The organism is Brachybacterium sp. p3-SID1565 (assembly GCF_025143785.1).
Lineage (GTDB): Bacteria > Actinomycetota > Actinomycetes > Actinomycetales > Dermabacteraceae > Brachybacterium > Brachybacterium epidermidis.
In genome coordinates, this window is sequence record NZ_JAMBDS010000001.1 from 1 (window position 1) to 55,033 (window position 55,033).

Below are 55,033 nucleotides of genomic sequence, written 5' to 3' on the forward strand. Positions count from 1 at the left end.
CGAGCTCTGTCAGATCAGGACGGCCACGAAGACGTTGATGATGATCGCCACCGGGATGCCGAACCACACGGCCGACGGGGTCTGCGGGCCCTTCTTGTGCGCGATGTAGGCCAGCACGGTGACGATGATCGCCATCAGTGCTTTGATGCCGAGCTTCATATGGTTCGGATCACCGGTGACCGAGGCGATCACAGCGATGATCAGACCGAACACGAGGGCACCGGCAGCGGAGTGGGCCATGCCGGGGCTGGGCTGACGGGTACGGGCAGCAGCCACCCAAGTGCCCAGGGCCACAGCCCAGCAGAGCAGGTGCGCGATGACGAGGAGCGAATATACGAACGACATGTCGGCATCCTACGTTCCGCCCCCTGGGAACAGTCTCCTTCCCGCGTGCGAGAATCGCCGCATGCCCGACCCTGGCGATCGCGACGCCGACCACCGCCCGTCCCCGGCGCCGGCTTCCTCGGTGCATCCCGTCGTCGAGCCGTCATCTGCACCGCCGTGGCAGGCCAACGCCCCGGGCCTCACCGTGGACCGTCCCCCGGAGCTCAGCGGGAAGCGGATCACGCTGGCAGTGCTGTCCCTGCTGCTGGTCGCCGCCCTGCTGTGGTGGGGCCTGCCGTGGGCGGCCGGCGCCTCCTGGCCCCAGATCCTCGACTCCCTGGCGGGCCTGCCGGCATGGGCCGTCCCGACGATGCTGCTGCTGGGCCTCGGTGCTCTCGCGCTCGAAGCATGGACGGTGCGCACCGCCGTGCCCGGCTCCTCGTACCGGACCGTCCTGCAGGGGCACGCCGCCGCCAGCGCGATGGCCCTGGCCATTCCAGGCGGAGGAATGCTCGGCATGGGGCTGCTGGGCTGGATCCTGCGCCGCACGGGGCTGGCACTGTCGGTGGTGATCACCGGGATCGTCGCCGCATCCCTGGTGGAGATGCTGGTGACCACGGTGCTGGTACCACTGCTGGGCGGGATCGCCTACGTCGCAGCAGGCATGGTCACCGATGCTCGGATCGATCTGCCCGGTGCCGCGCTGTGGGCGGCGCTGGCCGCGGTGGTCGGTGCCGTGGTCGCCCTGGTCCTCGCCGCCGCGCTGCTGCGTCGCCCCGTTCTCGCCGGCCTGCTGGAGACGGCCGCGACCGTCACCGGGGCCGGGCCCGACGATGCGGATCGCTTCACAGCGTTCGTGCTGGGGCAGCGCGACGCCCTGGTCACGCTGCTGCGGGAGCGGCCGGTCGCGCTGGTGGGGCCGACGGCCCTGGCGCGCGTGCTGCAGTGGCTCGCCCTGGTACTGGCGATCGAGGCGGTGGGCGGATCCGTGCACCTGCTGCTGACGGTCGCGATCTTCGCGCTCGGCCGGGTGCTGTCCCTGGTGCCCCTCACCCCCGGTGGCGCAGGGATCACCGAGACCGTGGGGGCCGCAGCCCTGGTGGGCCTGGGACTGGGAGCGGCGGCGTCGGCCTCGGCGATGCTGCTGCTGGCCATCACCACGCTGGTGGTGCCACTGGTCGCCGGCGGGATCGCCGCGGCGACGGCGGTCAGTCGGACTGGTCCTCGTAGTCCGGCGTGACCGCCCCGACCGCGTGCGAGGGATGGGGAAGGAACCCCTCCTCGGCCTGCGGGGACAGTGGGAAGCCGCCGATGCTCGCGCCGTGCTGGGTGCCCGCGAAGTGCTGGGCTCCCACGAAGCGCGCCACCTCGTCCACGTGATGGCGGGCATCGTCCCCCCGGCCCAGGAACCCGGCTCCCGCGTACCCGCCCATACGACGCCCGCTGGAGCGCTCCAGGACCGTGGCCTGCTCGTCGAGCCGACGTGCGCTGGCCCGCAGCCCGGTGGCGATCCGTCCCAGCTCCGCGTACTGCTCGCTGCTCCACCGCTCGCGGAGGTCCTCGCCGATACGTCGGATGCGGGGGTCCGATGAGCGTGTGACCTCGAGGACCGCGTTGGAGACGCGCAAGCGCAGCAGAGTGAAGCGGTCAGCTGCCCGCCGCAGGGCGTCCGCATGGTCGCGCAGCGCACGGGGGCCCGAGGTCATCCTGCTCCTTCCGAAGAGCTGCTGACGGGAGGGATGCGCTCGGTCTTGGACCCGCGCCCGCTCATGGTATGCCGACCGGTCAGGACCACGTCCAACCAGTCGTCGAGCACCTCGATGGCGCGGTGGCGGGCGTCGGCGTCGGAGAGGAACACGTCGTGACGCGCACCCTCGATGGCCTCGATCCGCACGTCGGGCCCCAGCTGCGCAGCGGCCTCCGCCATCACCTTCACATCGAGCACCGAATCGGCCCGACGCATGGCCTCGGTGAACTCCATGCCGAAGACGGACCGCGCCGAGTGCATCACGAGCACGGGGATGGCGAGAGGGCCCGCCGATTCGAGCCGGCTCTGTCCGTCGATCACGGCCGCGAAGGTGTCGGCGGGGAAGGGATGACCGCCCGGGGGCTTCAGTGCGAGGTCGTAGTCGTACAGACCGCCGTAGTCGCGGTGCACCGACCGCGCATAGTGCTCGACCCCCTGGGGCAGCAGGGGGCGGGTGTTGAGGCGGCCGGCCAGGCGGCTCACCGGCCTGCTCAGCAGACGCCGCACGGCCGCCCCCAGGTGCATCTCCAGCCACGGGGAGTTCAGCGCGAGGGCGCGGATCGTGCCGGGGTGCCGCACCGCCCACAGCGCTGCGGTGAGCCCGCCGGTGGAGTGGGCGAGCATGATCGGGGGGCGGTCCCTGCCGATGATGCGCAGCGCCGCGTCTATCTCCTCGTCGTACCGGTTGAGGTGGTCGATCTCGGTCGGGGTCTGCCCCGGCAGGAGGCTGCGGCCGTGCTTGCGCAGATCCAGCGCCCACACGTCCAGACCACGGGCTGCCAGGTGCTCCAGCAGCTCACGGTCCAGCACGTAGTCGGACCAGCCGTGCCCTACCAGGATCGGGACGGAGTCCGGTCGTTCGGGAAGACGATGCACCAGGGTGGCGACGAGGGGCCCCTCGGCGTCGGCACCGAGGTCGATCCGCTGCATCGCGTACCCGTCCCCGAAGACCGGATCAATGGTCATTCGGTGTCGGCGCTCTCCTGCAGCAGCCGCATGACCTCGTCCCGGGGGTAGCGGCGATGCCCGCCGAGGGTGCGCCGGTAGGTGAGCTTCCCTGCCTGGGCCCACCGCGTTACCGTCTTGGGGTCGACGTGGAAGAGCTTGGCCACCTCGGCGGGAGTCAGGAGCTCCGTGCCTCCGTGTCCGGGTGTCTGAGGCTCCTCGGTGCTGAACATCGAGCTTGCGACCTTTCGCTTGTATCCGGGGGAAGGCTGGCCGGCCCACGGGCCGTTCCACAGGGGGAGAGCCTACCGCGCATAAGTTTACGCTTGAGCGCACATTGCGACCCCCGCACCGCCCGCCGACCGGCGTTCTTGTCCGTAGTGAGATAACCCGGCGCCCTGACCAGCGCGAACACAGACGCATGAGGGACGGGTGTCGGTGAACTCCTAGGCTCTTACCGGTTGGACCGAACTTCGCGTCGCCATCCCCGCCCGGCCTGTCGCGACCCTGTCGCGCCAGAACGTCAGCAACGTCTCCTCTACCGCGTTGGCCGGAGGCGGAGCGTTGCATGTACGCTTGGGTTCCGAATCAATGCCATCTTCCGGGCCGACATGCCCGCTCCGACGCACAGGGGGTCAGATCCATGGGTCGTGGCCGACAGAAAGCCAAGCAGACCAAGGTGGCACGGGACCTCAAGTACTACAGTCCGCCCACGGACCTCTCGGCGCTTCAGCGGGAGCTGCAGGCACAGAGGAACGCTTCGTCCGAGGACTCCGGCTCCGCACGCGATCCGTGGTCGGACGAGAGCGACGACTGGGCCAACGAGGATGCTCCGTCGGCGCGCCGCCGCTGACGCACCGCTGCGGCACTCGCCGGCACCGTGACCACGCACGAGGGATGACCAGCCCGGTCATCCCTCGTCGCATGTCCCGGCAGGGGCGCCTGCGGTTCCGGGTGCCGCCCGCGGGCTCCGGCCGTTGCCTGCGGGAACGGCATAGCCCGGCTCACGCCTTCGTGCCGGTCCCCCACCCGGGGTGCTGACCGGTCAGCAGCACGCCGCCGCCCTCCACGCCCTTGGCGCCGGAGACCAGCCGCTCCAGCGGTCCCGTCGGCTCCGGCAGTGATCCTTCGTCCATGACCTCGCCGATCACCTGGGCGGGCAGGCCTCGCTCGACCAGCACGTCGATGGCGGCATGCGCGCTCTCCTGGGCCACCACCGCGATCATCCCGATGCCCATGTTGAGCGTGCCCTCGAGGTCGAGCTGGGGCACCCCGCCCCAGGCGGCGATGCGCCCGAACACGGGCGCAGGCTCCCAGGCGGAGCGATCCACATGGGCAGCCGTGCCCGCGGGGAGCACGCGCGCCAGGTTCGCCGCCAGTCCCCCGCCGGTGATGTGGCTGAGGGCGTGCACACCGGAGTTGGTGCGCGGGTCATGGACCATCGCCAGCACGTCGGCGGCGTAGATCCGGGTGGGCTCCAGCAGCTCCTCCCCCAGGGTGCGACCGAAGTCGTCGACGTCCTGCCCCAGGTCCAGATCCTGCGCCGCCAGGACGGCCCGCACCAGGGAGTAGCCGTTGGAGTGCAGACCGGAGGACTCCATGCCGATCAGCACGTCGCCGGCGCGCACCCGCTCCGGACCGAGCATGTCCTCCGCCTCGACGACGCCGACCGCCGCTCCGGCGACGTCGTAGTCCTCGGGGGCCATCAGGCCCGGGTGCTCGGCGGTCTCCCCGCCCACCAGGGCGCACTCGGCCTGGCGGCAGCCCTCCGCGATGCCGCGGACGATGTCGGCGATCCGCTCGGGCACCACTTTGCCGCACGCGATGTAGTCGGTCATCGCCAGCGGCGTGGCCCCGACCACGACGATGTCGTCCACGACCATGCCCACCAGGTCCCGTCCGATGGTGTCGTGCACGTCCATCTGACGGGCGATCGCGATCTTGGTGCCCACACCGTCGGTGGAGGAGGCCAGCAGCGGGCGCTCGTAGTCCTTGACGGCACTGATGTCCAGCAGACCGGCGAAGGCGCCGATCCCGCCCAGCACCTCGGGGCCGTGCGTGGCGGCCACCGCCTCCTTCATCAGGGCGACGGCGCGGTCGCCCGCAGCGGTGTCCACGCCGGCGGAGGCGTAGGTGATCGGCTGGTCGTTCATGCGTCCTCCCGTGCTGCGACGGTCTGCTGGGTGTGCAGGTCCAGGGTTCCCTGGCCGAGCTCCTCGACGTCGGTGACCCTCACCGGGTACTGCCCGGTGAAGCAGGCGCTGCACAGGGTGGAGCTGTCCTGGTCGGTGGCCTCGATCATCGCTTCCTGCGAGATGTAGCCGAGGGAATCGGCCCCGATGGAGCGGGCGATGTCCCCCACCCCCAGGCCGTTGGCGATCAGCTCCGCACGGGTGGCGAAGTCGATGCCGTAGAAGCAGGGCCACCGCACCGGTGGGGAGGAGATCCTCACGTGCACCTCGGCCGCTCCGGCCTCGCGCAGCATGCGCACGACGGCGCGCTGGGTGTTGCCGCGCACGATCGAGTCGTCCACGACCACCAGGCGCTTGTCCTGGATGGCCTCGCGCAGGGGGTTGAGCTTGAGGCGGATGCCGAGCTGGCGGATGGTCTGGCTGGGCTGGATGAAGGTGCGGCCCACGTAGGCGTTCTTCACCATCCCCTGGCCGTAGGGGATGCCGGACTCCTGGGCGTAGCCGATCGCAGCGGGCGTGCCGGATTCGGGGGTGGGGATCACCAGGTCCGCCTCGACGGGGTGCTCCTGGGCGAGGCGGCGCCCCATCTCGATGCGGGACTCGTTGACGCTGCGGCCGGCGATCCTGGTGTCGGGGCGCGCCAGGTACACGTACTCGAACACGCAGCCCTTGGGGCGCGGCTCGAGCACCTGCTCGCTGCGCAGCCCCTGCTCGTCGATGACGATCATCTCGCCGGGCGCCACCTCGCGCACGAAGCTGGCGCCGCAGATGTCCAGGGCGGCCGTCTCGGAGGCCACCACCCAGCCCCGTTCGAGCCTTCCCAGCACGAGCGGGCGGATGCCCTGCGGGTCCCGCGCCGCGTACAGGGTGTCCTCGCTCATCAGGGTGAAGCAGTAGGCGCCGCGCAGCAGCGGCAGCAGATCCCGCAGGGCGCTCTCCAGGCTGCCCTCGGTGTTCAGCAGCGCGGTGACCAGGGCGGTGTCGGTGGTGTTCCCGCGCGCGATCTCTCCGGAGCGCGCGTGCTCGCGCTCCTCGAGCAGGCGCAGCAGCTCACCGGTGTTGACCAGGTTTCCGTTGTGCGCGAGCGCCACGGTGCCCTCCGGGCGTGGCCCCAGGGTGGGCTGGGCGTTGGACCACACCGAGCCGCCGGTGGTCGAGTAGCGGGTGTGGCCGATCGCGATGTGCCCCTGCAGGGTCTCCAGGGACGCCTCGTCGAACACCTGCGAGACCAGGCCCATGTCCTTGAACACCATGATCTGGGAGCCGTCGCTGGCGGCGATCCCGGCGGACTCCTGCCCGCGGTGCTGCAGTGCGTACAGCCCGAAGTAGGTCAGCTTGGCGACCTCCTCGCCGGGGGCGAAGACCCCGAAGACGCCGCATGCGTCCTGAGGGCCCTTCTCCCCGGGGAGCAGGTCGTGGGAGAGGGTTCCGTCGCCGCGTGGTGCCACCGCATCATGATGCCACAGCGGTGTGGCGCCGGTACCAGGGCGATCAGCGCCTGCGACGGCGCTCCAGGATCAGGTCCACCAGCGCGGCCAGGGCCGCCAGCGGCACGCCGATGCTCAGCACCGCGATGAAGGCGAAGGCGAGGATCCCACCGGCGCCGCCCACCCCCAGCAGGGGGGCCGCGATCAGGGCCACCACGGCGGGCACCACCAGGGCGATCACCACCCAGAAGGCGAGGGTGGGCGTTCGGCGTCCTCGGACGTACACCGTGGTCCGAGCGGGGCCCTGCTCGGTGGCGTCGTGCGGGGCGGGGTCCTGCTCGGTGGCGTCGTGCGGGGCGGGGTCGTGCTGGGTCACAGTGCTCCTGCGGCGTCCACCGCTGCTGCGGCGATCGCGGGGTCGGTGGTGGTGTCGGGGGCGTCGGGCTCGACGAGACTGCCGGGCCGGCGCCGGGCGGAGAGGTGCACGTCGGTGACGGCGCTGCGACGCACCAGGTCCTCGATGTCGGCGGGGCGGACCCCGCCACCGGCGCACACGTCCAGCAGCGCCTCGGATGCCTCGACCATCCGGGCCAGGTCCGCGGCGCCGTCCAGGGCGCGGGCGGCACCGCCGGAGCTGAGCACCCGGTGGAACCCGGCTCCCAGCAGTGTGGTCACGGCCTCGGTGCGATGCTCGACGCTCGGCATGGCGTCCAGTGCGCGGTGAGCGGTCAGGGTGACCGATCGCATGGCCGACTGGGCCGCCTCGAGGGCCGCATCGCGCACCTGCTCGATGGCGGGCAGGTCGAGACGCCCCTCGGGTGTGAGCGCGGCGAACACCACCCCGGCAGCTCCGGCGGCGACGACCTCGCTCGCCTGCCGTGCCATCAGCGCGATCTCCTCGTCGCTGTAGACGAACTCCTCGGGCCTGCCCAGGAAGTCGTCCTGGCCTGCACGGGAGCGGATCAGCACGTGCACGTCGAAATGGGGACGGGCCTCCTGCGCAGCGACCAGGGCTGATGCGCGGCGCGCGCACCGCTCCACCAGATCGACGGGCGGCGTGAGGCCGCCGCGGTCGAGGTCGACGCACAGCTCGATGCGGTGGGCCCCGGCGCGGGCTGCGACCTCGAGACCGGCCTCGTCCTGGACGGCGATCTCGACGCGCACGGTCATGTGCTCTCCGTCTGGTGGAGCCTCCGGGCCTCACGGACGGCGCGGCGGGCCCCGGGCAGCGGCAGATGATCGCTGAGGTCGCTGCGCTCACCGCTGGCCCGCACGCGGCCGGTCCCAGTCGCCTCGGCCCATGTGAGGTCCCCGGCCACCAGGGCGAGCCAGGTGGCGTCGTCGGTCTCCACCACGGCCGGTGGGGTGCCGCGGGTGTGGCGCGCACCGGGGAGGGCCTGCACGGCGGCGAACGGCGGGACTCGCAGTTCGACGGCACCGCCGGGGAACTCCTCGGCGAACAGGGCGAGCGTATGTCGCACGGCGGTGGCCCGGACGGACCGCGGGGCGGGCCCGTCGGTCTCGGGACGGGTGGCCCACTGCGCGAGGGCTCGTCCCCCGGCCTCGGGGTCGGTGCGGCGGGTGGCCATCTCAGGCGCTCGTGGAGTGCTGGGGGCCGGGGAGCAGGTCGTGCACGGCGATGGTGGCCTCGCGGTCCGGGCCCACGCCGATGGCGCTGATCCGGCAGCCGGCCAGCTCCTCGAGGCGCTTCACGTAGTTGCGTGCGGCCTCGGGCAGCTCCTCCACGGTGCGGCATCCGGAGATGTCCTCGGTCCAGCCGGGCATGGTCTCGTAGACCGGCTCGGCGTGGTGGAACTCGGTCTGCGTCATCGGCATCTCGTGGTGGAGGGTGCCGTCGACGTCGTAGGCCACGCAGATCGGCACCTCCTCGATGCCCGTGAGCACGTCGAGCTTCGTGAGCACCAGATCGGTGAAGCCGTTGACACGGACGGCGTAGCGGATCATCAGCGCGTCGTACCAGCCGCAGCGGCGGGGACGACCGGTGTTGACGCCCACCTCGCCGCCGACCCGTTGCAGGAACTCGCCCCACTCGTCCTCGAGCTCGGTGGGGAACGGGCCGGCGCCCACCCGCGTGGTGTACGCCTTGACGATGCCGATCACGCCGTCGACCCGGGTGGGGCCGATGCCGGAGCCGGTGCATGAGCCGCCGGCGGTGGGGTTCGAGCTGGTGACGAAGGGGTAGGTGCCGTGGTCCACGTCCAGGAAGGTGGCCTGGCCGCCCTCCATCAGCACCACCTCTCCGCGGTCCAGGGCGTCGTTGAGCAGGGCGGTGGTGTCCACCACCATGGGGCGCAGCATGTCGGCGTAGGAGAGCAGCTGCTCGGTGGTCTCGTCGATGTCCACCTCACGCCGGTTGTACAGCTTGACCAGCAGCGCGTTCTTCTGGCGCAGGGCGCCCTCGACCTTCTGCCGCAGGATGGAGGCGTCGAACAGGTCCTGGATGCGGATGCCGAGGCGGCCCACCTTGTCCATGTACGCCGGGCCGATGCCGCGCCCGGTGGTGCCGATGGCGCGCTTGCCCAGGAAGCGCTCGGTAACCTTGTCGAGCGTGCGGTGGTACGGGGCCACCACGTGCGCGTTGGCGCTGATCCGCAGGGAGGAGGTGTCCACCCCGCGCGCGGTCAGCATCTCGATCTCCTCGGTGAGCGCCTCGAGGTCGACCACCACGCCGTTGCCGATCACCGGGGTGACGCCCGGGGTGAGGATGCCGGCGGGAAGGAGCTTCAGCTCGAACTTCTCGCCCTGGATGACGACGGTGTGGCCGGCGTTGTTGCCGCCGTTGGGCTTGACCACGTAGTCCACGCTCTCACCGAGCAGGTCCGTGGCCTTGCCCTTGCCCTCATCACCCCATTGGGCTCCGACGATCACGACGGCGGGCATGGCGACTCCTGGTGTGGTCGGGAGGAACGCGAGGATCCTACCAATCGGGTCCGGGACGGGGCAGTGGTGCTCTCGGCTCGGGACCGCAGTGCCGGGGCTGACCGGCAGGTCAGGCGAGCAGGGACGGATCCGCGTCCTGCAGGAACTCGTGGACGCGGACTGCCTCGGCGTCGTCCCCGATGCGGCGGGAGGTCTCGCCGAGCAGGGCGAGCGCCTTGAGGAAGCCGCGGTTGGGGGCGTGCGAGGCGGGGATGGATCCCTGGCCGCGCCATCCGGCGCGACGCAGTGCATCGAGCCCGCGGTGGTAGCCGGTGCGGGCGTAGGCGTAGGCGGCGATGTCGTCGCCGTCGCTCAGCGCGTCCTGGGCGAGTTCGGCCCACACCAGCGGTGACTCAGGGTGCTCGCGCGCGATGTCGCGCGGCTCCTGGTGATCGGCGAGCGCCGCGGCCACCTCGACGTCGACGAAGTCACCCGGCAAACGGGTCTCCGGGATACCCAGCAGGTTCCGGGAGCGGTACGGATCGGCAGCGTCGGACATGACGAACATGGTAGGCGCTGTCACCGGCAGGGGCCCAACCTGGTAGAAACAACCCATGACACGTACGCAGGACGGCGCGGAGCTGCTCACCGGCCCCGGAGCGGGCGGCCTGCTCCGCTCGGCCGTCGGCAACTCCGGTGGCGTGCTGCACGGCTGGCAGCTCGACCACGTGGATCACCGCCCCGGTCGCAGCACCAAAGCACTGTTCCGCACCATGGTGTCGTGGCCTGAGCTGGACGGTCCCGGCGCTCCCGCACGCGAGGAGCTGTTCGGCGCCAGCACCCACATCGGCGAGAAGGAGAAGAACCTCTACGTAGCCGAGCAGACCCTGGTGATGACCGACGGGGACATCAACGTGCGGGTCTGGCGCTACCCGCACGACCCGTGGCTGCCCATGCTGCCGTCGGTCTGCTACCCGGATGTGGTGGTGCGCACTCTGCGCGACCTCGGCGTGTCGCTCGGCGATCCGGGCACGCCCGTGGTCATCGATGTCGTCTCCTACCGTCCCGGGCGCCGGGCCGTGCTGCGCGTCTCCCAGGGTGGCCACGCGGTGTTCCTCAAGGTGATGCAGCCGCACCGCAGCGATGAGATCGTGGATCGCCATCAGCGCCTGCTGGCCGCAGGCGTCCCGGTGCCGGAGGTGATCGCGCACCACAACGGGCTGGTGGTGCTGAGGGAGCTCCCAGGCCGTCCACTGTCCCGCGCCGTCGTGGACGAGGGCGCCGACGCCTGCCGGGGCGAGGACCTGGTGGCGCTGGTGGACCGGTTGCCCGCCTCGATGTACCCCCTGCCCCTGCGCCCCCCGTGGACCGATTCGGTGGACTTCTATGCCGGGATCGTCGCCGCCTCGATGCCGGCACTCGGACCCCGGCTGGACGCGCTGGTCCGCTCCATCCGGGAAGGGCTGGCCGCCCTCGAGCAGCGTCTGGACATGCGCCCGCACGACATCGTCCACGGGGACTTCTACGAGGCCCAGGTGTTCGTCGAGGACGGGCGCGTGGTGGGCCTGCTCGATATCGACACCGTGGGTCCGGGCCGACGCGCGGATGATCTGGCGTGCCTGCTGGCACACCTGAGCGTGCTGGCCGACTACGGCAACACGGGCCGCATCGACCGGGACATGCAAGCCCGCGTGGAGGGTGCCATCACCGACTGGCATCGAGTGTTCGAGGGCAGGGTCGATCCCACCGAGCTCGCCCTGCGATCGGCCGGGGTGGTGCTCTCTCTCGCCACCGGCCCGCACCGCCAGCAGGAGAACGCCTGGGAGGCCGCCACCGAGGCCATCGTCCGGGTGGCCGAGCAGTGGGTGGAGCGCGCACGCGCCGCCGAGCGGGCACGCATCGATCAGCAGGCCCACGCACCTCGCGGGCCCGCGACCGGGGTCCGTGCTCCCGGGGGGACTGCTCCCCCGTCGGCGGCCACGGGGCAGCGGCCGGAACCCATCCGTGCATATTCCATCCCTCCCGCGCAGGGACCTGACGCGATCCCGGCGCCGGGTCCGCCCTCCGCTGCCCACGACGCGCTCGGCGACGACTCCCCCACCCAGGAGCGCTCGATCGACTCCATCGTGCGCGGCTGAGGCCCCTGCGCGCCGCTGGCCTCCACGCCCCGCTGCTGACCTCCATGCCCCGCCGCCGGGGTGGCTAGGCTCGATGCATGCGAGCTGTGCTGCAACGAGTGGATGGCGCCCGGGTGGAGGTCGACGGCGAGGTCGTCGGCGCTGTCGAGGGCGAGGGACTGCTGGCGCTGATCGGCGTCACCCATGACGACGGCCCCGAGCAGGTGGCCATGATCGCCCGGAAGATCTGCGAGCTGCGGATCCTCGATGGCGAGCGCTCCGTCCTCGATGCAGGGGCCTCCGTGCTGGTGGTCTCCCAGTTCACCCTCTACGCCGACGTGCGCAAGGGACGCCGCCCCTCATGGAACGGCGCCGCGCCTGGGCCGGTGGCCGAACCGCTCGTGCAGCAGGTGGTCGAGGCGATCCGGGAGCGCGGCGTGGACGCCCAGGAGGGGCGCTTCGGGGCGCACATGCGGGTCGGCCTGGTCAACGACGGCCCCGTGACGATCCTGCTGGAGGCCTGAGGGCACGGGGCACGAGAGCCCTGCCTGCGGTCCTGTGCGTCTCCTGCGCGGCGCACGTACGCTGTACCCATGACCTACACACTCGTACTGCTCCGCCACGGCGAGAGCGACTGGAACGCCAAGAACCTGTTCACCGGCTGGGTCGATGTGCCGCTGACCGAGAAGGGCCGCGAGGAGGCTGTCGCCGGCGGCGTGCTGATGAAGGAGGCCGGCATCCACCCCGATGTCGTGCACACCTCCCTGCAGCGCCGCGCGATCATGACCGCGAACCTGGCGCTGGACGCCGCGGATCGCCACTGGATCCCCGTCAAGCGCGACTGGCGCCTGAACGAGCGCCACTACGGCGCGCTGCAGGGCATGAACAAGTCCGAGATCCGCGAGAAGTACGGTGAGGAGCAGTTCATGGCGTGGCGCCGCTCCTACGACACCCCGCCGCCGGAGATCGAGTTCGGCTCCGAGTTCAGCCAGGACCAGGACCCCCAGTACGCTGATCTCGGCGACCAAATGCCGAAGTCCGAGTGCCTCAAGGACGTCGTGGCCCGCTTCCTCCCCTACTGGGAGGAGGGCATCAAGCCGGATCTGAAGGCCGGCAAGACGGTCCTGATCGCCGCCCACGGCAACTCGCTGCGAGCACTGGTGAAGTACCTCGACGGCATCTCCGACGAGGAGATCTCCGGGTTGAACATCCCCACGGGCCAGCCGCTGGTGTACGAGCTCGACGAGAACTTCGACGTGGTGGAGAAGGGCGGCCGCTACCTCGACCCCGTGGCCGCCAAGGCCGCAGCCGAGGCCGTCGCGAACCAGGGCAAGAAGTGACCGCCGTGCGTGCCTGATGCCGCATCGGCTCCGAACGCAGGGCGCCCCGGACCATCGTCCGGGGGCGCCCTCGTCTCACGACGGGATCAGCCAGCTGTCACCAGAAATAGCCCGCGTCCCAGCCGTCGTAAACGCCGCACAGGTTCGCGACCTGCCACAGGGGCAGCCAGTAGTAGGCCGGGGCGGTGAACCCGCCCAGGGCGCTGCCCGCGGGGTCCGCGATGAGCAGCTCGCGGGTGTCCGGGTCGTAGCCGTCGATCACCACGTAGTGCCCGATGCGGCTGGTGTTCCCGTGCCACAGCGGGTAGGAGCCCGCCGGGGCCTGCCAGTACGCGATCGAGGGGTACCCGTTGCGGACGTTCTCAGTGACGCGCTCCCACAGCAGGTTCGCGGAGTAGGAGGTCGCCGGCTTGGTGGGGACCTTCTGGAAGCTGTAGGTGGCTCCGGGCATCGTCGCGCTGAGGTAGTCGTCGATGGTCCAGAACGGGGTGGCGCCGTACTCCTCCGTCTCCAGGTGCGCGGCGATCGTCGCGAGCGACGGCGGCGTCGCCATCTTCGCGCTCAGTACCATCCACACCGACGTCGGGCCGCAGTAGTAAGAGTTCGGCTGGTAGAGGTGCTTCGAGGCGGTCTCGACGCGGCCGGAGGCGGAAGCCGGCGCCGACAGCGCGGCGCTGCCGGCCGCCAGGCCGGTCCCGAGGAGCGCGGCGGTGCCGAGCGTGCGCAGGGCTCCGCGGCGGGTCAGCCGGGGAGCGGTCGTCGTGAGATCGGGCATGTCGGTCCCTTCGATGCGGGGGGATGGAGGCCACCCGGGGCCGCAGGCGCGCCGCTGACCGCCTCGACGAGCTCGGGGCCGTCCCAGCGGGCCGAACGCCCCGGGCCCGATCAGGCTAGGGTCCACGCCGCCGGATGTCGATGGGTAGCTCTACCCCTTGACATCTGACCTCAGATGCTTACCCTCCCCACGCTCAGCGCCGTCGGCGCCGGGTCCCGAAGAGGCTGCGCGTGATCTCCCGGCCCAGCACCGTCCCGGCCGAGCGCAGGAACGACTTCACCGCCGGGTTGGCGAGCACACCCTCGTCCTTCGCACCGGAGGAACGCTTCCGGGCAGGGGCCGCGGCGCCCTTTGTCCGCGTCGACGTCGGCGCCGGCTCTGCGCCCTCCTCTGCGGCGGCCTCGGCCTCCGCCTCGGCTCGCTCGGCGAGGATCTCGAAGGCGCTCTCGCGGTCCACGGGGGTGCCGTACTTCTGCTGGAGAGGGGAAGCGGCGACGGCCTGCTCGATGACCTGCTCCCCGGCGGGCACCATCGCGGATTCGGGGGCGCGCACCGCTGTGATCGCGACCGGCGTCGGGGCGCCGTCCTCGCTCATCACGGTGACGATGGCCTCGCCGGTGCCGAGCCCGGGGATGACCTTCTCGAGGTCGTGCTCCGAGGTGGGGAAGGTGGAGGCGGTGGCCTTGAGCGCCTTCGCGTCGTCCGGGGTGAAGGCCCGCAGAGCGTGCTGGACCCGGTTGCCCAGCTGGGCGAGCACGTCGCCGGGGATGTCCTTCGGGGTCTGGGTGATGAAGAAGACCCCAACCCCCTTGGAGCGGATGAGCCGGACCGTCTGCACCACCTGGTCCAGGAAGGACGCGGAGGCGTTCTTGAACAGCAGGTGCGCCTCGTCGAAGAAGAACACCAGCTTCGGCACCTCGGCGTCGCTCACCTCGGGCAGCTCCTGGTACAGCTCCGCGAGCATCCACATCATGAAGGTGCTGAACAGCTCCGGGCGGGTGGCCACCCCGGGCAGTTCCAGGCAGGAGATGATCCCGGTGCCCTCGGGCGTGGAGCGCAGCAGCTCCTGCACGTCGAAGGCCGGTTCGCCGAAGAACACATCGGCCCCGGACGCTTCGAAGGCGGTGAGCTTGCGCAGGATCACCCCGGCGGTGGCGGTCGAAATGCCGCCGATGCCCTTCAGCTCGAGCTTGCCCTCCTCGGAGGTGAGGAACTGGATCAGGGCACGCAGGTCCTTCAGGTCCAGCAGAGCCAGACCGCCCTGGTCCGCGTAGTGGAAGATCAGGCCCAGCGAGCTCTCCTGGGTCTCGTTGAGATCCAGCACCTTGCTCAGCAGCACCGGCCCGAAGTCGCTCACGGTGGTGCGGATCGGCACCCCCTGGCCCTGACCGCCCAGGCTGTAGAACTCCACGGGAGCCGCGCGGGAGATCCACTCCTGGCCTCGCGCGGCAGCGCGCGCGGTGAGCTTCTCGGAGGCGGGCCCGGGCACGGCGATGCCGGAGAGGTCACCCTTCATGTCCGCCACGAACACGGCGGCGCCGGCGTGGGCGGCCTGCTCGGCGATCACCTGCAGGGTGCGGGTCTTGCCGGTGCCGGTGGCGCCGGCGATCAGGCCGTGGCGGTTCAGCATCGAGACGGCGAGGTTCACCGGCACGCTCGGGTCCGGCTCGTCCCCGTCGAGCATCGCGCCGAGGTGGATGCGCGCACCCTCGAAGCCGTAGGCGGTGCGGATCGCCTCGGCCTCCTTCGAACTCGCGGGCGGCGCGGCCGGGGCGTCCTGTGCCCGGGAAGCCGGGGCGTCCTGCGTCCCGGGCGTGGCGGGATCCTGCTGCGCACTGGTCATCATGGCCTCCTCGCCGGCGCACCGGCGCGCTCGCGGTCGGGACGCACCGATCGTAGCGGGAGAACGCGGCTGACCCGCTACCGTGATCACATGAAGCCACCCCCGCCGGCCGAGATCCGTGCCGAGGACGAGCTCGCCGCCGCGGACGTACGCGTCATGCTCACCGCCCCCTCCCGCGCCGCCCTGCTCGAGAACCTCGGGATCACCGACCAGGACGCCTCGGACCTGCTCCCCTTGCTCGACGCCGCCGCGGCCGATGCGGAGGTGCTGGCCGAGGTGGCCGAGACCGCGAACCGTCTGCGCGCCGCCGCCGGACTCGAGGTGCCCGAGGTCGACCTCGCCGCCGAGAAGGAGCGCCACGACGCCCTCCAGCGGCGTCTTGCCCCCGGGGAGGGTCTGGTGGCGATCCTCGCGCTGCTTGTCTCGACCTCGACGGTGCGCGCCTGGCACGCCGTCCGCGGGCTCACTCCCGAGCAGTCCTGGGAGGTGCTCGCCGATCTCGGCCAGCAGATGCGGGTCCATCGCGCCGGCACGGGGCGCCTGGGCCTCCACCAGCTGAACTGGGTGAGCATGAACTGGGCGGGACGGCTCGTGCACCTCGGGCGCCTCCAGTTCGACCTGCACCGTCGAAGGGCCGCCCTGCTCGCAGGCGCCGGTTCGACGCCGTCGGCCGATAGCTCCCGCCGCTGGGTGCTCGGCACCCACATCCCGGCGCGGGGCCCGCTGGATCCCTCGGAGGTCGACGCCTCCTTCGACGCCGCGACCGCCTACTTCACGGAGCACTACCCCGAGCTCGGCGCGGGGCGCGGCCCGGAGGAGCCCGCGTTCGGCCATGAGTTCGTCTGCGACTCGTGGCTGCTGAGCGACCAGCTCGCCGAGATCACGGGAGAGGGCTCGAACCTCGCCCGCTTCGCCGCGCGCTGGGAGATGCTCGAGCGCTCCCGGATGGACGACGGGGCGCTCTTCTTCGTGTTCGGCCGCCGGCCGCCGGTCGACGTCGCCTCGCTCCCCCGCTCCTCGCGCCTCGAGCGCGGGGTCGCCGAGCGCCTCGAGGACGGGCGCGGCTGGATCGGCGGCCTCGGGCGCCTGCTGCGCTGAACCCTGCCCACCTCGGCCCGGGCTCACTCGGCCTCCGGCTCAGATCTCGGTGCCCGACCCGTCGTAGAGGGTGAGCACCTGGTCGAAGGCGCGGACCGGGTCGATGCCGCGCCGCATGGAGATCGCGAACGCGCTGCGGGTCAGGGCGAAGCTGACCTGCACCAGGATCACCGCATGATCGCGGGCGAACTCGCCCTCGAGCGCCTCCGCGAGCTCCTCGACCAGCTCGGTCTGCATCGCCTGGAGGTTTCCGCTGGAGACCAGGTGCAGGCTCGGCTCCTGCTCCATGACCTGCTTCTTCAGCTCGCGCAGACCGCGGTCGACGGGGACGTTCGCGATCGCCTCACGCATGATCGAGCGCATCGCCTCGCGCGCCGGCATGACCGCGAGCTTCTCCCGCAACGAGGCGATCGCCTGCGCGCCCTCCCCGCCGTTGATCCCGAGGATCGCGGACTCCTTGGTCGCCCAGTGGTTGAAGAAGGTGCGGGTGGAGACCCCGGCGCGCTCGGCGATCATCTGCGCTGTGACCGCCGAGAGCCCGTGCTCGACCACCAGCTCGAGGGCGGCGCGATGCATCGCCATGCGGGTCTGGCGCTTCTTCTGCTCCCGCAGGCCGAGCTCCTCCGAGCCCGCAGAATCATGGTCATCGGTCGTCTGCGCGGAAGTCACGTTCCCATCCTAGGTCCGACACATCACACAATCTGCACTCGATGCAATAGTGCAGTCAATGCAACAGTTCTGTATTGTTGCCGAGTCACAGCCCGACGGGGTGCTGCGGCCGTCCCCCACCGCTCACCCCCGAGGACCTCATGACTGCATCCATCACCCGGGCACCGCAGGCGGAAGCCGCAGAACCCGCCGCCTTCACCGGCCTCGACCGCCAGGGCACGCTCGTCTTCGTCGGGCTCATGCTCGGCATGTTCGTCGCCTCCCTCTCCCAGACCATCGTCGGTCCGGCGATGCCGCGCATCGTCGCCGAGCTCGGCGGCGTCGAGCACTACAGCTGGATCGCGACCGCCGCGATGCTGGTCTCCGCCGTCGCGGTCCCGATCGTCGGCAAGCTCTCCGACCTCTACGGGCGCCGCTGGTTCTACCTCGGCGGCCTCGCCGTGTTCATGATCGGCTCCGTGCTCGCCGGCCTCGCCCAGGGCTTCTGGTTCCTGGTCTTCGCCCGCGCCGTGCAGGGCCTGGGCATGGGCACCCTGATGCCGCTGAGCCAGACCATCATCGGCGACATCATCCCGCCCCGTCAGCGCGGCAAGTACCAGGGCATCATGGGCGCCGTCTTCGGCGTGACCTCCGTGGTGGGCCCGCTCCTCGGTGGTACCATCACCGACAACTTCGGCTGGCGCTGGCTGTTCTACCTCACCCTCCCTCTCGGCGTGGTCGCCTTCGGCTTCATCCTGCGCTTCCTGCACCTGCCGGCCGCCGGCCAGCACGGCAAGGTCGACCTGCTCGGCATGATCACGCTGACCCCCGGACTCGTCGTCGGCCTGCTCGCGACCACCTGGGGCGGCAACGACTACGCCTGGGGCTCCCCCGTGATCATCGGGATGTACGCGGTGGCGGCCGCGTTCCTGATCGCCTTCGTCGTCATCGAGACCAAGGTGCCCGAGCCGCTGCTGCCCATGCACCTGCTGCTGCGTCCGATCGTCGCGCTCTCCGTCGCGGCCTCCTTCGCGATCGCGGTGGCGATGTTCGGCGCGATCATCTACATCCCGGTCTACGCGCAGGGCGTCATGGGCGTCTCCGCCACCAACTCCGGCGCGATCCTGATCCCGCTGTCGGTCGCGATGATCCTCACCTCGATCGTGGTGGGTCTGCTGATCACGCGCCTCGGCACCTACAAGATCTTCCTCGTGCTCGGCGGCGCCGTGCTCGTGGGCGGGTACCTGCTGCTGGCGAACCTGCAGTACGGCGACTCGCAGTGGCACCTCACCCTGGCCATGATCGTGATCGGCCTGGGCCTGGGCCTGTGCATGCAGGTGTTCACGCTCGTGGTCCAGAACGTCGTCCCCCGGCGCGAGCTCGGGATCGCCACGGCCGCGATCCAGTTCTTCCGCAACCTCGGCTCGACCATCGGCACCGCCGTGCTCGGCACGGTGATGACGTCCCAGATGGGCACCGCCATCCAGAACCAGATCTCGGCCCTGCCAGCCGAGCAGCTCGCCGCGCTCCAGCAGGGCGGCGGTGATCTCGACGCCACCGGCCTCGAGGCCGCGGTGCTCGACCCGGCGGCGCTCGAGCAGCTGCCCGCCTTCCTCGTGGACCCGATCCGCATGGGCATGAGCGAGGCGATGCACGTCGTGTTCCTCACCGCTGTGCCCTTCGTGGTGCTCGCCTTCGTGCTCTCGCTGTTCGTGAAGCAGGTCCCTCTGCGCGAGACCGTCGAGAGCGCCGAGGACATGGCCGCGGACTCCGACAAGCAGCTCGGCCCCGCCGCCGACGGGGCGCTCGCCGGCGAGCGTGCGGCCGGGTCCGTGCCCGTCACCGGCGAGATCCGCACGATCCATCCCCACGCCGACGGGCAGGACGGCGCGGAGCCCGCCCGCTGACCCGCGCCGTCGCCACCCCGCGCGACGACACATCGCGACACCCCGCAGCACCGTCCCCTCCCGCGCCAGGTCCCCGATGCCCGAAGTCCTCCCGTCCCCGCGTGAAAAGATGGGCGGATGCTGCTCGTCGACCACTTCGCACCCACGCTGCCCGCCGTCCTCGAGGGCCGACTCGCCACGCGCCTGCCGCTCGCCTCGGACGTGGCCCCCGTGACCGCGCTGCTCACGGCCGCGATGCGCCGCTACGACCCCGAGGCCGCGGCCGACGAAGCAGGACTGCGCTCGCGGATGGTGGGGCTGAAGTCGTGGTCACGACGCCAGGTCGTCGTCGTGCCCGCCGGCGCCGACGGCTCCCCCACCCTCGAGCTGCCGCCGCTGGCGTGGATCGCTCTCGAGGACCGCGCGAGCGGGCGCACGAACGTCCAGTTCGTCATCGCCGCCGACGCCCCCGAGCGGGAAGAGCTCGCCGCCTCGCTGCTGGACTGGGCGGTCGAGGTGGGCGGCTCCTTCGCCCGCGCCCGCGGCGTGGAGGCCACCAAGCTCACCACGGACGCGAACGCGCTGGACACCGACCGCGCCCACCTGCTCGAGGCGTCAGGCTACGAGATGGTCCGCTCCTGGCTGCACATGCGCCGCCCCGTCTCCCCCGAGGAGACGACCTCGCTGCCCGCCCCGCGGGAGGGCACCCGGGTCCGGCGCGTGCACCGTCACGAGTCCGGCCTGCCGGTCGCCCAGGACGTCCGCACCGTTCACCGGATGCTCGAGGAGTCGTTCGCCGACCACTGGGGCTCCTACCGCGAGTCCTTCGCCGAGTTCGTCCAGCGCCTGATCGAAGCGCCGGACGAGGCCGACTGGGACCACTGGTGGATCGCGGAGATCGAGCGCGAGGGCCGATGGCTGCCGGCGGGTGGCCTCGTCGCCGCCCCGATCAAGGCCACCACGACCCGCGGCGAGGGCACGTATCTGGAGTACCTCGGAGTGCACCGCAGCGCCCGCGGGCGCGGGATCGCGAAGTCCCTGCTGCGGGCCGCGCTGCGCGACGCCGCCGAGCGCGGGCGGACGTTCGTCGACCTCGAAGTGGACGAGGACTCCCCCACCGGCGCCGACCGGATCTATGCCTCGATGGGATGGGAGACCTATGAGCGCACCCACTCCTGGCATGCGACCGCGCCCTCGCACCCCTCGCGTCTGCTGGAGCCGCCGCCCTCGGCGTGACCGCCGGCGCACAGGGCAGCACGGCGCCGGTCAGGCGGTGGGCCCGCGGCGCCCGCGCATCCATCGCCAGAGCCGCAACGGGAACATGCCCAGCAGCGGGGCGTGCTCACCGAGGCGGGCGTCACCGCGCCGGTCGAAGGCCGCAGCGAAGCGCTCGGCCTCGGCTGCGGTGTCGTAGTCCTTCGTGCCTCCGCCTTCTCCGCAGCCCCGCTCGCACTCCCAGCGCATCGTGCGTCCATCGGCGCGGAAGGCCGGTCGGTGGCCGAACACCAGGCAACCCAGGGGCGTCATGCCCGCTCACCCGTCTCTCCTGCGCCCCTCTCGGTCTCGCCGTCGCCGGGGCCGTCATCCTCCTGCGCGGTGAGCGGGGCGGCGAGGTCCTCGAGCTCCCGCCCCTCCGCGCGGACGCCGAACACCAGCTCGGCGACGCCGCCGAGGGACATCACCGCCGCGGCGATCAGGAAGCCGATGGCCACCGGCATCCGCTCCCCGGTGTCGATGAGGCTTCCGAACAGCAACGGGCCGGCGATGCCGCCCGCCGCGGTCCCGAGTGCATAGAAGAAGGCGATCGCGAGCGCCCGCGTCTCCATCGGGAAGATCTCGCTCACCGTCAGATAGGCGGCGCTGGCGCCGGAGGAGGCCAGGAAGAACGTGATCACCAACAGGATCATGAAGGCGGTGAGCCCGCCGGTCTGGCTGAGGAACACCCACGCCAGGGGCAGGGTCACCGCGGCGCTGCCGAAGTAGGCGAGGGCGATCATCGGTTTGCGACCGACGCTGTCGAAGAAGTGTCCCAGCAGCACCGGGCCGGCGAAGTTCGACAGCGCCCAGAAGATGATGAACAGCGGAGTGAGCGACGCACCGACGTCGTAGAAGGACGACAGCAGAACGCCGAGGTTGAAGGTGATGCCGTTGTAGAGGAACGCCTGTCCGAGGAACAGCGCCAGGCACAGGATCGAGCGCCGCGGGTACTTGCGGAATGCGACCGAGGCGATCTCGCGGAACGGGATCGCCTTGCGCTGACGGATCGTGAGCGAACCCTCCGCCGGGGGCAGCTCCTCGCCCCGTTCCTCCTCGATGCCCTCCTCGATCCCGCGCACGATCCGTTCGGCCTCCTCCTCGCGGCCGTGGATGAACAGCCAGCGAGGGCTCTCCGGCACGTGGCGCCGCACGAACAGCACGCAGATGCCGAGGACCGCGCCGAAGCCGAAGGCGAGTCGCCATCCCAGGTCGATGGGCAGCAGCGCCGTGCTGAGCAGCACCAGCGACAGCGCGGAGCCCGCGGCCGAGCCCAGCCAGTAGGAGCCGTTGATGATCAGGTCCACCCGCCCCCGCGCCCTCGCGGGTATCAACTCGTCGATCGCGGAGTTGACGGCCGCGTACTCGCCGCCGATCCCGGCGCCGGTCAGGAAGCGGCAGAGGAAGAAATACCAAGGGGAGAAGGAGAAGGCCGTCGCCACGGTGGCCACGAGGTAGAGCACGAGCGTCCACAGGAAGAGCTTCTTGCGGCCCAGCCGGTCGGTGAGCTGGCCGAAGACGAGCGCACCGAGGCAGGCGCCGACGATGTAGATGGCACCGGCCACGCCGATCTGGCCGGCGGAGATGTCCAGACCGCTGCCGTCCTCGGTGAGCCGGGCGGCCACGTTGCCGACCATCGTCACCTCAAGGCCGTCGAGGATCCATACGCTGCCCAGCCCGATCACCACGCGCCAGTGGAAGCGGGACCAAGGCAGGCGGTCCAGCCTCGAGGGCACCTGCGTCGTGATCGTGTCGCTCTCGGCCTCGGCCATCGGTCCGCCCTTCTCACTCGACGACGTCGCGGCAGTCGACGGAGGACGAACGCTCACTGACGTCCGCAGAACGTAGCCCTTCGCCACCCGGCGCGGCAAGGCGCCTCCCCGCCGATCGGTCGGGAGCCTGCTGCCAGGGCCCCGACGGCGCGACGACGACCCCCGCGGATCCCGACCGCGGGACGGCTCAGCAGGGGCTCACTCCCATTCGATGGTGCCCGGTGGCTTGCTGGTCACGTCCAGGACCACGCGGTTGATCTCGGGCACCTCATTGGTGATGCGGGTGGATATGCGGCCCAGCACCTCGTACGGCACCTTGGCCCAGTCGGCGGTCATGGCGTCGTCGCTGGTGACGGGGCGCAGCACGATGGGGTGGCCGTAGGTGCGGCCATCGCCCTGCACGCCCACGGAGCGCACATCGGCCAGCAGCACCACCGGGCACTGCCAGATCTCGCGGTCCAGACCGGCAGCGGTGAGCTCCGCACGGGCGATCGCGTCGGCTCGCCGCAGGACGTCCAGGCGCTCACGGGTGACCTCGCCGATGATGCGGATGCCCAGGCCCGGCCCGGGGAACGGCTGGCGCCAGACGATCTCGTCGGGCAGGCCCAGCTCGGAGCCGACGGCGCGCACCTCGTCCTTGAACAGGGTGCGCAGCGGCTCGACGAGTTCGAAGGAGAGATCCTCCGGCAGGCCGCCCACGTTGTGGTGGCTCTTGATGTTGGCAGCGCCCTCTCCCCCGCCGGACTCGACGACGTCGGGGTACAGGGTGCCCTGGACCAGGAACGCGGTGGCGTCCTCGCTGGTGGTGTGGGTGCCGCCGCCGGCCTCGTCCTCCACCAGGCCGCGCTCACGGAGGATCTCGGCCTGGGCGCGCTCGAAGGTGCGGATGAACTCGCGGCCGATGATCTTGCGCTTCTGCTCGGGGTCGGTGACCCCGGCCAGTGCCTGCAGGAACTGGTCCTCGGCATCGACCACCACGAGCTTCGCCCCACCGGTGGACTCGCCGAAGGCCTTCTCGATCTGCGCGGACTCGTCCTGCCGCATGAGTCCATGGTTGACGTACACGCAGGTGAGGCGGTCCCCTATGGCACGCTGCACGAGGGCCGCGGCCACGGCGGAGTCCACGCCGCCGGAGAGCGCACAGATGGCGGTGCCCTCGCCCACCTGCTCGCGGATCCTCTCGACCTGCTCCTCGATCACGTTGCCGGTGGTCCAGGTGGGGTCGATGCCGGCGCCCCGGTACAGGAAGTTCTCCAGCACTTCCTGGCCGCGGTCGGAGTGACCCACCTCGGGGTGCCACTGCACGCCGTACAGCCGCTTCTCGGGGTGCTCGAAGGCTGCCACGGGACTGCCGGCGGAGGTGGCCACCACCTGGAATCCCTCCGGCGCGGCGGTGACGGAGTCGCCGTGGCTCATCCACACGTTCTGCTCGACGTCCTGATCGGCCAGCAGCTGGGACGCGGCGTCGACGGCCTCCAGGCGCGTCGCTCCGTACTCGCGCACACCGGTGGGGGCGACGGTGCCGTCGAGTGCGGCGGCCATCGACTGGAACCCGTAGCACAGGCCCAGCACAGGAACCCCGGCCTCCAACAGGGCCGGGTCCAGGCGCGGGGCTCCGGGTTCGTACACCGAGCTGGGGCCTCCGGAGAGGATGATCGCCAGCGGTCTGCGGGCCAGGATCTCCGCCACCGGCATGGTGTGCGGGACGACCTCGGAGTAGACGTCGGCCTCACGGACCCGGCGCGCGATCAGCTGCGCGTACTGGGCCCCGAAGTCGACGACGAGGACCGGATCGGCATCGGTGTTCTCAGCTGTGCTCACGCCCAGAAGTCTACGGCGTCAGGCAGGGCGTTCCTGGTCCTGCAGCGTGGGGCGGCGGGAGAGATCGGACTCCACCTGCTGGTGGGTCCAGCGCTCCCCGAAGAAGGACAGCACCGGGACCACACCGAAGAACATCAGCAGCAGCATCCGCGGCAGCCCCCAGCGCATCCGCATCCACAGGTCGAAGGCGAGGATCACGTAGACCATGTAGATCAGGCCGTGGATCGGGGACCACACCGAGGAGATCTGGTCCCAGGTGGCGGAGGTGGAGGTGAACAGACCCTCGCCGCCGTACACCCCGTACCGCATCACCATGATCGCGACCAGCACCAGCAGTGCGATGCCCTCCACGATGGAGGCGATGCGGAAGCGGGCGAAGGAGGTCCGCACGGCCATTTCGTCGAGGGGGCGGGTGGAGGAGGCCACGATCATCGGTCCTTGTCAGCAGTCGGGGTGGCGGCGGAAGAGGTCGCCGGGGCGGTATCGGACCCGCCCACGCTACCGCCATCCAGCTCTCGTTCGAGTGCCTCGCGCTGGTCGGCCAGCTCGTCCAGGTAGGCGGTGCGCACAGAGCGCCCCCACAGGTACAGGAAGAAGGCCCCGAACAGGATCCACTGCGCGGCGTAGCCGATGTTCTGCCAGTCCAGCCCGCGCGAGAACGCCGACTGCGCGGCCGGCATCGGTGACAGGCCCGCGGACTCGGAGGTCTGCGCCACGTACCCGGCGTACATGGGCGCGCCCCATTCGTTGACCAGCTGCGGGGTGGCGATCTCCGTGGCCACACCCCCCTCGATGCCGTCGGAGGCGGCCTCGCTGGCCTCGATCCGACCGGCCACAGCGACCTCGCCCGACGGGGGCGGCGGTGCCAGGGAGGGGTCGAGGTGGCCGTCGGCGCCGGTGACCTCTGCGGTGGGCAGCCAGCCGCGCGCAACCGGGAGGCGGGCTGTGGTGCCGTCGTCGAGGTCGACGTGCAGGGCCGTGACCACCACGGTGGCCTCGGTCCCGTCGATGCGCCGCCCAGCCACCAGCACCTGCTCGGCGGGATCGAACCGCCCCTGTGCGGTGACCAGCTCGCCCACGATGTCGTTGGTCACGGCTCCCCCGACCTCGAGCACGTCGCGCACGTCCCCCAGCTCAGCGGGGGCATCATCGCGGCTGGTCAGGGCACGGTGGGCACGGTCCCACTGCCAGGAGGCCAGCAGTCCGCACCCCACCGTCGCCGCCACCATGAGGGCGAGCAGGCCCAGCAGGCGGGGGCGAAGAGCGGTGCGCAGCATGACCCCATGGTAGGAGCGTCAGCTGGGGATTAGGCGTGCACGGATGGCATCTGCCCAGGTGCGGGGGGCAGCATGAGAGCCGTCACCGCTGTGGGCAGCAGGACTTCGGGCCTGCCGTCGTGGGCTCCCCCACCGTATTGTGGGGAGCGTGTCGCAGAGTGTCTATGTCGCCAGCCCGGAGGGAATGACAGGGAAGTCGATGGTGGCTTTCGGTCTTCTCGAAGCCCTCGCATCCCAGTCCGACCGCGTCGGGGTGTTCCGACCGGTCGTCAAGGCCGATCGGGCGCGTGACTACGCGGTCGACCTGCTGACCCGGCATCCCGCCGTGGACCAGTCGTACGAGGACGCCATCGGCGTGGACTACCAGCTGATGCTCTCGGACCCGGACAAGGCGCACGAGCAGATCCTGCGCCACTACCGCGAGCTCGCCGAGCGCTACTCGATGCTCGTCGTGCTGGGCTCGGACTACGACGACCTGGCCAACCCTGCCGAGCTCTCCTTCAACGCGGAGGTCGCGGCGAACCTGGGTGCCTCCGTGGTGCTGGTGCTGTCCGGGCTGGACCGCAGCCCCGAGCAGATCGGGGCGCTCGCCTCGGTGTCCCTGGGCGAGTTCGCCGGGCACCACGCCCCGCCGATCGCCGTGGTGGTCAACCGTGCGGATCCCGACTCGCTCACGCAGATCCACGAGACCGTGGCCGCGAAGGCCCAGGGCGGCATCGTCGCGGTGATCCCGGAGAGCCCGGTCATCATGGCCCCCACCGTGGGGGAGCTCAAGGAGGCCGTCGGCGGCAGCCTGCTGCAGGGCAACCCCGAGTGGTTGGGGCGCGTGGCCATCGGCACCGTGGTGGCCGCGATGAGCCTGCCCAACGTGCTGAACCGCCTCACGGAGAACTGCACCGTCGTCGCCCCCGGCGACCGGTTCGACCTGCTGCCCGGGCTACTGATGGCTCAGCAGTCGGGCACGTTCCCCTCGCTGTCCTCGATCGTGCTGACCGGGGGCTACGAGATCCCGGAGGAGGTCACGCGGCTGCTCAGCGGCGTCCAGCAGGACCTCCCGGTGATCGCCACCGACCTGTCCACCTTCGAGACCGCCGTGCAGGTGGCCAAGACCCGTGGCCGCCTCCAGGCCAGCAGCCCGCAGAAGCTGGACGCCGCCCGCCGTGCCGTGGCCGAGCACCTGCCCACGCCCACCCTGCTGAAGGCCCTCGAGGTCAACCGCAGCGAAGTGGTCACCCCGATGATGTTCGAGTTCGAGCTGCTGGCCCGTGCCCGCGGCGAGAAGAAGCGGATCGTGCTGCCCGAGGGCGATGAGCCCCGCATCCTCGCCGCCGCCGAGGCGATCCTGGCCCGCGGCGTGGCGGATCTGATCCTGCTGGGCGACGAGAACGCGATCCGGGCCAAGGCCTCCCAGCTGGGCCACGACATCTCCGAAGCCCGCGTGGTCTCCCCCCAGGATCCGGAGCTGCTGGAGAAGTACTCCGCGGAGTACGCACGCCTGCGCGCCAAGAAGGGCGTGACCATCGAGCAGGCCCGCGAGAAGGTGCAGGACGTCTCCTACTTCGGCACCATGATGGTGCAGATGGGCGAGGCCGACGGCATGGTCTCCGGGGCGGTCCATTCCACCGCCCACACGATCCGCCCCTCCTTCGAGATCATCAAGACCAAGCCGGGCGCGAAGATCGTCTCCTCCGTGTTCCTGATGGCCCTGCACGACCGGGTGCTGGTGTACGGCGACTGCGCGGTGAACCCTGACCCCACCGCCGAGCAGCTGGCCGACATCGCGGTCCAGTCCGCCGCCACCGCGGAGCAGTTCGGCATCGACCCGAGGGTCGCGATGCTCTCCTACTCCACCGGCACCTCCGGGACCGGCGCCGACGTGGACAAGGTGCGCGAGGCCACCGAGATCGTGCGCGGGGAGAACCCCGAGCTCGACGTCGAGGGCCCCATCCAGTACGACGCCGCGGTGGACGTCTCGGTCGCCAAGACCAAGCTGCCCGAGTCCTCCGTGGCCGGCCGTGCCACCGTGTTCGTCTTCCCGGACCTCAACACCGGCAACAACACCTACAAGGCCGTGCAGCGCTCCGCCGGGGCGATCGCCATCGGCCCGGTGCTGCAGGGCCTGAACAAGCCGGTCAACGACCTCTCCCGCGGCGCGCTGGTGGACGACATCATCAACACCGTGGTCATCACCGCCATCCAGGCGCAGGCCGAGTCCACCGCTGCACACTGACCCGCCACCGGGCGGCCATCCACTGTCGCCCTCGGGCCCCGCGCAGGTGTGCCGACACCATCGTCGGTGCCCCCGGCCGCGCCCCGACCGACACCGACCTCCCACAGACCAGGAGACACCACCCCATGAACGCCACGCCCGCCGATCCCCGCGTCCTCGTGATCAACTCCGGCTCCTCGTCCCTGAAGTTCCAGCTGCTCTCCCCTGCCGATGGCACCGTGGACGCCACCGGGATCGTGGAGCGGATCGGCCTGGACATGGGCGCTGCGCGCATCACCGCCGGGGAGCAGGAGTCCACCTTCGCCGGTCCGGTCCCGGACCACGTGGAGGCGATGAGGATCGTGGAGCAGCTGTTCGGCGAGGTGGGACTGTCCCTCACGGACGATCGCATCATGGCCGTGGGTCACCGCGTGGTGCAGGGCGGTGCGCGCTTCGACGGCCCCACCCTGGTCGATGACGACGTCCGCCAGGACGTGTACGAGCTGGGCCGCCTGGCCCCGCTGCACAACTACGCGGCGGTGGACGGCATCGACGGTGCGCGCAAGCTGCTGCCCGAGGTCCCCCACGTGGTCGTGTTCGACACCTCGTTCTTCACCGCACTGCCCGATTCCGCGGCCACCTACGCGCTGGCCAAGGACTTCGCCCAGCAGTACAGGGTGCGCCGCTACGGCGCCCACGGCACCAGCCACCGGTACGTCTCCGAGACGGTCTCCGCGTACCTGGCCGAGCAGGGCAAGGACGTCTCCGACCTGCGGCAGATCGTGCTGCACCTGGGCAACGGGGCCTCCGCCTCCGCCATCCGCGGTGGTGTCCCGCAGGACACCTCGATGGGCCTGACCCCGCTGGAGGGACTGGTGATGGGCACCCGCACCGGTGACATCGACCCCTCCGTGTACATCCACCTGCACCGCCAGGCGGGCCTGAGCGCCGACGAGATCGACACCATCCTCAACAAGCGCTCCGGCATGCTGGGGCTGTGCGGCATGAGCGACTTCCGCGACATCACCGCGGCGGTCGACGCGGGTGACGAGACCGCGAGGCTGGCACTGGACGTGTACGTGCACCGCCTGCGCAAGTACATCGGCTCCTACGCCTTCGTGCTGGGCGGCGTGGACACCATCGCCTTCACCGCCGGCATCGGCGAGAACGTGTGGCAAGTGCGCGAGCAGGCCCTGGCCGACCTCGAGGGCTTCGGCATCGAACTGGACCTGGAGAAGAACCGCGAGCGCTCCAAGCAGCTGCGCGTGATCTCGACCCCCGAGAGCGCCGTGACGGTGCTGGTGGTCCCCACGGATGAGGAGCTGGCGATCGCCCAGCAGGCTGCGGAGGTCGCCGCCGCTCTCTGATCACTACGAGACGGCTGCTGCGCGATCTGCCACGGCCCACCGCTACGCGGACTCCCACAGCTGGTCCTCGGCGACCTCGCTGCGCCAGCATACCGACGGCATGGGCGTCAACTATCTCGGTGTCCCCGCAGATTCTGTCAGCACCGTCACCTGTGAGGTGGAGGGCGCCGACATCGAGGTCGAGAGGGACAGCGGCGCTGGTTCTCTTGATCTGGGGCATCATCGCCCTGGTGCGCTCCACCAGCCAGCGTTGAGCGGGCGGTGCGCGCCGGTGGGCGACGGCAGCCGGGCGATCAGCGTTCGATGCGCGACAGCAGCCCGGTGCGGATCCCCGGGTACTCCTCCCGCAGGATGCTGAAGTACGCCGCGTCGGCGATGGTGCCGTCGGCGGCAGTGCGGAACCTGCGCAGCGTGCCCTCGTAGGTCGCTCCCAGTCGTAGGATCGCCCGGCGCGAGCGCTCGTTGCGGCTGTCGCAGCGCAGAGCCACGCGGCCGACGTCAAGGGTGTCGAAGGCATGGTCCAGCAACAGCAGCTTCACCGTGGGATTCAGCGCGCCGCCCCACAGCTCCCGCGCGTAGTGTGTGTTGCCGATCTCGACCCGCAGGCGCGGCACCAGGTCGTACAGCGTGGTCCGGCCGACGACGGTGCCCTCGTGCTCCACGGCGAAGCCGTACAGCGCCGGGCGGGAGACCAGCTCGAGAAGGTGCTGGGCCATCTCCTGATCCGTGCGTGGTAGCGGCACGCTCATCCCCGACCAGATCTCCTGGTCGACGATGGCGCGGAGCGCGGGAGCGTCGTCCGGCTGCAGCGGGCGCAGGCGCACCGAGCCATGGGCGAGGGTGATGTCGTGCTGCACGGGTGCTCCTGGTGGTTCGTGGCCGGGAAGGGAGGGCCGATGATCTGGTGGTCGCGGTTCAGTGCTCGCCGAGCATCTGTCCGCCATCCGGCCGGGTCCTGCCCAGCATGCGGCGGCGACGGGTGGCCTCCTGCTCCGCCTGGATCTTCTTGTGCACGCCGGCCGCCACCGCCCAGACCAGGCCGAGCCGCACCGAAAGGATCTGGAACCCCTCCATTGCTCTGCCTCGTTTCGAGCTCAGACGGTGGTGACGACCTCGACCCGCTGGAACTCCTTGAGATCGAGGTAGCCGGTGGTGGCCATGGCGTGCCGCAGAGCTCCCACCATGTTGGTGGTGCCGTCGGCGGCGACCGACGGGCCGAACAGGATCTGCTCGAGCGGGCCGGCCGTGCCCACGGCCACGCGGTGGCCGCGCGTGAGCGTGGGATGGTGGGCCTCGCTTCCCCAGTGGTAGCCGCGCCCAGGAGCCTCCTCGGCGCGAGCCAGGGCCGCACCGACCATCAGGCCGTCGGCCCCGCAGGCGATGGCCTTGACCAGGTCCCCGGAGCGGCCCAGGCCGCCGTCGGCGATGACATGCACGTAGCGGCCACCGGACTCGTCCAGGTAGTCGCGGCGAGCACCGGCCACGTCGGCCACGGCGCTGGCCAGCGGCACCGAGATGCCGAGGGTCTCGCGAGTGGTGTGGGAGGCCCCACCGCCGAAGCCGACCAGCACACCGGCAGCGCCCGTGCGCATCAGGTGCAGGGCCGCGGTGTAGGTGGCGCAGCCGCCCACGATCACGGGGACGTCCAGCTCGTAGATGAACCTCTTGAGGTTCAGCGGTTCGCGCCCGGAGGAGACGTGCTCGGCCGAGACCGTGGTGCCGCGGATGAAGAACAGGTCCACACCGGCGTCGACGACCGTCCTCCAGTGCTCCTGGGTGCGCTGGGGCGACAGGGAGCCGGCGGCGGTCACGCCCGCGTCTCGCAGTTCGCGGATCCGGTCGCGGATCAGCTCCGCCTTGACCGGTTCGGCGTAGATCTCGCGCATCAGGGCCACCACGTCGTCGTCCGAGGCGGCGGCGATGCGGTCGTAGTAGCGGGTGGGGTCCTCGTAGCGGGTCCACAGGCCCTCGAGGTCCAGCACGCCCAGGCCGCCGAGCTTGCCCAGGGCGATCGCGGTGGCCGGGGACATGGCGGAGTCCATGGGGGCACCGAAGATGGGGATGTCGAAGTGGTAGGCGTCCATCTGCCACGCCGTGGAGACGTCCTCGGGGTCACGGGTGCGGCGGGAGGGCACCACCGCCACGTCGTCGAGGCTGTAGCTGCGTCGTCCCCGCTTGTTGCGGCCGATCTCGATCTCGCTCATCACCATGCCAGTCTATCGACGCTTCGAAATCTCACAGCCGAACCGCCCCCTGCTCGCGCCGCCGGGCGATGTGCTGCTGGTGCAGGTCGGCGCGCGAGGAACGCGACACGGCACGCGTGGTGACGACCACGAGTTCTGACTGTTTGACCAGAATCGTCATTCCGGTCAAACTGGTGGTGCTGGAAGGCCTCGACGGACAAGGAGCCGGGCCCGTGAATGACGACGATCGCAGCCGAGCACACTCGGTGACCGTGGAGCGCGCAGGGTCTCGCCTGCACGCCTGGGTCCACGGGCCCGACGGCGCACCCCTGATCGCCCTCACGCATGGGGCCACCATGGATCACCGCATGTTCGATCCGCAGATCCCCGCGCTCACGGACGCCGGGTACCGAGTGCTGACCTGGGACGTGCGAGGACACGGCATATCGAAGCCGTTGGGCCGCACCCCGATCACGATCGGCGACATGGCCGAGGACCTGTTCGCATTGCTGGAGCACATAGGAGTCGACGAACCGATCTGCGTGGGCGGCCAGTCACTGGGCGGGATTGTGGCACAGGAGATGGTGCTGCGCCGGCCGGGCGTCTTCAGTGCCGTGGTCATCATCGGATCCACCTGCACGACGATGCCGATACCCCGCTGGGAGCAGTGGGCTCTGCACACGTCGACGTTGTGGTTCGTCCCATGGCCGTGGGGGTTCCTCCAACGAACCTTCGCTCGCTCCACTGCACGCACGCGAAACGTCCAGGAGTATGCGGTCGATGCCATCGGCCAGTTGTCCAAACGCGAGTTCCTGCATGTGTGGGGGGCTGTGACACGCGCGATCCGGCCCCGTCCCAACTACCTGATCGAGGTGCCGCTGCTGTTCACCCACGGCGAACACGACAGGACGGGCAACGTCGCTCGCACGATGCCGGCATGGGCCGCACGTGACCCGCATTCGCGTTACGAGGTGATCCCCGATGCCTCGCACAACGCGAACCAGGACAACCCAGCGCGCTTCAACCAGGTGCTGCTGGAGTTTTTGACCGAGCACTATCCCGCAGGAAGCACGGCATGAAGGACCGACGCGAACAGCTGCTGGAGGCCGCTGCACAACTCTTCGTCCAGCACGGCGTCCGCAAGACGAGCGTCGCGGACGTGACCCGCGCCGCGGGTGTCTCCAAGGGGTCCTTCTATCTGGAGTTCTCGTCCAAGGACGCCCTGTTCGACGAGGTGGTGCGCCACGAGTTCAGCGCCTACCTCGCCGACGCCGCGGCGCGTGTGGCGCAGGACCCAGCGGGAGGACGGCTCTCCCGCATCTACCACCACAGCGTGCATGCGCTGCTGCACCGCGCGTTCCTGCGCTCGCTCTACACGGACACCAGCGGGGCACTGACGGGACTGCTCCACGGTCGCGGTCCGGGTCACTACCGGCCCCGCGTGCTGCTGGGCGCCGAGTTCATCGAGCAGATGCAGGCCGCCGGGCTCATCCGGGCGGATCGACGGCCCGCCGCGATCAGCCACACCCTCAGCACACTGATGGTCGGCCCGCTGCTGTCCGAGCCTCTCTTGCGAAGCGAGGGCTCGCCTCCGCTGGCGGACACCCTGCAGGCGATCAGCTCGATGATCACTGATTCGTACGAGTGCGCGTCCGGCGACGTCGAGGCCGGGAAGAGGGCCTTCGCTGCGCTGATCGAGGCGATGACGGAAGCCATGGGAGAAGATCTGCCGTCGGTGGTCGCACCTCGCCCTGCGCCGGGCGAGCTCACAGGCGGAGGACACCGATGATCCTGCAGCGCCCGGGCACGTCGGTCTGCTACGAGGTGAGCGGTGACGGACCAGCGGTCGTCCTGATCCATGCCATCAGCACGGGTCGACGTATGTGGGACCGCCACGTCGCGCAGCTTCGCGCACGCTCCAGGGTGATCACGTTCGATGCCCGCGGCGTCGGGGACTCGGGTGACCTGACCGGCACCGATCGTGTGCGGGACCAGATCGCCGACCGCTGTGCCAGCCCCGCGACTTCACCATGATCCTGCCCGAGGCGCTGGACGAAGTGGACAACAGGCAGGCCCGCCAGAACGAGTGATCGGCTCGTGAACCACTACCGTTGCTCCATGGACCGTAGCGACCGAGCCAAGGCGGACGACCGACGTCCGGCACTCAACCGGAGGGACCTCGCAGGCTGGGAGGCGACGGGCCCCGGGCACGCACTACTGGGCCCGTTCTCCCCCGTGTGGGCGGCGGTGCCGTCGCTGGCGGGGCTGGTGCTGGCCGTTCCCGCTGCGGCGGAGGCCTTCGGCACGGCCCCGGAGGCTCGCACCCCCGGGTACCTGGTGCCGCTGCTGCTCGCCCTGGCGCTGCTGGCCGGTGGGTACTCGCTGCTGCGCCTGATGCAGCTGGCCGTCATGGCGTCCCGATGGGACGTGAGCCGGCAGGGTGGCATCCCGTCGAGGCGCGTGATGAGTGAGCATTCGATGCACGGCACGTGGGTGACGGGCGTCGGTGGCTCACTGCTGCTGATGGGCGCGCTGGGCGTGTGGTCCGATCTGGACGGGAAGCTGTCCGGCCTCGAGCCGGGCACGACGCTGGTGGCTGTGGGGGCGGCCGGCAGCATCGCGGCACTGGCCCTGGCGAACTGGATCGGGCGCGCGTGGGAGGGACACACCCAGCGCCACGAGCGGGTTCAGAAGGAGGAGCGGGAGCGCCGGCTCGCAGACCCCCTGGTCCGCATCAGAGAGGCCAGTCGAGATTCACATCCGGGGTCCGACCTTCTTCCTGAGGAACTCGTCGACGTTCTCCGCCCAGGAGTGACGCCGGCTGATCTGCCAGGCACCACACCTCGACCATGACTGGGGACGAGCGGCCCTCCGATCTGCCATCAGCTCTCGCGGTACACGGGCCCGAAGCTGCGGCGCATCCGCTCGCGCAGCCTCGCCACCTCATCAGCGCCAGCGCGAAGCTTGAACACGAGGTCCTTCTCCCTCACCGGCGCAAACCGGACCCGTGGCGGAGCCATCAGCCCTCCGGCAGTGATCTCCACCGCCCGGATCTGCGACCGAGAGATCTCACGTCTGACCTTCCAGCGGATCAGCCCCTGCGCCGTCCAGAGCACGCGGCGATCAGTGACCAGCAGCACCGGGGGATCCTCCGTCGCGACCTGTCCAACAGCAGCGGCCACCACCCGCTCGTCCTCCTCAAGGACCGCACGCGAAGTCCAGACCTCGAAGTCGGCGATGCCGTCCTCCCTCATCAGCTGTGCGAGGCTCTGCTCAGCAGGACTGCTCGCCGTGCTGGAGATCGCGTCCTGGTACTCGCGAAAGCGACTGTCCATATCGCCAGCATAGACATGATCCGATGTGCGGAGCCCGGCTCTCGATCGATGCCCATGGGGACTTCTCCCCATGGCCCCGATCAGCCCTCTCACCGTACTGTCGCACCTGAATCCAGCAACGTCAGGCTGCGCCCCGGCCTCCGAGCCAGGCGTGCGCCTCCCTCATCCCAAGGAAACGGCCATGCCCTTCATCGGTGGCGATACAGAACAGATGCGCCAATACAGCGAATTGGCCACACGAAAGAGCACACTGCTCGCGGAGATGGGCTCCCACCTCGACGCAGTTGTGCTCAATGAGCAGATGTGGGTCGGCCACGATGCCGATGAATTCCGCACCAGGTACCAGACTGACATCCGGCCCCGGCTGGACCAGGTCAGCGCCGATGTGCAGGGCTGCGGCATCACCGTGACCGATCACGCCGAGGAGCAGGACGCCGCTTCCGGCGCGGACTCCGGCACAGGTACCGACAACGGCAGTACCGGAAACGGCAGCGGTGGGGGTGGACTCCCCGAGTGGTTGACCAACCCGACCAAGACCTGGTCCGACTTCCAGAAGCTGTGGAACAAGGGCAAGAAGCTCTTCGACGTCTCCCGGGCTGTTCCGTCCTGGATGCGCGCGCTGACGGACCCGGATGCAATGAAGCAGATCGGCCATCTCCTGGATGCGAACCTGCTCGCCCAGTCGAAAGTGTTCAACTGGGGCAAGGAGTTCAGCAAGCTGACGGAGAAGGTCCTAGGCAACTTCAACATCCCTACCGGGTTCTTCAACCGGCAAGCGTTCGGGTTCATCGATGATTTCGCCCAGGGCTTCGCAGGCAAGGCCTCCCACTTCCTGAGCAATCCCGCATTCCGCCTCGCCGGCAAGGCGGCACCGTGGTTGGACGTGGGGCTCGGCGGCTTCGAGGCGTACGAGGGCTTCCGCGATGGGGATCGGCAGAAGCAGGTCACCGGCGGCATGACAGCCGTAGGCGGCGGTATGGTCCTGGCTGGTGCAGCGGCCTCCGCAACCGGTGTTGGAGCAGTTGCCGGCGTGCCGTTGATGGTCGGGGGGACTGCACTCAGCCTCGGCGCTGCCGGATTGGACATTGCGAAGGACTATTTCGGCTGGAGCGGATTCTGAGACCCTCGCGACATCGATACCGGCCCACCGGTCCTCCCCCACCGCCTCAGCGAACCGGATGACCCCGCCCCTGCCGGTTAAAGTGGCGCTGTCTCCGTCTCACCCGTCAGCCCCGAGGAGTTCTTGATGCCCCCCTCTACGCTCGGCCCCACCTCGCTGATCACGGAGCGCGATGTCAGCTCTGTCCGGTTTCTGCTTCAGCAGATGCCGGAGAGTGAAGAGCAGACGACTTTCATCATGCTCACCGATGAAGAGATCGCGGGGGTCGATGGCACGCAGTCCCTCGAACTGGTGGGGAGCCCCTACCTCTCGAACGAGGGCATCGACCAGCGCTCGGCCGTGGCCTCCGCGACTCGCTCCTTGGCTGCCCGCGGCATGGTCACCCTGGACCCTGAAGCACGGGACGACGAGGGTGCCGTGCTCGAAGGGGACGGCGACCCCTCGAAGCGCACCATGCAGCTCAGCCCTGTTCTGGCCGGCGTGTTCCTGCTGCGCCGGTCGGCCGCCGGTTTCCTCACTGCGACGCGGGTGCTTGAGGACGGAACCACGACGAACTCTCTGTATTTCACGCCCGACGGCACGGCGCTGGAAGAGTTCGTCACGACCGACGGCCTGCATCTGTTCAGCCTGCTGCGACGCGATGCGATCGCTGACCGGCTGGCCACCTATGCTGACCCGTTCAACGCCGCTTCGGAGGACGGCGAAGAGCAGATGATGAACCGCTCCGAGCTGACACCGGGGTTCGTGCTTCCCGATACCCGCGTGGCCACCACGTTCACTGCGATGCACCCTGGCGGCGGCTACGCAGCCTACGTGTACGCCACCGGTGACGCTGTGCACCTCATCGATGCAGGCGCCTTCGATGAGGACGGCCCGGAGGATTCCCAGACTCTGCCAATGGCTGCGGTCTCGGCGTCGACCCTGAGGGAGATGCTCTCCGCAATCCTCGACGAGGTGACACCACCCGGTCAGCCTCAGCCCTGAGGGCTGGACCCGGCGTGCGGTCCGCCCTGGACGGGAAGCAGTCCGTCAGAGAGGCCAGTCGAGGTTCACGTCCGGGGCCCGACCCTTCTTCCTGAGGAACTCGTTGAAGTTCTCCGCCCAGGAGCGGTGCCAGCTGATCTGCTGCTGATGCAGATCTTCCAGGCTGGAGACCCCCACCTGAGGGTGCGCGGCGACGATGGCCCGCAGCACGTCCAAGGTGGCGGAGACGTCCACATCCGCGGTGTGGAGCCTGCCGTCCTGCTGGATCCCGTAGTGCGCCAGCAGATCCGTGAGGGTTCGCTTTCCCTTGCGGTAGCGGTCCACACCACGATCCACCACCAGAGGATCGATCACCGGGGCGATCACATGGCCCACGCGATCGGTGAGGGTGGGCAACCCCAGGCGGCGCAGCTCGTTCTCCAGGATCGCCAGGTCGAAGCTGCCGTTGAAGGCCACGATGGGGACGTCCAGGGCGAGGGCGTCGGCCAGCATCGTGGCGACCTCGTCGAGGGCCTCGGCGGACTTCATTCCGTGCATGCGGGCGTGCTCGGTGCTGATGCCGTGCACCTTCTGCGCCCCCTCGGGGATCTCCATCTCCGGATCGATGAGCCAGGTCGCGACCGTCTCCCCCAGCCTGCCGGGAGCCACCGAGTGCACCAGGGCCACGGTGACGATGCGATCCCGGCCGACGTCGGTGCCGGTGGTCTCGGTGTCGAAGCCGAGCAGCGGGCGCTGGGTCCAAGAGGCGGCAGGGGCGAGTGCGGTCATGGATCCAGGGTAGGCGCCAGGGCCGACATCCCGGTCCGCTGTGGACGGCAGAGCGGCGGGGAGGAACCTGGCTCGCCGGGCACCGGGACCCGGCGCGGACCGGTCAGCTGATCGTCGAGGCGATGATCAGGGCCGGGATCGCGAACGCCCCGAACCAGAGCGCAGGTGCGACAAAGGCGATCAGCAGGCCGGCGATGGCGCGGCCGGGCCGCTCCCGCCGCACCAGCGCCACCACGCCGGTCACCATGGCCGCGAGCGCCGTCAGCCCCCACAGGATGAAGGAGGCGAAGGCCGCGGTCACCAGGGTCTGATAGCCCTCGGGGGTGTCTCCGAGGTAGCGGCCGGCCTCGGCCTCCTGCGGGGCGATGGTGAAGCCCACCAGAGCCGCGACGCCCATACCCCCGATCAGGGCGAGCAGGCCGAGGATCAGCGAGATCCGACCCCAGCGGGTGCCGTTGCGCGGGGCGACCGTGCGTCGGTCGGTGCTCGGCGCGGGTGCGGGCGCGGGACCGGCCGTGCCCTGCCCAGGCGCGGGACCGGCTGCATTCAGCGCAGGATCGGGGGCCTGGCTCGGAGTCGGATCGCCTGCGGGGCGCGGATCGGACTGGGGCATCGGGGTGTTCGTCGTGCTCATGGTCCTCGACGTTAACGAATGCGCGCGTCACAGTCCTGGGGGTTATCCCCACGGATCAGTGCGGGCGCGCCCCGCCCCTGCGGTCTCAGCGGGAGGAGTAGTTGGGCGCCTCCATGATCGCGGCCAGGTCATGAGGGTGGGACTCCTTGAGCCCGGCCGGGGTGATCCGCACGAACTGCCCCTTGTCCTTCAGCTCAGCGACGGTGTGCGCGCCCACGTAGAACATGGACTGGTGCAGGCCGCCCACCAGCTGGTGGAGCACGCTTCCCAGCGGGCCGCGGTAGGCGACCCGGCCCTCGATGCCCTCGGGCACGATCTTGTCGTCGCCGGAGACGTCGGCCTGGAAGTAGCGGTCCTTGGAGAAGGACTTCTTGCCGCGCGAGGCCATCGCGCCCAGGGAGCCCATGCCCCGGTAGGACTTGTACTGCTTGCCGTTGACCAGCACCACCTCGCCCGGGGATTCCTCGGTGCCGGCCAGCAGCGAGCCGACCATCACGGAGTCCGCTCCGGCCACCAGGGCCTTGGCGATGTCACCGGAGTACTGCAGGCCACCGTCGCCTATCAGGGGTACACCGGCGGGCTTGGTGGCCTTGGAGGCCTCGTGGATGGCGGTAATCTGGGGGACGCCCACACCGGCCACCACGCGGGTGGTGCAGATGGAGCCCGGTCCCACGCCCACCTTCACCGCATCCACACCGGCGTCCACCAGGGCCTGGGCCCCGGCCTGGGTGGCGACGTTGCCGCCGATCACCTGGACGCCGTCGAAGTAGGAGTCGGACTTGATGCGCTGGATCATCTCGCGCGCCAGGCGTGCGTGACCGTTGGCGGTGTCCACCACCAGCACGTCCACGCCGGCGTCGCGCAGCGCACCCGCACGGTCGATGGAGTCGCCGAAGAAGCCCACGCCGGCGCCGACCAGCAGGCGCCCCTGCCCGTCCTTGGAGGCATCGGGGAACTGCTCGGACTTCACGAAGTCCTTCACCGTGATCAGGCCGCGCAGGGTGCCATCGGCGGCGACCAGCGGCAGGCGCTCACGCTTGTTCTTGCGCAGCAGGGCGGTGGCCTGCTCGGGGGTGACGTCCTCCGGGGCGGTGAACAGCTCGGTGGTCATCACCTCCCGCACCTGGGTGGTAGGCCATTCGGCCACGGGGATGAATCGCAGGTCGCGGTTGGTGCAGATGCCCAGCAGCTGGTTCTTCTCGTCCACCACCGGCAGGCCGGAGACCCGGAACTGGCCGCACAGGGAGTCGAAGTCCTCGAGGGTGGCGTCGGGGCCGATGGTGATCGGGTTGGAGATGCGGCCGGTCTGGGTGCGCTTGACCAGGTCCACCTGGTGGGCCTGGTCCTCGATGGAGAGGTTGCGGTGCAGGATGCCGATGCCGCCGTGGCGGGCCATGGCGATCGCCATCCGCGACTCGGTCACGGTGTCCATGGCGGCGCTCGCCAGCGGCACCCGCAGGGAGATCTCCCTGGTCAGGCGGGAGGTGGTGTTCACCTCGGAGGGGATCACGTCCGTCTCGCCGGGCAGCAGCAGCACGTCGTCGTAGGTCAGGCCGATGAAACCGAAGGGGTCCGCGCTCGTCATGGATCGATGCTACCCACGCCCCCGCGATGGCAGGGCCCCACGGGGCGTGGTTCCGGACACGTGCCCAAGCGCCGGTCTACAGTCGGCCCATGACCTCTCCCACCCCGTACCTCCACTTCCCCGGCACCGCGCGCCAGGCGCTGGAGTTCTACGCCGAGGTGTTCGGCGGGGAGCTCGAACTGCACACCTTCGCGGACTTCCAGCGGGAGGACGGCCCCGGTTCGGCGATCGCCCACGGGATCCTCACCGGCCCGGTCTCGCTCTACGCCGCCGATGCCACCGAGAAGCGCCACGAGCTGCGCACCGACGGGCTGATGTTCTCCCTGCTGGACACTGCCGACCCCTCGGTGCTGCGACGCTGGTTCGCGCGTCTGGCGTCGGAGGGAACGGTGGTCGAGCAGCTCCAGCGTCGACCCTGGGGCGCCTCCGACGGGCAGGTCAGGGACCGCTTCGGCCTGCTGTGGCTGATCGGCTTCGAGCACGAGCAGGCGGCAGAGCTGGCCCCCGCCACGACGTCCCCGCAGGAGCCCTCCTCCAACGAGCGGTGATCCCCTGCCGAGGTCTCCCGTCGGCCCGGTTGCGCGGGTCACCGGCAGGCTGACCTGACGTCACCCTCGGAATTCACCCGAAGTTCACCAAGCACCGGTTGACGTCCTAGAGTGAGCGGGTCCTTGCCGGGAAGTCGGATGCTCGAATCGCTCCCGGATCCTGCCCCCTCCACACTCGGGAACCACGACGATGCGACGCATCCACGAGCCGACCTCCACCGATGACCCGGTCGGTTCCGCCAGGCACACCCCGGCGCCGGTCGGCATGCTCGGTCCGGACCGGAACTGGCACCTGGGTGCCGGGCTGATGACCCTCGCGACGGCCGGGGCCTTCACGATCTGGGCGTTCGCCTACGCGGGCACCCATGTCAACGCCCTCCTCCTGGTCCTGGCACTCGCCTTCGGCCTGTTCATGGCCTTCAACATCGGCGGCAACGATGTGGCCAACTCCTTCGGCACCAGCGTGGGTGCCGGCACCCTGACCATGAAACAGGCCCTGGTGGTGGCGGCCGTGTTCGAGGTCTCCGGTGCGGTGCTCGCCGGTGGGTCTGTCACCGAGACCGTGCGCAGCGGCATCGTCGATCTGGACCAGATGCAGGTCGACGCGCCCGCCTTCACCTACATCATGATGTCCGCACTGCTGGGTGCAGCGGTATGGCTGCTGCTGGCCACCCGGATGGGCTGGCCGGTCTCGACCACCCACGCGATCATCGGCGGCATCGTCGGTGCCGCGGTGACCACCGGTCTGGTGACCGGGACCGGCGGGCTGGCGATGGTGCAGTGGGGTGAGATCGGGCAGATCGCCATCTCCTGGGTGCTCTCCCCCGTGCTCGGTGGGGTCGCCGCGTTCCTGCTGTTCGGCGCCATCAAGCGGCGCATCCTCGCGCCGGCCGCGCGTGCGATCGCGCTCGGCTCACGGGGGTTCGACGACGGCGACGACGAGGACGATGCGGACGATCCGGAGCAGGCCCGCCACGTGCCCGGCTACGAGCGCCTCACCGAGCTGCAGCAGACGGCGTTCGCCGAGTCCGCGGAGCTGGACCGGAGCCCGGGCAGCCCCGGGGCGGAACTGGTGGAGCGGGCCGAGCAGCTGACCAAGAAGCAGCGCAAGGCCGCCCGCAACGTGGAGCGCAAGGCGGCCTACCACGCACTGGAGAAGAGGGTCCCGCCGCTGGCCGCGGGAGCCGCGGTGGTGATCGCCTCCATGCTGATGTTCAAGGGGCTGAAGAACGTGGGCCTGGACATCACTCCCTGGGGCGGCGCGGTCCTGCTGACCATGCTGGCGGTCGCCGTATGGATCGGCACCCGCGTCTTCGCGCGCGCCCTGCGCACGCAGACCATCTCGCAGGCCACCTTCATCATGTTCAGCTGGCTGCAGGTCTTCACCGCCTGCGCCTTCGCCTTCAGCCACGGTGCGAACGACATCGCCAACGCCGTGGGTCCGTTCGCCGCGGTGCTCGACGTGCTGCGCACCGGAACCGTGTCCCAGGAGGCGGCGGTGCCCATGGCAGTGCTCGTCGCCTTCGGGATCGCGCTGGTCTCCGGCCTGTGGTTCGTGGGCCGCAAGGTGATCCAGACCGTCGGATCCGGGCTCACCACGATGCACCCCTCCTCGGGGTTCGCCGCCGAGCTGGCCGCGGCCGCCACCGTGCTGCTGGCCTCGGTGCTGGGACTGCCGGTCTCCTCGACCCACATCCTGATCGGTGCCGTGCTGGGCGTGGGTATCGTGAACCGGGCGGCGAACTGGAAGCTGATGCGACCCATCTTCCTGGCCTGGATCATCACCCTGCCCGCCGCTGCAGGCATCGGCGCCGTGGCGGTGCTGGTGATGCGGGCGATCTTCTGACCCACCGCTCACCGACGCCGCGCAGCGCCGCGCTCACCCGCTCCTGCGGGACTGGCACGGCTCCGGCAGCCCTCAGGTGGGCTGGTGCACGCGACGCCAGGCGGGTGAGGTGGCCAGGTGCGCCAGGGCCAGACCGAAGGCCGCCGCCAGCACCGTCTGCACCGCTTCCTGCAGCAGCAGCACGCTCTCGGCCAGCTCCCCGGCGTTCAGCATCGTGAACCCGGTGTACATCGCATAGCCGGGGATCATGATCACCACGGCCGGCACCGAGATCGAGATCCGCGGCACGTGCTTGATCCGCGCGATCACGTAGGCGGTCACGCCCACCAGCACGGTCGCTGCGAGAGTGGCCAGCTGCACCGGGACCCCGCCCTCGGTCATCAGGAAGCGCAGCGAGTTGGCCACGGTGGACACCGCAGCCGCAGCCACCGCGATCTTCCAGGGGGAGTTGAAGATGATCGCGAAGCCGAGCACGCCCAGGAACGTGGCCAGGGCCCGCAGCGGAAGCTCCAGTGCGAACGGCAGGCCCAGGGGCGTCGCTGGCTGGGCGTCGACGCCGGCGGCGATGCTCACCGTCCAGATCGCTGCGGCCGCCCCCAGGATGATCATCCCCGAGTAGGTCAATCGAGCCATGCCGGCCGAGAAGTCGGAGCGCACCAGGTCCAGCACCCCGGTGATCATGGGGAAACCCGGAACCAGGAACAGCACGGCGGCCATGTACCCGCCGAGGTTGCCCGGGGGGATCCAGCCCAGGCCCACCGGGACCCCGACCATCGTCAGGTACAGGCAGGCGGTGACCACGGCCGCGATCACGGTGATCAGCAGGTGGTTCCACTGCCGCAGCTGGAACACCCGGCGCACGGCCTGCCCCAGGGTGGCTGCGATCAGCACGGCGAGGATCTCGATAGGGCCGGCCTGGTTCAGGAAGGCGAAGGCTGCACAGGCGATGCCGGCCGCCAGCGCGTTGACCGGGCGCGAGTACAGGGGGCGCCGTGCCTTGATCCTGGCCAGTGCCTCGAACACATCGGCCGCGGAGGTGCCGCGCTCCGGGAGCGTCTCGACCATGCGCTGGGTGCGGTACAGGTGGTCCACGTCCACGCCCACGTGCCCGGGCTGCGTGATCCGGGTGCGGTAGCGACCGTTCAGCGTGGCAGTGGCCGTGATGTCGGTGTAGGTGACGATCGAGGTGAACGAGTCCAGCCCCAGCGCGCGGGCGGTGCGGCTCATGGCCACCTTCACCCGGTACGAGGCCATCCCGCCGGCCAGCAGCTCGCTGCCCACGGCCGCCGCGGCCTCGGAGCGGATCGTCAGGGAGTCGGCCACCCCGAGGGGGCTGGTCGAGGTGGGCACCGGCCGATCCCCAGGCCGATGGTCCCCCGGTTCCCGCTCCGGTGCCGGCGACGCGGCGTTGCTGGTCATACAGCGAGCCTACCGGCGGTTCCCACGCCACAACTCACCGGTAGACTCCCGCCATCATGACGGAAGGAGGGCCCATGCGATTCACACACATGAACGTCCAGAACTGGCGGAACTTCAAGGACGTCCAGTTTCCGATCGAGGACAGACTGTTCATCGTGGGACCCAACGCCGCGGGGAAATCAAATCTGCTAGATGTGTTCCGGTTCCTTACGGACATAGCCCGGCCCGGCGGAGGTCTCGCGGCCGCCTTCGCTGATCGGGGCGGCTTCAGTGCGGTGCGGTCCCTCTTCGCACGCAACCACCGTCACGGACAGGTATCGGTAACCGCGCATTTTAGCGACGATGCAGATGAGTGGACGTACCACCTCGCCGTCAAGGGCGAGCAGCGCGGCCACCATCGCGCTCTCGTCGCAGAAGAAGTGGTCACGCGCAACGGCGAAGAGTTGTTGCGACGCCCCGATGCCTCCGACGAAGCCGATCCGGAACTGCTGACCCAGACCCACCTGGAACAGATCACGGCCAACAAATCGTTCCGCGCACTTGCCGAGCACCTCCAGAAGACGCGGTACTTCCATCCGGTTCCACAGATCATCCGCAACCCCGGTTTCTTCCACGCATCCGGGCCACGCGACCCTTTCGGCAGCGACGTCATTAAGCAGATGAACGAAACGGCGTCGCGGACCCGATCAGCGTGGCTGCAGAAGATAGAGAACGCGCTACAGGCTGCTGTACCCCAGTTCGAGTCCCTGAGCGTTGAGCCTGATGCGTCCGGGGTCCCCCACCTGCACGCCACCTACCGCAATTGGCGCCCCGCCCCCACCCGGCAGACCGAGTCGGAGCTGTCCGATGGGACGCTGCGCTTGATCGGCCTGCTGTGGACGCTCGTCAGCGCCCCCTCCTCTGGTGGAGTGCTCCTGTTCGAGGAACCAGAGCTGTCCTTGAACGCGGGAATCGTTCGCACCGTCCCCGCTCTTCTCGCACGTGTGCAGCGCGACCGCGATCTGCAAGTGCTCCTTTCCACGCACGCGCCAGAGCTCTTGGACGAGGAGACAGTTTTACCGGAGGAAGTTCTGGTCATGCGGGTCACAGAAGACGGCAGCACCGCCTCGTTGCTCTCCGACATCGCAGAGGTCCGGGCCGAGGTGGACTCAGGTCTCCCCTTGTCGGAGATCGTCCAATCTCTGATCGAACCTGTCGCGGCGCGTCAATTGGCTCTGCGGCTATGATGACTGCGGGCATCACCGTCGTTGTGGAGGGAGATTCCGACGTCGCGGCCGCTCGGGCTGTCATCGAGGCTGCGGGCAGATCCCCTGGTCGCGTCTTCGTCAAGCGCGGCACGGGGGCGATGGATAGAGATCTGGACAAATACATCTCGGCGAGTGCCCACGGTTCCTACGTCATCATTCGCGATTCAGACGGTGTCTGCCCCGTCGAGCTCCGCGAGGAACTTGTCGGAACAGTCTCGCCCCTGCCCCCGAGCTTCCAACTCCGTATCGCGCATGCGATGACGGAGGCCTGGCTCATGGCCGACCACGAGGGCTTCGCGCAGTACTTCTCCGTGCGCACCGCTGATCTGCCTGCTGCCCCGGAGATGATCAGAGACCCCAAACAGCGTTTGCTACAGATATGCGCTCGGTCACGATCGCGAACGATACGTGCGGCAATGGTGCGCAGCAACGGACGAATCGGAACCGGGTATGTCACTACGCTCCAGCAGTTCGCTGAGTCACGCTGGGACGCGAAGCGAGCTGCATCAAGGTCACCGAGTCTGCAGCGCGCCCTCGAACGGATCCGTCAGATGCCCCTGTGAGCGACGCTCACGGCTGTGCGCTCGGATCACCCTCGCGCGGGGGCTCCTTGCCTCCCACCACCCGTCGGACGCGGTCGAATTCGGCCTGGAAGGCGTCCTCGTCGTGAGCATAGTGGTCCTGCCAGGCCATGCCCAGGCGCGCGGCGAGCTCCCGGTTGTTCTGCTCGCGTCGGGCCCGGCGCGCCTCGTCCACCAGGACGCGGCGTGGTGGCGCCGCTCGCAGACCGGCGGCAGTCTGCAGCACGCGCAGACCGTCGAAGGAGGCCTGGTCCCAGCCGATCTCCGGGATCAGCCACTGGCGCTCCTGCGCCGCATCGTCGCGGATCCCGATCAGCGCCAGGGACCCGCGCTCGGCCTCGCCCACGGCGTAGACCACCTGGTCCGTGCGGGCTCGGTCCGTGGTGCGCATACCCTTGCGCAGGGTCAGGGCACCGTGCTGCTCATCGAGCAGGGCGACCCTGCGGGTGAACACCAGCGGCACGAATGCCCACAGTGCGAACAGGCCCCACAGCAGCAGCGCACCGACAAGCAGCTGCGCCCACGCCGGTTCGAGCATCTGCTCCAGCGGTCCGCGGTGCCCGTCCAGGATGCGGGCTCGCCGCCACTGCTGCAGGCCCGCCCCCGCGAAGGGAGACAGCAGCAAGGAGATAAGGGGCAGCCCGATCAGAACCCCGGGCAGGTAGCGGGCCCTGATGCTGGGGCCGACGAGCACCGCGCCGGACCGGGTGCGGCGGGGGGCCGGCGCGGTCGCGGCGTCGCTGAGCGTCTCACCGGTCGTCACCCTCCCAGGGTACGGGGCCGACCGCGGGCTCTCACCGTCGATGTCGCCGTTCATGAGGGGGCCCCGGCAGGTCGAGTGCGGAGGTGAACCGTCGCTCCTGCCCGGTGACGGGGTCGGTGAAGGCGAGGGAGCGGGCCAGCAGGTGCAGCGGCCCGACCGGATCGCGAGGCGTGGGGTAGAGGTCCTCCCCCACGATGGGCATGCCTCGGGAGGCGAGCTGGGCGCGCAGCTGGTGGGTGCGGCCGGTGAGCGGGCGCAACCGCAGGGTGAGGGTGCCGTCCAGCTCGACGGCGGCCACCTCGACCTCGGTGATCGCGTTGGGCTCCCCTGCCACCATGCGGGCGAGCAGATCGCCGTGTTCCTTGACCAGGCGATCGCGCACCACCGTGCGCGCACCGACCATCGTGGGCAGATCAGCCGGCACGGCGGCACCTTCCCGGTACGGCGCTACCCACGCCAGGTACTCCTTGCGCACTTCCCGGCGGGCGAACAGCTCCTGGTAGGCACTACGCTCGGCAGGATCCACGCCGAAGGCGAGCACGCCGGCGGTACGACGGTCCAGGCGATGCAGGGGGCTGAGCGTAGTGATGCCGGTGCTCCGGCGCAGCCGCACCAGGGCGCTGGAGAGCACGTGGGAGCCGCGCGGCATGGTGGCCATGTCGTGCGGCTTGTCCGCCACCAGCAGGTGCTCGTCCTGATGCAGGATCACCAGGTCGACATCAGGGACGTGCTCCTGGCGGAGTTCGCGGTGGAACCACAGCTCGTCCCCGGGCTGCAGGACGTCCTCGGCCGCCCACGCGGTGCCGTCGGCACGCACGATGTCACCGCGGGCGAAGCGCTGCTCGAGCGGAGTCGCGGCTGGATCGGCCAGGGCGGGGTATCTCTGGCGCAGACCGGCCAGGGCCGTGGTCCCCGGAACGTGGCTTCCCCGAGGAGCGGGGGTGGGCTCGGGGCCGTGCGCACCCCGGCCGGGAGGGGTCGCTGCGGGGTTCGGGATCCGGTAGCGGACCGGGTCCAGTCCCTCTCGCTGCGGCAGCGGGGGCGGCATGCGACGGGAGCGCCTCCGGGCGGCTCGGCCGGGCCGACCGAGCTCGGGGCCGGGATCGCGGCCGGGTTCGGGGGACGGGCTCACAGCCCCCACACGACGAAGGTGAACACGTTGTGGAACACGTAGAACGCGATCAGCCCCAGCAGCAGCAGGTTCGGGTGCCTATCGATGAAGGTGAGGGCCTGCGGGACCTGATCGCGCAGCTCCCGCGGCGTGAGGGCGTCGTAGTGGTCCACGGGGGTTCCCGCCTTACCGGCACAGCGCAGCACGGCCTCCTGGGCGCGCGGGCCGAACAGTCGGCTGGAGACGGCCAGCATCCGCTGGTCCCGCTTGTCCAGCAGGTACACACCGTCGTAGCTGGTATCCGCGGTGTCGAGCATCTCGGCCGGGGTGGCTCCCCGGTCGATGTCCCGTACCGCGATCACACGCCCCACGTCCCTCCACTGGGCCTCGATGGTGGTGCGGCAGAGCCCCTGCAGCCGGAAGCCCTTCTCGTTGACCTGCAACCAGGCGGTGAGCACTCTCAGCACGGTCACCGCGGCGATCACGGCCACGGCCACCCACAGCAGCAGGGGCAGGGTGAACAGCGGGTCGCGGGCGAGTTCGGGGTCCCGCCACAGCTTCTGCCCCACGAAGCTGATGATCACCAGGAACTCAAGCACCACCACGAACACCAGCGCGATCAGCAGGGTGCCCAGGATGACGCGGCCGGGTGGGCTGAAGGTCCGGGTGGGTGCGTTCGCGTCAGCCGGTGGCTGCACCTCGCGACTTCCGACCACAGGTCCTCCTGTCCAGCGGCACGACGCGGGTCGCACCGGTTCCGTCCCAGCTCGTCATCGAGCCGCCAGCGGGTCGATGCACCCTGATTCTAGGCTGTCGCGGCGCTCGTGCCCTGCCGCGACCACGTGGAGGGGGCGTGGCGCCTCCACAGCGGGAATGACGGAGCGGGGCGCCCCCGGGGGGGGGGGGGGGCGGGTGCCCCCGCCCCCCCCCCGTCGTCGTCCTGGGAACGGGAGCGCTCAGGAGCTGAGCGGACGGTCCTCGCCCACCTCGGCGTCACCGCCTGCGGTCGCAGTGTCCTCGGAGGCCTCGTTCAGCGATGCCTCCTTCTCCTCGTCCTGCTTCGCGCTCTGCTTCTCCGCCTTCTTCTCGGAGACGCGCTCCTTGGCGCCACCGGCCAGGCCGGCGGCCTTCTCCTTGGCGCTCTCCGCAACGCCGGGGGCCTTGTCCTTCACGGTCTCCGCGGCGTCATGCGCTGCCTTCCCGGCGGTATCCCGGGCCTGGGCGGCCTTGCGCTGGACCTCGGGATCCTCGACGATCTGCCGAGCGGTGCGCTCGAGCGACTCGTAGGGGCCGCGGCCCATGCGGGAGCCGACGACGAAGCCGATGGTCAGACCGGAGATGAACAGGAACCTCTTCACGGGGTGCCTCCTACGTTCGGGGATCGTGTCGCGTGCATCGTCCCACACATCCATGTGACCCACTGCTCGGGGCCCCGCCCGCGAAAGCGTCGACCAAGCGGTCCGCAGCGGCGTGGGCCCCTCCCCTGTCAGGTCCGTTCTTGTTCCTGTCCTCATCATCGGCGAGCGGGATCTACGATCGTTCCCGGGAGAGGACCGGTCACAGTACGCCCGGCCCGCCCCGCGGAGCTTTCGAGGAGCAGACGACGGTGTCATCCATGCAGTCCCCCGGCCAGACCACCCGCATCACCATCGAGGACGTCGCCGATCAGGTCCGCACCTGGGTCCAGGCTGCGCGCACCCGCCCGGTCCCGCCCCCGGCGAAGCTCCTCGCGGATCTGCTGAAGGATCCGAAGGGCCTGGAGTTCACCCTCGCCTTCGTGGACCGGGTGATCCGCACCGAGGATCCGAAGGCCGCCGCGGTGGAGCTGCGCCGGCTGGCCCAGGATCCGCCCGCGTTCCTGCCTCCGGCGCTGCGTCGCGTGGTGGCACTGGGCGGCTCCGCCTCGAAACTGGCACCCCAGGTGGTGGTCCCCACCGCGCAGGCCGTGATGCGGACGATGGTCTCCCACCTGATCCTCGACGCCCGCCCCGGCCCGCTCACCCGCTCGATCGCGAGGATGACGGCCGACGGCACCAAGCTCAACATCAACCCCCTCGGCGAGGCGGTGCTGGGTGCGCAGGAGGCCGCCCGCCGCCTGCAGGTGGTGCGGGAGCTGGCCGCACGGCCTGATGTCGACTACGTCTCCATCAAGGTGTCCTCGATCGTGGACCATCTCCCGTTGTGGGCGGCCGACCAGACCGTCGACCATATTGTGGAGACCCTGCTGCCGCTGTACCTGGACGCCGCCCGGGGAGAGCACCCCACCTTCCTGAACATGGACATGGAGGAGTACCGGGACCTGGAGCTGACCCTGCGGGTGTTCGAGAAGCTGCTGGACCGGCCGGAGCTGGCCGGCTACCGCGCCGGCATCGTCCTGCAGGCGTACCTGCCCGACTGTCCCACCGCGATGGCGCGCCTGCGCGAGTTCGCCGAGAGGCGCGTCGTCTCAGGCGGTGCTCCGATCAAGGTGCGCCTGGTCAAGGGAGCGAACCTGGCGATGGAGCGGGTCGACGCGTCCGTGCACGGCTGGCCGCAGGCGCCGCTGCTCAGCAAGGAGTCCACGGACGCGCAGTACAAGCGCATGCTGATGGAGGCCCTGGACCCGGCGAAGCTCGAGGCCGTGAACATCGGCGTGGCCGGGCACAACCTGTTCGACATCGCCTTCGCGCACCTGCTGATGCGCGAGCGCGGCATCCGCCCCCTGCCCAGCAGCGGCATCGAGTTCGAGATGCTGGCGGGCATGGCGCCCGGTCAGCAGGCGGTGGTCCGCGAGTCTGTGGGGTCGATGCGGCTGTACGTGCCGGTGGTGGCCCCGCAGCAGTTCGACGTGGCGGTCTCCTACCTCGTGCGTCGTCTGGAGGAGAACGCCTCCAGCGAGAACTTCATGTCGGCCGTGTTCGAACTGGACTCCCAGCCGACCCTGTTCGACCGCGAGATGGAGCGCTTCTCCCGCGCCCTCACCCGCGCCCTGGAGGAGACCTCCCCTCGCACCCACCGCGACCAGGATCGCGCCGCCGAGGCGAGCGAGGGATTGCCGGAACTGGGCTCTCCCGCGATCCCCGCGGTGCCGGGTCGCTTCCGCAACACCCCGGACACCGACATGTCCACCCCGGGTAACCAGCGGTGGGCGGAGATGATCACGCACCGTCTGCGCGGGTCCCGGATCGGCGTCGAGGAGGCGCAGCGGATCCGGGTGGACTCGGTCGAGGGCGTGGACGCGGTGCTCTCGAAGGCGATCGACGCACAGCGGGGTTGGGCGGCCCTGCCCGCCCAGAAGCGTGCCGCGGTGCTGCGACGAGCAGCCAGGGTGCTGGCCGCCCACCGCGCGGAGCTGTTGGAGGTCGCGGCCTCGGAGACCGGCAAGACCCTGGACCAGGGGGATCCGGAGATCAGCGAGGCCATCGATTTCGCGCTCTACTACGCCGATCAGGCGGAGGCCCTGGCCACGGATGCGGAGACCGCGTTCACCCCGCGGCGACTGACCCTGGTCACCCCGCCGTGGAACTTCCCCATCGCCATACCCACCGGCAGCATGCTCGCGCCGCTGGCCACCGGCAGTGCCGTGGTGATGAAGCCGGCGCCCCAGGCGCGACGCTGCGGCGCCTACCTGGGCCGTCTGCTGCACGAGGCGGGGGTGCCCGAGGGCGTGCTGACCGTCGTCGACGTCCCCGAGGACGAGACCGGAAGGGCGCTGATCACCGATGAGCGCGTGGACCAGCTGATCCTCACCGGCGGCTACGAGACCGCCGAGCTGTTCGCCTCCTGGCGCCCAGAGCTGCGCATCATGGCCGAGACCAGCGGCAAGAACGCCATCGTGGTCACCCCGCACGCGGATCTGGACCTCGCAGCGAAGGACGTGGCCGCGAGCGCCTTCGGCCACGCGGGCCAGAAGTGCTCGGCCGCCAGTCTGGTGATCACCGTGGGGTCGGTGTCCCGGTCCCGCCGTTTCATGGCGCAGCTGGCCGATGCCGTGCTGAGCCTGCACGTGGGGCACCCGATCGATCCCACCGTGCAGATGGGCCCGGTGATCGAGCCCCCGGGCGAGAAGCTCGCCTCCGGACTCACCGAGCTGGGCGAGGGAGAGACCTGGCTGTCGCGGCCGCGTCAGCTTGACGAGGAGGGCCGCGTGTTCACCCCCGGTGTGCGCGAGGGCGTCAAGGAGGGCTCCCCCTTCCACCTCACTGAGTACTTCGGGCCGGTGCTCGGGATCATGCACGCTCCCACCCTCGAGGACGCGGTGCGGATGCAGAACGGCACGGCCTACGGGCTCACCGCCGGCCTGCACTCCCTGGACCCGGCCGAGATCTCCTGGTGGACCGAGCATGTCGAGGCCGGCAACCTGTACGTCAACCGTGGCATCACCGGCGCGATCGTGGAGCGGCAGTCCTTCGGCGGCTGGAAGCGCTCGGCCATCGGGAAGACGGCCAAGGCCGGCGGCCCCAACTACCTGGTGCACTTGATGGACGCGGCGGACCGCGAGCCGGGCGACGCCGCCGGTGGTGCCGATCCGGCGCAGCTCGAGGCGGCCTGGCTGGACGAGGCCCGCCACTCCGATCGGGAGCACTTCGCCAGCACCTACGCGCCGCGCGACGCCCAGGATCTGCACGGGGAGATCAACGTGCTGCGGTACCTGCCGCTGCCGGTGATGGTGCGGGCCGCCTCCGATGCGCGACCCGTCGAGCTGGTGCGCGTGCTGCACGCGGCGGCCACCGTGGGTGCCGCGGTGGAGGTCTCCGTGGCCTCCGGCGGCGGGGCCGCCGAGCTGGAAGCGGCGGCGCAGCGGGCAGGTCTGGACGGCGGCCTGGTGCGGGTGGAGGACGATGCCGCTTTCGCCGCGCGGATCAAGGAGCTGGCGCAGCGCCGGGTGCGGGTGATCGGCACTGTCGATGCCTCGCTGCGCCGGGCGATCGCGGACCGCGTGGAGGTGGCGCTGTTCGACGGCGCGGTGGTCTCCAGCGGTCGCGTGGAGCTGCTGACGTTCCTGCACGAGCAGGCGATCAGCGCCACCGATCACCGCTACGGAAACCTGCTTCCCCACCGGCAGGACCTCACCGGTGGCCGGGGCTGGGAGCGCGGCAGGCTCTGAGCAGGGCCCGCCGAGAGGAACCCAGCCATGCCCGATGGAGCGAACCCCCGCACGGATTCCGAGGTCACGCCGCTCCCGCCGAAGGAGGCCCTGGATCGGGCGCGCCGCGCCACCTCGGCCCTGCTGGAGCACTTCCGTGCCGAGACGGATCCGGACATGCTGATCGAGCGCACTCCTCGGCAGGAGGGCGACCCGGAGTTCACCTACGTCTGGCCGCTGTCCCAGGCCCGGGCCGCCGTCACCGAGCTGATCGCTGCCCACGGCAGCGGTACTTCCGGGGACAAGCGCCCCGACGAGGATCTGCTCGCTGCCGATGAGTCCCTGCTGCGGGCACAGGAGAGGTACTGGTACCCCGCCGGAGGTACGACGGGCCTGCCCGGGTACACCGCCGCCACCGATTTCGAACAGGGCGCCCACGGCGACTTCTTCTACGACGACAACGACTGGGTCGCCCTGCTGGAGATCGAGCAGCACCTGCTCACCGACGGTGCCTTCGGGAACCTCGAGCGCGCCCAGCAGCTGCTGGAGCTGTTCCGTTCAGGTGAGGCGACCGATGCCGCCCTTCCCTCCCTGGGCGGGATCTGGTGGACGCAGGGCGACTGGAACGACGACCGCAACACGGTCTCGACCGTGCCGTCGGCGAAGGTGGCCCTGCGCCTGTATCAACTGACCGGCGATCCCTCCGCCCTGGAGGACGCCCTGCGCTGGATGGACTGGGCCCGCGAGACCCTGCTCGCGCCCGAGGGGCTGTACTGGGACAACATCAAGCCCGACGGCACCATCGACCGCACATTCTGGACGTACAACCAGGGCGTGCCCCTGGGGACGGAGGCCCTGGCCTACGAGATCACCGGCGAGAAGGCCCATCGGGACCGTGCGCTGGAGCTGGCTGAGGCGATCGCGGCGAATTACCGGCCCTTCGAGGCCGGCGGCCCGATGGACGAGCAGCCGATCCAGTTCAACGCGATCCTGCTGACCAACCTGCTGCTGGCCGAGTCGATCCTCGGAGCCCGCGTCCAGGGCCGGAAGATCACCGAGGCCTACGCGCAGCGCCTGTGGCAGGACCGGCGGGACCCCACCACGGACATGGTCACCGGCTCGCGCGAGACCGGCGTGGGGACACACCTGCTGGACCAGGCCGGCTTCGCGCGCACCCTGGCGCTGGCGGCGATGCCGCGACCGCTGTGGACGTACCTGAGCTGAACGACGTTCTCAGGCAGTGCCCACGCGCGCACCGTCGGGCACCTGACCACCCTCGGTGCCGAGCACCGCATCACCGATCACCGTGACGTCCTGACCGAAGGTCCAATCGCCCTGCACGTCCAGGCTGGTGGCCTCCTTCAGCGACGGGATGCCGTGCGGGAAGCGGGCCTCGAAGTCGCCGATCAGCTTGTAGGGCTCGGAGGCGAGCGTGACGGCGGGCACCGACGGCACCTGCTGCACCAGGGCCTGGCGCTGATCGAGCGCATACAGGTCCGAACGGATCAGTAGCAGGTCGCTGGTGGCCTTGACCGGCAGGAACCGGTCGCGTCCCACCACGATCGCGGTCGCACCCTCGAACACCTCGATCGCCGCACCCATGGCGGATTCGATCTGGTACACCTTCGGGCTGGTCTTGTCGGAGGGGTCCACCGTCTTCTCGTTGCGGATCAGCGGCAGTCCCATCACGCCGTCGCGCTCCTTGAGCACCGCATCCAGCTGCTCGAGGTCGAACCACAGGTTGTTGGTGTGGAAGTACGGGTGGCGGTGCTCGTCGGTGAAGTAGTCCATCTCCTCCTGCGGGGTCTGCGCGGTGTCGCGCAGGATGAGCCGCCCATCGGACTTGCGCACCGCGAGATGGCCGCCCTTGCGGTCGGCAGCAGTGCGACGGCACAGCTCAGCCGCGTAGGGGGCACCGGTGGAGGCGAACCACGAGGCGATCACGGGGTTGGGCACGGTTCCGAGGTTGTCGGAGTTGGAGACCGAGGCGTACCTGAAGCCGGCGTCCAGCAGCTGCTGCAGCACGCCGGAGGTCTGCAGGGCGGTGTAGATGTCGCCGTGACCGGGCGGGCACCACTCCAGCGACGGATCCGCCTCCCACTGGACGGGGGTGAGATCGTCTGTCCGCAGCTTGGGCTCCTTGTTCTGCAGGAAGTCCAGCGGCAGGTCCCCGACGGGAAGGTCCGGATACTTCGCGAGCACCTCGAGGGTGTCCTCGCGGGTGCGGAAGGAGTTCATGAAGATCAGCGGCAGGCGCGAGCCCGTGCCGCGGCGGGCCGCCAGCACCTGCTCGACGATGATGTCCAGGAAGCTCTTGCCGTCCCGCACCGGCAGCAGGGACTTGGCCTTGTCCAGGCCCATCGAGGTGCCCAGGCCACCGTTGAGGTTGATGATCGCGAGCTTGTCGAACACCTGCTTGGCGTGCGCGGGGTCGATCCGCACGTCGTCCAGCTTGGGCGGGTCCAGGTACGGCTCGATGGTGTCCTCGGGGATCGAGCCGGTCACGCCCTCCTCGAGCTGGCCGTAGTAGTGGGTGAAGACGTCGATGGCGGTCTGCGGAACGCCTGCGTCGGCCATCTTCTGCTGTGCTGTGGAGAGTCCGTCGGTGCTCATGCCGACAGGGTATCGGGGGCCAGCCCCGACCGGTGTCAGTGCCCCGGTGCCCCGGTGCCGCGACGCCCCGACACCCCGGTGCCCCGACGCTCCTGCGCTGAGGCGTTCACTGACCCGGGATACCTCTACCCTCGAAGGATGCTTGCCTCCTTACGCGCCGTTCGTCACCTGCTCGACTCCGGCACCGCGCGGGTGCTGGTCAGCGATCTGGACGGTGTGCTGCGCGTGTTCGACCAGGGGCTGTGGGATGAGCTCGACGCTGAGCTCGGGGTGGATACCGGCAGTAGCTTCCGCGCGATCCTCGGCCAT

The 55,033-nt window shown here is 70.1% G+C and carries 56 protein-coding genes (1 of these 56 cut by a window edge); 23 read left to right on the plus strand and 33 right to left on the minus strand.

The genetic code is table 11. From position 1 onward, the window contains the following. Window positions 1-9 precede the first annotated feature (9 nt). Window positions 10-345 (minus strand): hypothetical protein, encoded by a 336-nt coding sequence (locus M4D54_RS00005; protein ID WP_193865503.1) that lies wholly within the window; start codon window positions 343-345, stop codon window positions 10-12. A gap of 61 nt (window positions 346-406) precedes the next feature. On the opposite strand from M4D54_RS00005, the gene M4D54_RS00010 reads away from it, so the two are divergent. After that, window positions 407-1,564 carry a lysylphosphatidylglycerol synthase domain-containing protein gene (locus tag M4D54_RS00010; RefSeq protein WP_259889309.1) on the plus strand — a complete coding sequence of 386 codons (1,158 nt, stop codon included), beginning with the start codon at window positions 407-409 and terminating at the stop codon, window positions 1,562-1,564. Here M4D54_RS00010 and M4D54_RS00015 read toward each other — a convergent pair. The 3 genes from M4D54_RS00015 to M4D54_RS00025 are packed head-to-tail and all read right to left on the minus strand — an operon-like array spanning window position 1,533 to window position 3,249. Further along, the gene (locus M4D54_RS00015) at window positions 1,533-2,030 is read right to left on the minus strand and encodes a hypothetical protein (RefSeq protein WP_193865505.1); all 498 of its coding nucleotides are present in this window, start codon (window positions 2,028-2,030) and stop codon (window positions 1,533-1,535) included. The two genes, M4D54_RS00010 and M4D54_RS00015, sit on opposite strands and share 32 nt — an antisense overlap. Then, entirely contained in the window at window positions 2,027-3,037 is a 1,011-nt protein-coding gene (locus M4D54_RS00020; protein WP_259889311.1) for an alpha/beta hydrolase, read from the minus strand. The genes M4D54_RS00015 and M4D54_RS00020 overlap by 4 nt, the downstream gene beginning before the upstream one ends. Beyond that, window positions 3,034-3,249, minus strand: a complete 216-nt coding sequence (locus tag M4D54_RS00025) for a BldC family transcriptional regulator (RefSeq protein WP_193865507.1) — start codon at window positions 3,247-3,249, stop codon at window positions 3,034-3,036. Before M4D54_RS00025 ends, M4D54_RS00020 begins: the two co-directional genes overlap by 4 nt. Window positions 3,250-3,659: 410 nt before the next feature. Here M4D54_RS00025 and M4D54_RS00030 point away from each other — a divergent pair, with 410 nt between their 5' ends. Continuing rightward, window positions 3,660-3,869 (plus strand): DUF3073 domain-containing protein, encoded by a 210-nt coding sequence (locus M4D54_RS00030; protein WP_193865508.1) that lies wholly within the window; start codon window positions 3,660-3,662, stop codon window positions 3,867-3,869. Window positions 3,870-4,020: 151 nt separating this feature from the next. Here M4D54_RS00030 and purM read toward each other — a convergent pair whose 3' ends face one another. From purM to M4D54_RS00065, 7 genes are all read right to left on the minus strand, one after another. Beyond that, a complete protein-coding gene (gene purM / locus M4D54_RS00035) occupies window positions 4,021-5,169 on the minus strand; it encodes a phosphoribosylformylglycinamidine cyclo-ligase (RefSeq protein ID WP_259889314.1) in 1,149 nt (382 codons plus the stop codon). Beyond that, the gene (purF, locus tag M4D54_RS00040) at window positions 5,166-6,656 is read right to left on the minus strand and encodes an amidophosphoribosyltransferase (protein WP_259889317.1); all 1,491 of its coding nucleotides are present in this window, start codon (window positions 6,654-6,656) and stop codon (window positions 5,166-5,168) included. The genes purM and purF overlap by 4 nt, the downstream gene beginning before the upstream one ends. 43 nt (window positions 6,657-6,699) lie before the next feature. After that, window positions 6,700-7,011, minus strand: a complete 312-nt coding sequence (locus M4D54_RS00045) for a hypothetical protein (RefSeq protein WP_259889320.1) — start codon at window positions 7,009-7,011, stop codon at window positions 6,700-6,702. Further along, a complete protein-coding gene (locus tag M4D54_RS00050; RefSeq protein ID WP_259889323.1) occupies window positions 7,008-7,805 on the minus strand; it encodes a copper homeostasis protein CutC in 798 nt (265 codons plus the stop codon). Before M4D54_RS00050 ends, M4D54_RS00045 begins: the two co-directional genes overlap by 4 nt. Beyond that, on the minus strand, window positions 7,802-8,224 hold the full coding sequence (locus M4D54_RS00055) for a sterol carrier family protein (protein WP_193865512.1): 423 nt from the start codon (window positions 8,222-8,224) through the stop codon (window positions 7,802-7,804). Before M4D54_RS00055 ends, M4D54_RS00050 begins: the two co-directional genes overlap by 4 nt. A gap of 1 nt (window position 8,225) precedes the next feature. Further along, window positions 8,226-9,536: an adenylosuccinate synthase gene (locus M4D54_RS00060; RefSeq protein ID WP_193865513.1), complete on the minus strand. Its 1,311-nt coding sequence runs from the start codon at window positions 9,534-9,536 to the stop codon at window positions 8,226-8,228. Between the two features lie 109 nt (window positions 9,537-9,645). After that, window positions 9,646-10,074 (minus strand): DUF3151 domain-containing protein, encoded by a 429-nt coding sequence (locus M4D54_RS00065; RefSeq protein WP_193865514.1) that lies wholly within the window; start codon window positions 10,072-10,074, stop codon window positions 9,646-9,648. Between the two features lie 55 nt (window positions 10,075-10,129). Between M4D54_RS00065 and M4D54_RS00070 the strand changes: the two genes are divergently transcribed. From M4D54_RS00070 to M4D54_RS00080, 3 genes are all read left to right on the plus strand, one after another. Beyond that, a complete protein-coding gene (locus tag M4D54_RS00070; protein ID WP_259889326.1) occupies window positions 10,130-11,653 on the plus strand; it encodes a phosphotransferase in 1,524 nt (507 codons plus the stop codon). Window positions 11,654-11,730: 77 nt separating this feature from the next. Continuing rightward, window positions 11,731-12,156: a D-aminoacyl-tRNA deacylase gene (gene dtd, locus M4D54_RS00075; protein ID WP_259789136.1), complete on the plus strand. Its 426-nt coding sequence runs from the start codon at window positions 11,731-11,733 to the stop codon at window positions 12,154-12,156. A gap of 69 nt (window positions 12,157-12,225) precedes the next feature. After that, on the plus strand, window positions 12,226-12,972 hold the full coding sequence (locus M4D54_RS00080; protein ID WP_193865517.1) for a phosphoglyceromutase: 747 nt from the start codon (window positions 12,226-12,228) through the stop codon (window positions 12,970-12,972). Between the two features lie 97 nt (window positions 12,973-13,069). Here the strand turns inward: M4D54_RS00080 and M4D54_RS00085 are convergent, their stop codons facing one another. After that, window positions 13,070-13,747 (minus strand): C39 family peptidase, encoded by a 678-nt coding sequence (locus tag M4D54_RS00085; protein ID WP_193865518.1) that lies wholly within the window; start codon window positions 13,745-13,747, stop codon window positions 13,070-13,072. A 193-nt stretch (window positions 13,748-13,940) separates the two neighbouring features. Beyond that, entirely contained in the window at window positions 13,941-15,590 is a 1,650-nt protein-coding gene (locus tag M4D54_RS00090) for a helicase HerA-like domain-containing protein (RefSeq protein ID WP_193865519.1), read from the minus strand. A gap of 90 nt (window positions 15,591-15,680) precedes the next feature. Between M4D54_RS00090 and M4D54_RS00095 the strand changes: the two genes are divergently transcribed. Beyond that, window positions 15,681-16,688, plus strand: coding sequence for an acyltransferase domain-containing protein (locus M4D54_RS00095; protein WP_193865520.1), 1,008 nt, complete (start codon window positions 15,681-15,683; stop codon window positions 16,686-16,688). A gap of 39 nt (window positions 16,689-16,727) precedes the next feature. Here M4D54_RS00095 and M4D54_RS00100 read toward each other — a convergent pair whose 3' ends face one another. Then, the gene (locus M4D54_RS00100) at window positions 16,728-17,357 is read right to left on the minus strand and encodes a TetR/AcrR family transcriptional regulator (RefSeq protein WP_193865521.1); all 630 of its coding nucleotides are present in this window, start codon (window positions 17,355-17,357) and stop codon (window positions 16,728-16,730) included. A gap of 140 nt (window positions 17,358-17,497) precedes the next feature. On the opposite strand from M4D54_RS00100, the gene M4D54_RS00105 reads away from it, so the two are divergent. Together M4D54_RS00105 and M4D54_RS00110 are read left to right on the plus strand one after the other, a co-directional pair. After that, window positions 17,498-19,243, plus strand: a complete 1,746-nt coding sequence (locus tag M4D54_RS00105; RefSeq protein WP_259889332.1) for an MDR family MFS transporter — start codon at window positions 17,498-17,500, stop codon at window positions 19,241-19,243. 117 nt (window positions 19,244-19,360) lie between these two features. Beyond that, window positions 19,361-20,458: a GNAT family N-acetyltransferase gene (locus M4D54_RS00110; protein ID WP_259889333.1), complete on the plus strand. Its 1,098-nt coding sequence runs from the start codon at window positions 19,361-19,363 to the stop codon at window positions 20,456-20,458. A gap of 30 nt (window positions 20,459-20,488) precedes the next feature. On the opposite strand, the gene M4D54_RS00115 is transcribed toward M4D54_RS00110, so the two are convergent. The 5 genes from M4D54_RS00115 to M4D54_RS00135 form a co-directional block, all read right to left on the minus strand. Next, on the minus strand, window positions 20,489-20,749 hold the full coding sequence (locus M4D54_RS00115; protein WP_193865524.1) for a hypothetical protein: 261 nt from the start codon (window positions 20,747-20,749) through the stop codon (window positions 20,489-20,491). Then, window positions 20,746-22,248, minus strand: a complete 1,503-nt coding sequence (locus tag M4D54_RS00120; RefSeq protein ID WP_193865525.1) for an MFS transporter — start codon at window positions 22,246-22,248, stop codon at window positions 20,746-20,748. The genes M4D54_RS00115 and M4D54_RS00120 overlap by 4 nt, the downstream gene beginning before the upstream one ends. Before the next feature lie 198 nt (window positions 22,249-22,446). Then, window positions 22,447-24,069: a glutamine-hydrolyzing GMP synthase gene (gene guaA, locus M4D54_RS00125; protein ID WP_259889337.1), complete on the minus strand. Its 1,623-nt coding sequence runs from the start codon at window positions 24,067-24,069 to the stop codon at window positions 22,447-22,449. An 18-nt stretch (window positions 24,070-24,087) separates the two neighbouring features. Further along, a complete protein-coding gene (locus tag M4D54_RS00130; RefSeq protein ID WP_193865527.1) occupies window positions 24,088-24,501 on the minus strand; it encodes a DUF3817 domain-containing protein in 414 nt (137 codons plus the stop codon). Then, window positions 24,498-25,346 (minus strand): SURF1 family protein, encoded by an 849-nt coding sequence (locus M4D54_RS00135; RefSeq protein ID WP_193865528.1) that lies wholly within the window; start codon window positions 25,344-25,346, stop codon window positions 24,498-24,500. The genes M4D54_RS00130 and M4D54_RS00135 overlap by 4 nt, the downstream gene beginning before the upstream one ends. 148 nt (window positions 25,347-25,494) lie before the next feature. On the opposite strand from M4D54_RS00135, the gene pta reads away from it, so the two are divergent. Together pta and M4D54_RS00145 are read left to right on the plus strand one after the other, a co-directional pair. Further along, window positions 25,495-27,576 (plus strand): phosphate acetyltransferase, encoded by a 2,082-nt coding sequence (gene pta / locus M4D54_RS00140; protein WP_193865529.1) that lies wholly within the window; start codon window positions 25,495-25,497, stop codon window positions 27,574-27,576. Window positions 27,577-27,701: 125 nt separating this feature from the next. Beyond that, a complete protein-coding gene (locus M4D54_RS00145) occupies window positions 27,702-28,922 on the plus strand; it encodes an acetate kinase (RefSeq protein ID WP_193865530.1) in 1,221 nt (406 codons plus the stop codon). 293 nt (window positions 28,923-29,215) lie between these two features. Here M4D54_RS00145 and M4D54_RS00150 read toward each other — a convergent pair whose 3' ends face one another. Genes M4D54_RS00150 through M4D54_RS00165 form a run of 4 tightly spaced genes read right to left on the minus strand, consistent with a single transcriptional unit; the run spans window position 29,216 to window position 31,286 of the window. Further along, window positions 29,216-29,779, minus strand: coding sequence for a GNAT family N-acetyltransferase (locus M4D54_RS00150; protein ID WP_193865531.1), 564 nt, complete (start codon window positions 29,777-29,779; stop codon window positions 29,216-29,218). Between the two features lie 58 nt (window positions 29,780-29,837). After that, window positions 29,838-29,996, minus strand: coding sequence for a hypothetical protein (locus tag M4D54_RS00155; RefSeq protein ID WP_193865532.1), 159 nt, complete (start codon window positions 29,994-29,996; stop codon window positions 29,838-29,840). A gap of 20 nt (window positions 29,997-30,016) precedes the next feature. Then, window positions 30,017-31,126: a GuaB3 family IMP dehydrogenase-related protein gene (locus M4D54_RS00160; RefSeq protein ID WP_193865533.1), complete on the minus strand. Its 1,110-nt coding sequence runs from the start codon at window positions 31,124-31,126 to the stop codon at window positions 30,017-30,019. Window positions 31,127-31,157: 31 nt separating this feature from the next. Then, entirely contained in the window at window positions 31,158-31,286 is a 129-nt protein-coding gene (locus M4D54_RS00165; protein WP_259790519.1) for a hypothetical protein, read from the minus strand. Between M4D54_RS00165 and M4D54_RS00170 the strand changes: the two genes are divergently transcribed. The 4 genes from M4D54_RS00170 (at window position 31,270) to M4D54_RS00185 (ending at window position 33,958) form a co-directional block, all read left to right on the plus strand. Beyond that, window positions 31,270-32,184, plus strand: a complete 915-nt coding sequence (locus M4D54_RS00170) for an alpha/beta fold hydrolase (protein WP_228019146.1) — start codon at window positions 31,270-31,272, stop codon at window positions 32,182-32,184. The two genes, M4D54_RS00165 and M4D54_RS00170, sit on opposite strands and share 17 nt — an antisense overlap. Then, window positions 32,181-32,894, plus strand: coding sequence for a TetR/AcrR family transcriptional regulator (locus tag M4D54_RS00175; protein WP_193865535.1), 714 nt, complete (start codon window positions 32,181-32,183; stop codon window positions 32,892-32,894). Before M4D54_RS00170 ends, M4D54_RS00175 begins: the two co-directional genes overlap by 4 nt. After that, window positions 32,891-33,139: an alpha/beta fold hydrolase gene (locus M4D54_RS00180; protein ID WP_259889341.1), complete on the plus strand. Its 249-nt coding sequence runs from the start codon at window positions 32,891-32,893 to the stop codon at window positions 33,137-33,139. Before M4D54_RS00175 ends, M4D54_RS00180 begins: the two co-directional genes overlap by 4 nt. Window positions 33,140-33,223: 84 nt before the next feature. Then, window positions 33,224-33,958: a hypothetical protein gene (locus tag M4D54_RS00185; protein WP_259889342.1), complete on the plus strand. Its 735-nt coding sequence runs from the start codon at window positions 33,224-33,226 to the stop codon at window positions 33,956-33,958. 29 nt (window positions 33,959-33,987) lie between these two features. Here the strand turns inward: M4D54_RS00185 and M4D54_RS00190 are convergent, their stop codons facing one another. Next, window positions 33,988-34,440, minus strand: coding sequence for a PH domain-containing protein (locus tag M4D54_RS00190; RefSeq protein ID WP_193865537.1), 453 nt, complete (start codon window positions 34,438-34,440; stop codon window positions 33,988-33,990). A 181-nt stretch (window positions 34,441-34,621) separates the two neighbouring features. On the opposite strand from M4D54_RS00190, the gene M4D54_RS00195 reads away from it, so the two are divergent. Continuing rightward, window positions 34,622-35,560 carry a hypothetical protein gene (locus M4D54_RS00195; RefSeq protein ID WP_193865538.1) on the plus strand — a complete coding sequence of 313 codons (939 nt, stop codon included), beginning with the start codon at window positions 34,622-34,624 and terminating at the stop codon, window positions 35,558-35,560. A gap of 237 nt (window positions 35,561-35,797) precedes the next feature. Further along, window positions 35,798-36,544, plus strand: coding sequence for a hypothetical protein (locus M4D54_RS00200; RefSeq protein ID WP_193865539.1), 747 nt, complete (start codon window positions 35,798-35,800; stop codon window positions 36,542-36,544). A gap of 45 nt (window positions 36,545-36,589) precedes the next feature. Here the strand turns inward: M4D54_RS00200 and M4D54_RS00205 are convergent, their stop codons facing one another. The 3 genes from M4D54_RS00205 to guaB form a co-directional block, all read right to left on the minus strand. Next, window positions 36,590-37,312, minus strand: a complete 723-nt coding sequence (locus M4D54_RS00205) for an exonuclease domain-containing protein (RefSeq protein ID WP_193865540.1) — start codon at window positions 37,310-37,312, stop codon at window positions 36,590-36,592. A gap of 103 nt (window positions 37,313-37,415) precedes the next feature. Further along, window positions 37,416-37,946, minus strand: a complete 531-nt coding sequence (locus M4D54_RS00210) for a hypothetical protein (RefSeq protein ID WP_193865541.1) — start codon at window positions 37,944-37,946, stop codon at window positions 37,416-37,418. Between the two features lie 85 nt (window positions 37,947-38,031). Beyond that, window positions 38,032-39,531: an IMP dehydrogenase gene (gene guaB, locus M4D54_RS00215; protein WP_193865542.1), complete on the minus strand. Its 1,500-nt coding sequence runs from the start codon at window positions 39,529-39,531 to the stop codon at window positions 38,032-38,034. Between the two features lie 89 nt (window positions 39,532-39,620). Here guaB and M4D54_RS00220 point away from each other — a divergent pair, with 89 nt between their 5' ends. Next, complete coding sequence (locus M4D54_RS00220) at window positions 39,621-40,079, plus strand: VOC family protein (protein ID WP_193865543.1); 459 nt, start codon at window positions 39,621-39,623, stop codon at window positions 40,077-40,079. 190 nt (window positions 40,080-40,269) lie between these two features. Next, the gene (locus tag M4D54_RS00225) at window positions 40,270-41,925 is read left to right on the plus strand and encodes an inorganic phosphate transporter (RefSeq protein WP_193865544.1); all 1,656 of its coding nucleotides are present in this window, start codon (window positions 40,270-40,272) and stop codon (window positions 41,923-41,925) included. A gap of 72 nt (window positions 41,926-41,997) precedes the next feature. Here M4D54_RS00225 and M4D54_RS00230 read toward each other — a convergent pair whose 3' ends face one another. Continuing rightward, window positions 41,998-43,275, minus strand: coding sequence for a threonine/serine exporter ThrE family protein (locus tag M4D54_RS00230; RefSeq protein ID WP_259889348.1), 1,278 nt, complete (start codon window positions 43,273-43,275; stop codon window positions 41,998-42,000). Window positions 43,276-43,418: 143 nt separating this feature from the next. Between M4D54_RS00230 and M4D54_RS00235 the strand changes: the two genes are divergently transcribed. Next, window positions 43,419-44,570 carry an AAA family ATPase gene (locus tag M4D54_RS00235; protein WP_193865546.1) on the plus strand — a complete coding sequence of 384 codons (1,152 nt, stop codon included), beginning with the start codon at window positions 43,419-43,421 and terminating at the stop codon, window positions 44,568-44,570. Beyond that, window positions 44,570-45,154 (plus strand): hypothetical protein, encoded by a 585-nt coding sequence (locus M4D54_RS00240; protein ID WP_193865547.1) that lies wholly within the window; start codon window positions 44,570-44,572, stop codon window positions 45,152-45,154. The genes M4D54_RS00235 and M4D54_RS00240 overlap by 1 nt, the downstream gene beginning before the upstream one ends. Window positions 45,155-45,161: 7 nt before the next feature. Here the strand turns inward: M4D54_RS00240 and M4D54_RS00245 are convergent, their stop codons facing one another. The 4 genes from M4D54_RS00245 to M4D54_RS00260 form a co-directional block, all read right to left on the minus strand. Next, a complete protein-coding gene (locus M4D54_RS00245; RefSeq protein WP_259889356.1) occupies window positions 45,162-45,935 on the minus strand; it encodes a hypothetical protein in 774 nt (257 codons plus the stop codon). A 31-nt stretch (window positions 45,936-45,966) separates the two neighbouring features. Continuing rightward, the gene (locus M4D54_RS00250) at window positions 45,967-46,983 is read right to left on the minus strand and encodes a pseudouridine synthase (protein ID WP_193865549.1); all 1,017 of its coding nucleotides are present in this window, start codon (window positions 46,981-46,983) and stop codon (window positions 45,967-45,969) included. Between the two features lie 80 nt (window positions 46,984-47,063). Continuing rightward, complete coding sequence (locus M4D54_RS00255; RefSeq protein WP_193865550.1) at window positions 47,064-47,762, minus strand: hypothetical protein; 699 nt, start codon at window positions 47,760-47,762, stop codon at window positions 47,064-47,066. A 240-nt stretch (window positions 47,763-48,002) separates the two neighbouring features. After that, window positions 48,003-48,404 (minus strand): hypothetical protein, encoded by a 402-nt coding sequence (locus M4D54_RS00260; protein ID WP_193865941.1) that lies wholly within the window; start codon window positions 48,402-48,404, stop codon window positions 48,003-48,005. Between the two features lie 257 nt (window positions 48,405-48,661). Between M4D54_RS00260 and M4D54_RS00265 the strand changes: the two genes are divergently transcribed. Beyond that, on the plus strand, window positions 48,662-52,132 hold the full coding sequence (locus M4D54_RS00265; RefSeq protein WP_311199653.1) for a bifunctional proline dehydrogenase/L-glutamate gamma-semialdehyde dehydrogenase: 3,471 nt from the start codon (window positions 48,662-48,664) through the stop codon (window positions 52,130-52,132). A gap of 27 nt (window positions 52,133-52,159) precedes the next feature. Continuing rightward, window positions 52,160-53,335 carry a glycoside hydrolase family 76 protein gene (locus M4D54_RS00270; RefSeq protein WP_193865942.1) on the plus strand — a complete coding sequence of 392 codons (1,176 nt, stop codon included), beginning with the start codon at window positions 52,160-52,162 and terminating at the stop codon, window positions 53,333-53,335. A gap of 9 nt (window positions 53,336-53,344) precedes the next feature. On the opposite strand, the gene M4D54_RS00275 is transcribed toward M4D54_RS00270, so the two are convergent. Next, on the minus strand, window positions 53,345-54,724 hold the full coding sequence (locus M4D54_RS00275) for a UTP--glucose-1-phosphate uridylyltransferase (protein ID WP_193865943.1): 1,380 nt from the start codon (window positions 54,722-54,724) through the stop codon (window positions 53,345-53,347). Window positions 54,725-54,916: 192 nt separating this feature from the next. On the opposite strand from M4D54_RS00275, the gene M4D54_RS00280 reads away from it, so the two are divergent. After that, window positions 54,917-55,033, plus strand: partial view of an HAD family hydrolase gene (locus M4D54_RS00280; RefSeq protein ID WP_259889366.1) — the start only. It continues 537 nt past the right edge of the window; 117 of the gene's 654 nt are visible here — the first part of the coding sequence; it begins with the start codon at window positions 54,917-54,919; its stop codon lies beyond the right edge, outside the window.

Excerpts from the sequence above, each read along its gene's own strand:
- M4D54_RS00005 (WP_193865503.1), bottom strand. The coding sequence starts at position 345 with ATGTCGTTCGTATATTCGCTCCTCGTCATCGCGCACCTGCTCTGCTGG.
- M4D54_RS00010 (WP_259889309.1), top strand. The coding sequence starts at position 407 with ATGCCCGACCCTGGCGATCGCGACGCCGACCACCGCCCGTCCCCGGCG.
- M4D54_RS00015 (WP_193865505.1), bottom strand. The coding sequence starts at position 2,030 with ATGACCTCGGGCCCCCGTGCGCTGCGCGACCATGCGGACGCCCTGCGG.
- M4D54_RS00020 (WP_259889311.1), bottom strand. The coding sequence starts at position 3,037 with ATGACCATTGATCCGGTCTTCGGGGACGGGTACGCGATGCAGCGGATC.
- M4D54_RS00025 (WP_193865507.1), bottom strand. The coding sequence starts at position 3,249 with ATGTTCAGCACCGAGGAGCCTCAGACACCCGGACACGGAGGCACGGAG.
- M4D54_RS00030 (WP_193865508.1), top strand. The coding sequence starts at position 3,660 with ATGGGTCGTGGCCGACAGAAAGCCAAGCAGACCAAGGTGGCACGGGAC.
- purM (WP_259889314.1), bottom strand. The coding sequence starts at position 5,169 with ATGAACGACCAGCCGATCACCTACGCCTCCGCCGGCGTGGACACCGCT.
- M4D54_RS00050 (WP_259889323.1), bottom strand. The coding sequence starts at position 7,805 with ATGACCGTGCGCGTCGAGATCGCCGTCCAGGACGAGGCCGGTCTCGAG.
- M4D54_RS00055 (WP_193865512.1), bottom strand. The coding sequence starts at position 8,224 with ATGGCCACCCGCCGCACCGACCCCGAGGCCGGGGGACGAGCCCTCGCG.
- M4D54_RS00060 (WP_193865513.1), bottom strand. The coding sequence starts at position 9,536 with ATGCCCGCCGTCGTGATCGTCGGAGCCCAATGGGGTGATGAGGGCAAG.
- M4D54_RS00065 (WP_193865514.1), bottom strand. The coding sequence starts at position 10,074 with ATGTCCGACGCTGCCGATCCGTACCGCTCCCGGAACCTGCTGGGTATC.
- M4D54_RS00070 (WP_259889326.1), top strand. The coding sequence starts at position 10,130 with ATGACACGTACGCAGGACGGCGCGGAGCTGCTCACCGGCCCCGGAGCG.
- dtd (WP_259789136.1), top strand. The coding sequence starts at position 11,731 with ATGCGAGCTGTGCTGCAACGAGTGGATGGCGCCCGGGTGGAGGTCGAC.
- M4D54_RS00080 (WP_193865517.1), top strand. The coding sequence starts at position 12,226 with ATGACCTACACACTCGTACTGCTCCGCCACGGCGAGAGCGACTGGAAC.
- M4D54_RS00085 (WP_193865518.1), bottom strand. The coding sequence starts at position 13,747 with ATGCCCGATCTCACGACGACCGCTCCCCGGCTGACCCGCCGCGGAGCC.
- M4D54_RS00090 (WP_193865519.1), bottom strand. The coding sequence starts at position 15,590 with ATGACCAGTGCGCAGCAGGATCCCGCCACGCCCGGGACGCAGGACGCC.
- M4D54_RS00095 (WP_193865520.1), top strand. The coding sequence starts at position 15,681 with ATGAAGCCACCCCCGCCGGCCGAGATCCGTGCCGAGGACGAGCTCGCC.
- M4D54_RS00105 (WP_259889332.1), top strand. The coding sequence starts at position 17,498 with ATGACTGCATCCATCACCCGGGCACCGCAGGCGGAAGCCGCAGAACCC.
- M4D54_RS00110 (WP_259889333.1), top strand. The coding sequence starts at position 19,361 with ATGCTGCTCGTCGACCACTTCGCACCCACGCTGCCCGCCGTCCTCGAG.
- M4D54_RS00115 (WP_193865524.1), bottom strand. The coding sequence starts at position 20,749 with ATGACGCCCCTGGGTTGCCTGGTGTTCGGCCACCGACCGGCCTTCCGC.
- M4D54_RS00120 (WP_193865525.1), bottom strand. The coding sequence starts at position 22,248 with ATGGCCGAGGCCGAGAGCGACACGATCACGACGCAGGTGCCCTCGAGG.
- M4D54_RS00130 (WP_193865527.1), bottom strand. The coding sequence starts at position 24,501 with ATGATCGTGGCCTCCTCCACCCGCCCCCTCGACGAAATGGCCGTGCGG.
- M4D54_RS00135 (WP_193865528.1), bottom strand. The coding sequence starts at position 25,346 with ATGCTGCGCACCGCTCTTCGCCCCCGCCTGCTGGGCCTGCTCGCCCTC.
- M4D54_RS00145 (WP_193865530.1), top strand. The coding sequence starts at position 27,702 with ATGAACGCCACGCCCGCCGATCCCCGCGTCCTCGTGATCAACTCCGGC.
- M4D54_RS00155 (WP_193865532.1), bottom strand. The coding sequence starts at position 29,996 with ATGGAGGGGTTCCAGATCCTTTCGGTGCGGCTCGGCCTGGTCTGGGCG.
- M4D54_RS00160 (WP_193865533.1), bottom strand. The coding sequence starts at position 31,126 with ATGAGCGAGATCGAGATCGGCCGCAACAAGCGGGGACGACGCAGCTAC.
- M4D54_RS00165 (WP_259790519.1), bottom strand. The coding sequence starts at position 31,286 with ATGACGATTCTGGTCAAACAGTCAGAACTCGTGGTCGTCACCACGCGT.
- M4D54_RS00175 (WP_193865535.1), top strand. The coding sequence starts at position 32,181 with ATGAAGGACCGACGCGAACAGCTGCTGGAGGCCGCTGCACAACTCTTC.
- M4D54_RS00180 (WP_259889341.1), top strand. The coding sequence starts at position 32,891 with ATGATCCTGCAGCGCCCGGGCACGTCGGTCTGCTACGAGGTGAGCGGT.
- M4D54_RS00185 (WP_259889342.1), top strand. The coding sequence starts at position 33,224 with ATGGACCGTAGCGACCGAGCCAAGGCGGACGACCGACGTCCGGCACTC.
- M4D54_RS00190 (WP_193865537.1), bottom strand. The coding sequence starts at position 34,440 with ATGGACAGTCGCTTTCGCGAGTACCAGGACGCGATCTCCAGCACGGCG.
- M4D54_RS00195 (WP_193865538.1), top strand. The coding sequence starts at position 34,622 with ATGCCCTTCATCGGTGGCGATACAGAACAGATGCGCCAATACAGCGAA.
- M4D54_RS00200 (WP_193865539.1), top strand. The coding sequence starts at position 35,798 with ATGCTCACCGATGAAGAGATCGCGGGGGTCGATGGCACGCAGTCCCTC.
- M4D54_RS00205 (WP_193865540.1), bottom strand. The coding sequence starts at position 37,312 with ATGACCGCACTCGCCCCTGCCGCCTCTTGGACCCAGCGCCCGCTGCTC.
- M4D54_RS00210 (WP_193865541.1), bottom strand. The coding sequence starts at position 37,946 with ATGAGCACGACGAACACCCCGATGCCCCAGTCCGATCCGCGCCCCGCA.
- guaB (WP_193865542.1), bottom strand. The coding sequence starts at position 39,531 with ATGACGAGCGCGGACCCCTTCGGTTTCATCGGCCTGACCTACGACGAC.
- M4D54_RS00220 (WP_193865543.1), top strand. The coding sequence starts at position 39,621 with ATGACCTCTCCCACCCCGTACCTCCACTTCCCCGGCACCGCGCGCCAG.
- M4D54_RS00225 (WP_193865544.1), top strand. The coding sequence starts at position 40,270 with ATGCGACGCATCCACGAGCCGACCTCCACCGATGACCCGGTCGGTTCC.
- M4D54_RS00235 (WP_193865546.1), top strand. The coding sequence starts at position 43,419 with ATGCGATTCACACACATGAACGTCCAGAACTGGCGGAACTTCAAGGAC.
- M4D54_RS00240 (WP_193865547.1), top strand. The coding sequence starts at position 44,570 with ATGACTGCGGGCATCACCGTCGTTGTGGAGGGAGATTCCGACGTCGCG.
- M4D54_RS00250 (WP_193865549.1), bottom strand. The coding sequence starts at position 46,983 with ATGCCGCCCCCGCTGCCGCAGCGAGAGGGACTGGACCCGGTCCGCTAC.
- M4D54_RS00265 (WP_311199653.1), top strand. The coding sequence starts at position 48,662 with ATGCAGTCCCCCGGCCAGACCACCCGCATCACCATCGAGGACGTCGCC.
- M4D54_RS00270 (WP_193865942.1), top strand. The coding sequence starts at position 52,160 with ATGCCCGATGGAGCGAACCCCCGCACGGATTCCGAGGTCACGCCGCTC.
- M4D54_RS00275 (WP_193865943.1), bottom strand. The coding sequence starts at position 54,724 with ATGAGCACCGACGGACTCTCCACAGCACAGCAGAAGATGGCCGACGCA.